This window comes from Azospirillum sp. RU38E (assembly GCF_900188385.1).
Lineage (GTDB): Bacteria > Pseudomonadota > Alphaproteobacteria > Azospirillales > Azospirillaceae > Niveispirillum.
Genome location: NZ_FZOI01000016.1, coordinates 57,672 through 115,342, shown reverse-complemented (window position 1 = coordinate 115,342; position 57,671 = coordinate 57,672). Strand labels below are relative to the sequence as shown.

Genomic DNA, 57,671 nt, shown 5'->3' with positions numbered 1-57,671 from the left:
AGCTGCCGATAGCCAACCTGCGACGATTCGCGACGGTTGTATAACAGCTCGCTATAGATTTCGGCTTCGCCCAGGATGTCCGTCTGATAGGAGCCCTGACCAAAGGCGGTGTAGGTCTTGGCCGGGGAGATCAGCGAGCGCTGCAATGTCCGCGGGTCGAAGGTATCGCGCACATTCAGATTGTTCGCGCCGCCGCCGACACCTTCAAAACCAACCAGACCGGTGCCGATGGCCGAGTTGGGGCGCCAACGGTTAAAGCTGCTGCCCACCGAACCCGGTGCGCCAACGCCTGCCTGCGTGTTGGTACCAATGGTATTGATCGTCACACCGTTGGAGCCGGTGCCGGTGATCGGGTAGCATTTCGGCTTGCCCGTCATCGGATCGATATAATCGGTCGTCTTTCCGGTGGTCGGATCAAAGCGATAATCCAGATTGCAGCGGGTCCAATCGCGATCAGCCAATGTCAGGTCACGACGCTCATAATATTCCAATGAGCCGGCCACTTTCCAACGATCGCCACTGGTACCGCCGACAATGGACGAGCGGATTTCTTCGCCACCATCTTCCAGGGGGCGGTTGTAACGGCCTTCAACGGTCACGCCTTCGACATTTTGCAAGGTGACGACGTTGATAACGCCGGCGATCGCGTCCGAACCATAAATGGAGGAAGCGCCGTCGCGCAGCACTTCAACGCGCTCAACCATGGCGTTGGGTAGCACATTCAGGTCAGCGGACCCGATGGCACCGCGCGTGCCAGCAGGGGCCACGCGACGCCCGTTGATCATGACCAGGGTCCGTCCGGTGCCCATGCCACGCAGCGAGACGGTATTGGCGCCAGGGCCACCCTCGGTGACAAAGCCGCCATAGGCATTATTGATCTGTCCCGAGCCGTTGGTGATGCCCGCATTCTGCAGCATCTCAGCAGTGGAGGTCATCCCTGCCAGTACGCTGTCTTCACGGCTGATCACCTGGATGGGCGACGGTGAATTGAAGGTGTCGCGGCGGATGCGCGATCCAACAACCACGATTTCCGATACTTGGTCGGCGCTTGCATTCTGAGCGAAGGCAGGCGCTTCGATCATCCCCACGCTTCCCAGAGCCACGCCAAGCAGTAGTGCGCCACGCAGTGAGTGGCTACGATTGCCTATCTTTTTCATTGTCCGTCTTTCTTTTCTTTTCGTAACGGGCCCCGCAAGAGGCCCAAAATTACCATGCCTTGGAATTCAGCCATCTCATTTGCAGTGACGCAACCATATCGTCACAAAAGCGGAAAACTCGTAACGCGCTGTTGCCAATGAAACACAGTAGGAGAAAACCATGAAATATAAGAATATCGTTGGTTTTAATTTTGTATGTTAATTTCATTCATCGCAGCAGTTGTATTATTTTCTCAAAAAACTCAACTCAAAAAGAACTGCATCTATTTTTTCCGCCTGTAGAGGTTTTTTATATGATTACATAAAATAAAAACGCCTTTTCAGATAGACTTTAAAATTTATAAAAGCAGTTTCATTTGTTTCTGCATGAGCAACTGTGCACGAATAAAAAGGCGGCTTGGCAATTCAATTTGCCAAGCCGCCATCACCATAGACCGAACTTCCCCGTTGAGGATAATCACCGGGCGCGCATTGCAGCGCGAAGCAATCAGCCTTCAGCCTGACGCTTCATCCAGCCTTCCATCCACTTGATATCGTAATCACCATTGATGAAATCCTGCTCGGCGATGATACGCTGATGCAGGGGGATGGAGGTATCCACCCCGGTGATGACGAATTCTTCCAAGGCGCGGCGCAGCCGCATCAGGCATTCGTTACGCGTGTTGCCGTGCACGATCAGCTTGGCGATCATGCTGTCATAATAAGGCGGTACGCGATAGCCGTCATACAGCGCGCTGTCCACGCGCACGCCCAGGCCACCCGGCGCATGGTACTGGGTGATCTGGCCGGGCGATGGCATGAAGGTGACAGGGTTTTCCGCATTGATGCGGCATTCGATCGAATGGCCGTGGAAACGGATATCCTGCTGCGTATAGCCCAGCGGTGCCCCGGTGGCGACGCGGATCTGCTCCCGCACCAGATCGACACCGGTGATCATTTCCGTGATCGTGTGTTCGATCTGCAGGCGGGTGTTCATTTCAATGAAATAGAACTGCCCGTTCTCGTACAGGAACTCCATGGTGCCGACGCCGCGATAGCCCAGCAGCTTGGCAGTGCGGGCGGCCAGCGAGCCCACCTTTTCCCGCTCCTCGGCATTCAGGGCCGGCGACGGCGCCTCTTCCACCACCTTCTGATGCCGGCGCTGGATGGAGCAGTCACGCTCCCCGAAGTGCACCACATTGCCGTGGTGATCGCCCAGCAGCTGCACCTCAATATGGCGGGGGTTGGCGAGGTACTTTTCCAGGTAAACCTCGTCATTGCCGAAGGCGGCACGCGCCTCACCCCGGGCCAGCTGATAGGCTTCCTTCAGCTCGTCCCGGCTGAAAGCCACCTTCATGCCCTTGCCGCCACCACCGGCGGCGGCCTTGATCAGCACCGGATAGCCGATCTGGTCGGCCACGCTGGCCGCCGTCTCAAAACTGTCCACCGGACCGTCAGAGCCGGGCACGCAGGGCAGGCCCAGCGAGATCACGGTCTTCTTGGCCGTGACCTTGTCACCCATGATGCGGATATGGTCCGGTGTCGGCCCGATCCAGGCGAAGCCATGCTCGATCACCATATCGGCGAACTGGGCATTTTCCGCCATGAAGCCGATGCCGGGATGGATGGCATCGGCCCCGGTGATAGCGGCGGCCGACAGGATCGCCGGGATGTTCAGATAGCTTTCCTTGGCGGATGGCGGACCGATACAAACGCTTTCATCCGCCAGACGCACATGCATGGCATCGGCATCGGCGGTGGAATGCACCGCCACCGTCTTGATCCCCATCTCGCGGCAGGCGCGGTGGATACGCAAAGCGATCTCGCCGCGATTGGCGATCAGCACCTTGTCGAACAGCCCTTGCTGGGTATTCGCGCTCATCGTGCGATCACTCAATGATCAGCAGCGGCTGGCCGAATTCGACCGGCTGCGCGTCGGAGACCAGGATCTCGGTCACGGTGCCGCCCTTGGCGGCCTTGATCGGGTTCATCACCTTCATGGCCTCGATGATCAGCACGGTCTGGCCGGCCTTCACCACATCGCCCACCTTTACGAACGGCGTGCCGCCGGGTTCAGAGGCGGCATAGGCGGTGCCGACCATCGGCGATTTCAGGGCGTTCGGGTTCTGGGCAGGGGCCACGGCGGGGGCAGAGGCCGGTGCGGCGGCGGTGGCCGGTGCGGCGGCCAGCGGGGCGGCCGGCATGGCGTAAGCGGCCGGGTAGGCCGCAGCAGGGGCCGTGCGGCTGAGCCGGATGCGGCGTTCGCCTTCCGAATATTCCATTTCCGTCAGGCCCGACTCCTCCAGGAGTTTGGCCATGGTCCGCACGAACTCGGCATCCAGATCGAAGCTCGACATGGTGTTCTCAACCTTATCCAATGGCTTGCCTCAGGCGCCCGGCCGGTTCGCGGCATCAATCAGCCGGCAGGCGGCCTGAAGTGCCAGAACATAACCGTGCGAGCCGAGGCCGCATATGACCCCGCGCGCGACCATCGACACATAGGAATGGTGTCTGAACGGCTCGCGGCGGAAGATGTTACTCAGATGAACCTCGATGACCGGCAGGTCAACCGCCGACAGCGCATCCATGATGGCCACCGACGTGTGGGTATAGGCGCCAGCATTCAGCACAATGGCATCATGTTCGCCCCTTGCCTCCTGGATCCAGGTCACCAGCTCTCCCTCATGGTTGGACTGGCGGAAATCCATGTCCACACCTAAGCGGGCTGCCTCTGTCTGGCACAGGGTTTCGACATCGTCCAGCGTTTCCGCGCCATAGATCTGGGGCTCGCGGGTGCCGAGCATGTTAAGGTTCGGCCCGTTCAGGACAAGAATCGAAGGTTGGATCGCCAAAGTTCAGTCGCCCGCTATTGTCACCACAAGGAAGCGGGGCGGTTATATCACGGCCATGGATTGGGGCAATGGCCGCGATAAAACACCCGGTTTCCTGGTTTACCTATAGGTCAGCCCGCCTTGTCGGCCTTCTTGGCCGCACGGGCGGCCGCGAAATAGCTGGTGAATTGTTCGGTCTCAATGGCGCCAGGCACCAGCGTGTCGCCGATGACGAAACCGGGGGTGCCGCGAATACCCAGTTCGCGGGCCAGCGCGATATTGGCGTCGATTTCCGCCTGGATGGCGGCGTCGCCCATATCGGCTTCCAACTTCTTGATATCCAAGCCAACATCGCGGGCCGTGGCACGGATGACATCACTGTCCAGCCGGCCTTCATGCTTCATCAAGGCCGTATGGAACGCCTCATACTTGCCCTGGCGGTTGGCGGCCAGAGCAGCCTTGGCCGCCTCTATGGAAGAGGGGGCGAGGATGGGGAATTCCTTATAGACGACACGGACCTTGCCATCCTTCTTCACCGCTTCCACCCGTTCCGGATGGGTGCGCTTGCAATAGCCGCAATTGTAATCGAAAAACTCCACCAGGGTGACATCACCCTTGGGGTTGCCGCCGACCGGCCCCTTATTCTCCAGGGCGGCACGATTCGCCGTCAGTGCGGTCTTCTGCGCCTGCTCTGACTGGGCCTGTTCCTTGGCCTCCAGCGCGTGCATGGCCTCCACCAGCACTTCCGGATTGGCGATCAGATAATCGCGCACGATCTGTTCCACCGCCTGCCGATCCAGCGGCTTGTCGGCAGCCATGCCGGGCGCCACGCCGCCCAGTGTCAGCAGGGTCACCAGGGGCAGGGCGCAGCCGGCACGCTTCAAGGGGCGGAGACGGCGAAGGGAGAATGGCGTCATTATCGTGGGTCCGTTTCGATTCTGGTCGGTTAAGGCATGTGAGGTGCCCGCTCCAGCGCTGCAACAGCAATACATCTTTTTGCGGTTGTTTTATGGTGCTTGCGTAACATGTCGGCCTATGCGGGAATAGGTTGGATCATCCGTTCCCGACGGATATAACTTTGGGACAGGTTTCGGGACGGGCGAACTTTAACAAGCGCTCTCCCTCTGGGGGGATTTGGGACGGATATGGGCATGAATGACGACGCCTTCCTGTTTCGGGAAGAAACGCCGGACAATTCCGTCGTGCCAGCGCCCTTGCCCCCTTGGCTGATCCTGATCGTCGATGACGATCCTGAGGTTCACGCCATGACCCGGCTGGTCATGAAGAAATTCAGCTATCGCGGCCGGCCGGCGCAGTTTCTCTCCGCCTATTCCGCCGAAGAGGCGTTGCGGGTGTTGAGCAACGATCCCGGCATCGCCGTCATCCTGCTGGATGTGGTGATGGAAACCGATGATGCCGGCTTGCGTCTGGTGCCGCGTATCCGCAAGGATTTGGGCAATGATCTGGTCCGCATCATCCTGCGCACTGGCCAGCCGGGACAGGCGCCGGAGGATGATGTCATCCACGGCTATGATATCAATGATTACAAGGCCAAGACGGAGCTGACGGCGCAGAAGCTGGGCACGGCCACGGTCGCGGCCCTGCGCTCTTACGAGCATATTCTGGAACTGACCCGTTCCCGCAAGGGAATGGAGCGGATCATTGAGGCTTCGGGCAACCTGTTCGCCCTGCGCGCCATCGATAGTTTCGCTGAGGCGGTGCTGCGGGAATTGGCGCGGGTGCTGGACCTGCCCTGTGATGGGCTGGTTTGCGTTGTGCGCGGCAGCACGGCGGCCGATGCGCAGATCCTGGCTGCGGCCGGGCGTCACCATGGTCTGGTCGGTCTGCCCATGGGGCGCAGCGTTGACCCATTGCTGTCGGCGCGAATCGCTGAGGTTCTGCGCACCCGGACCCATCATTACGATGATGGCGATGTCATTATCTGGCTGCGCACGGCGGATGGGCGCGATGCGGCAGCCTGTGTTCATGCCGGTCGCCCGCTGGATGGGCTGGAGCGCAAGCTGGCGGAAGTGCTGGGCTCCAAGATCACCATCGGTTTTGACAATCTCCACCTCTATGAACAGGTGAAGCGGGCCCATAAGGCCGCCGTCATCGCCCTGGCCGGGCTCGCGGAGTATAAGGATCCAGAGGGCGGCGGCGACCATGTGCTGCGCCTGTCGCGGCTAGTGACGGAGATTGCCTTCATTCTGCGCGCCGACCCCGCCTATGCCGGGGTGATCGATGATGATTTTCTGGACCAGATCGCCATGGGCGCCATGCTGTATGATATCGGCATGGTGGGCGTGCCCGACCGGGTGATTACCAAGCGGGAGCCCCTGGATGCGGACGAACGCCAGTTGATGGAACAGCATTGCGAGCGCGGGGCCGCAATCCTGGAGAAGGCCTCCCGCATGGTGGAGGGGAGCAGCTATTTCTCCTTCGGGGCGACGATTGCCCGCTGCCACCAGGAACGCTGGGATGGCAGCGGCTATCCCGCTGGCCTGCGGGGGGAGGCCATTCCCCTGGCCGCCCGGATCGTCGCGGTGGCTGATGTCTATGATGCGCTGACGCATAAGCGCAGCTGGCGGGACGCGATGCCGCTGGCAGAGACGCTGCGCATGATCGAACAGGGATCGGGCAGCCTGTTCGATCCAGCCGTGGTGACGGCCTTCTTCCAGGCCATGAAGTCACGCGGACGCCGGCGCTAACCAGTTCCTGTCCGTCAGCGGTCCAGCGGGCCGGGGATGCCGTTATAACGATCCTGTTCCAGGCGATAGGGATCGTAGGCGCCATCGTAACGGTCGCGATGGCGGCGTTTCAGCTCCATATCCGACTGGGAGACGGCGACGGACATGCTGAAATTCGTATCCGGGCAGGGGTTGGGCATATAGCCGCCCGCCATGGCACGATCGTCCTTGCCATAGGCCAGTTCGGCGCCGACATATTTGCCGCTGACCCCGCCCATGGCCACCCCGGCTTCCACCGTTTTGCGGACTCGGCATTTGGCCTTCTGATCCGCCGCCGCTTCGCCAGCCAGCGGCACCATGGGCAATTGCTGGGCGGCTGTGGGCGCCGCCGCTACCGTGCTGCCATTCTCCCCCGGACGATCCAGCCTGACCCAGCCATTGACGGGCTTGACGGCGGTGTTCTGTCCCCCGACCACGGCATCACCATCCGCCGCCAAGGTCGGCAGTGCCGATGCCAGGGTCAGGAAGCAGCAGAATATCAGGGGCAGGGGGCGCATGGCGGTTCCTAGGCGGAAGGGGTCAGTCCAGGTTACACGGACGCATCGCCCCTGTCCCGTCGGTCTTCCGGGGTAGGCGGCGATGCGGGGATGATCCCCGCATCGCCGTAAAGGGTCAGAACGGTTCGCTTACCTTGGTCGCCTTGGCGGCCGTCTTGCGCGGGGCTGCGGGCTTTTTGGGCGCTGCCGCCGCATCGCCTTTCGCCGCGCTGGCCCGCTTGGGGGCCGCTGCCTTTGCCGTCGCGGTTTTGGCGGTCGCGGCCTTGGTGGTGGTTGCCTTCTTGGCCGGGGCCTTTTTCGGCTTCTCCTCCGTGGTGGAATCCGCGTCCGCCGGGGCGGCGCCCTTCTTGGCACTGTCCTTCGCAGCCTTGGCAGCCAGCAGTTCCACGGCCTGTTCCAGCGTCAGTTCGTCCGACGACATGGCCTTGGGAATGCTGGCGAACAGCTTGTTATGCTTCACATAGGGGCCGAAGCGACCGGACCCGATGCTGATCGGCTTGCCATCCTTGGGATGGTTGCCCAGTTCCCGTCCGGCCACCGCCTTCTTGGCCAGATTGTCACCCAGCAATATGACGGCCCGGTTCAGCCCGATGGTCAGCACATCATCATCCGGCGGCACATTCTTATAAGCGTCGCCATGTTTCAGATAGGGGCCGTAACGCCCGATGCCGGCCTGGATTTCGATCCCGGTGGAAGGGTGCATCCCCACACTGCGCGGCAGCGACAGCAGGGCCAGCGCTTTGTTCAGGTCAACATCCTGCGGCTCCATGCCGCGCGGCAGCGATACGCGCTTGGGCTTCACCTCCTTGGAGGATTCCGTACCCAACTGCACATAGACGCCATAGGGGCCGCGCTTCATCACCACCGTCAGCCCGGTTTCGGGGTCGGGGCCCAATTCGCGGTCGGCATCGGCCTCGCCCTCTTCCCCAGCCACCGCCAGGGGGCGGGTATAGCGGCATTCCGGGTAGTTGGAACAACCGATGAAGGCGCCGGTCTTGCCCAGCTTCAGCGACAGCCGGCCGCTGCCGCAGGTGGGGCAGGCGCGCACATCGATCGGCTGACCGTCAGCCCCGACGCGGGTGGGGAAGAAATGCGGGCCCAAGGCCTCATCCAGCGCATCCAGCACCTGGGTGATGGTCAGATCCTTGGTGCCGTCGATGGCACCCCGGAAATGCTGCCAGAAATCGCGCAGCACATCTTTCCAGTAGATGCGGCCGCCGGAAATATCATCCAGCTTCTCTTCCAGCGCCGCCGTGAAGTCATACTGCACATAGCGGTTGAAGAAGCTTTCCAGGAAGGTGGTGACCAGCCGGCCCCGGTCCTCCGGCTCAAAGCGCCGCTTCTCCAGCCGCACATAATTGCGTTCCTGCAGCACCTGCAGGATCGACGCATAGGTAGAGGGCCGGCCGATCCCCAGCTCTTCCATCTTTTTCACCAGGCTCGCCTCCGTATAGCGGGGCGGGGGCTGGGTGAAATGCTGGTCAGATTTCAGATTGCCGCGCGTCAGGTCGTCGCCATCCTTCATCGGCGGCAGGCGGCGGTTCTCCTCTTCCTCCCCATCATCATCCTTATCTTCCTGATAGACCTTCAGGAAGCCGTCGAAACGGATGATGGAACCGGTGGCGCGGAACACGGCTTCCGCGCCCTTGCTCATGATGTCGACCGTCACCTGATCCAGGATGGCGCTTGCCATCTGGCTGGCCATGGTGCGCTTCCAGATCAGCTCATAGAGCCGCAACTCATCCTTGTCGAGATAGCGGCTCATCTGGTCCGGGCGGCGGAACAGGTCGGTGGGGCGGATCGCCTCGTGCGCCTCCTGGGCGTTCTTGGCGGCGGTCTTGTAGATGCGCGGCTTTTCCGGGACGTAAGCCTCACCCCAGGTCTGGTCGATCAGGCGGCGGGAACCGTCAATGGCTTCCTGGCTCAGCGACACGCCGTCGGTTCGCATATAGGTGATCAGGCCGACCGTCTCACCGCCAATATCCACGCCTTCATACAGCTTCTGGGCCGTGCGCATCGTCTTCACGGCGCCGAAGCCCAGCTTGCGGCTGGCTTCCTGCTGCAAGGTGGAGGTGGTGAAGGGCGCATAGGGATTGCGCTTCACTTCCCGCCGTTCCACCCGGCCCACCTTGAACAGCATCGGGCGGATGCGGGCCAGGGCGGCCTCGGCCTGTTCCTTGTTGGTCAGGCTGAATTTTTCCAGCCGCTTGCCATCCAGCTGGGTCAGGCGGGCGGTGAAGGTGGCGCCATCGTGGGTTTTGAATTCCGCCTCAATGGTCCAATATTCCTGCGGGCGGAAGGCCTCGATCTCCGCTTCCCGCTCACAGATCAGCCGCAGGGCCACCGACTGCACGCGGCCCGCCGAGCGGCTGCCCGGCAGCTTGCGCCACAGCACCGGCGACAGGGTGAAGCCCACCAGATAATCCAGCGCGCGGCGGGCCAGATAGGCCTGAACCAGTTCCTGATCGACGTCGCGCGGCTTGGAGATGGCCTCCAGCACCGCGCTCTTGGTGATCTCATTGAAGGTGATGCGGCGGATTTCCCGACCGGCCAGCCGCTTTTCCTTCAGTAGTTCCTGGACGTGCCAGGCAATCGCCTCCCCCTCTCTGTCAGGGTCGGTGGCGAGGAAGACGCGGGTAGCGCCCTTCACGGCACGGGCGATTTCATCCACATGGCGTTTGGACCGGTCGCCCAACTCCCAATCCATCTCGAAATCCTCGTCAGGACGGACGGATCCATCCTTGGGCGGCAGATCGCGGACATGGCCAAAGCTGGCCAGAACCGTGTAATCCTGCCCGAGATATTTGTTGATGGTCTTGGCCTTGGCCGGGGACTCGACGATGACGACACTGCCAGCCACTGAACGACCCGCCTTTCGAGGGATACAGTAACGATACGGATAACGGGGGTCAGATCAGGCTGACACGCCCGCCAGGATGACGCTGCAACCGCCCCGCCAGTTCCAACTCCAGCAGGATTGTCAGTACCACCCCGGCAGACAATTGGCAGCCGCGAACCAGTTCGTCAATCAGAACCGGGGTGGGGGACAGGCTCTCAACCACGATGGCACGCGCTTTATCCACCATTTTTTCATCCGGTGCGGCGCTGGGGCCACCCCGGAAGAGGCCGCCGGGCGGTTCCGACAGGGGGGAAAGGCTGGCATTGCGCAGGGCCAGAATCACATCTTCCGCCGTCTCCACCAGCCCTGCACCTTCCTTGATCAAACGGTTGCAGCCCTGGGCGCGCGGGTCCAGCGGTGAGCCCGGCACGGCGAAAACGTCGCGCCCCTGTTCGGCGGCAAAGCGGGCGGTGATCAGGGAGCCTGACTTCAAGGCCGCCTCCACCACCACCACGCCCAGCGACAGGCCGGAAATCAGCCGATTGCGGCGGGGGAAATGGCGGGCCTGCGGTTCGGTGCCGAGCGGTGATTCGGCAATGATGGCGCCGCGCTGCGCCAATTCCCGATAAAGCGCTTCATTTTCCGGGGGATAGATGATGTCGATCCCGCCGGCCACCACGGCGGCGGTGCCTTTGGCCAGGGAACCTTCATGCGCCGCCGTATCAATGCCGCGTGCCAGACCGGACACGACGGTGAACCCGGCATCGGCCAGATCATGGGCCAGTTTTTCGGCCATCTTGCGCCCGACGATACTGGCGTTGCGCGCCCCGACAATGCCCACACAGGGCCGCGCCAGCAGGCCAGGGAAGCCCAGTACGGTCAGCACGGGCGGGGCATCATCCACATTGGCCAGGGGGCGGGGATATTCCGCCTCCCCCTTGCAGATCAGCCGGGCACCGCGTTTTTCCAGCGCTGCCAGTTCCCGTTCCATCTCTGCCTTGGGGGGAATGCGCAACGGTTGTTGCCGCCCACCCTTGCGGGCCAGATCGGGCAGGGCGGCCAAGGCGGCGGCGGCGGTGCCAAACCGTTCAAGCAGCCGGGCAAAGGTGATGGGGCCGACATTTTCTGTGCGAATCAGGCGCAGCCAGTCCATACGATCCTGGCGGGTGAACTGGCTTTGCGGTGCGTGCATCGGGGCGGGACCACATGAAATTCAAGAAGATCATCTTGTAATCTATTCTCGCATTTCGATGCGATCAAAACAAGAACAAATCCGCCAGAAAAAAGGCCGCCACCTGTCTCCCCCGGAAGGGGGGGCAGGGGCGGCCTTCATTGGGGCCGTGAAGCCCGATCTTACTTGCCCTTTGCCGGGGCGATGTTCGGCAGGTCTTCGGACAGGATGGACATGTTGAAGGCGTAGGAGACGTCGCCATCTTCCTCGTCCCGGTACAGCGTGCCAATGAACTCGCCATCCAGCGTCACTTCGACGGGCTGGCCCTTCTTGGCCGGCGGGTTCACGGTGATCTTTTCGTTGCCGAAATTACGGCGGAGATAGGCCTGCAGGCGGGCGATCTCGTTGGGGGTCATGTCTAGTCTCGTTGGTTGCTTGAAACGTCAAGGGCGCCGTCCGCGACACGGACGGCGCCCAACCGTTACGGCAGCGCAACGAAATCGTTCCGCTGCCGAAATCAGTGGGTCAATCAGCCAGCCTTGGCCATGGCGATGACAGTATCGCCCATGCGGTTGGAGAAACCCCATTCATTGTCGTACCAGGACAGGATGCGCACGAAATTGCCTTCCATCACCTTGGTCTCGCTCAGCGCGAAGATCGAGCTGTGGGCATCATGGTTGAAGTCGCTGGACACCAGCGGCTCCGCATAGGCGCCCAGGATGCCCTTCAGCGGGCCGTTGGCGGCCTCGGTGATCAGCTGGTTGATTTCTTCCACGCTGGTGTTGCGCTTGGCGACGAACTTGAAATCCACCACGGAGACGTTCGGGGTCGGAACGCGCAGCGAGGTGCCGTCCAGCTTGCCCTTCAGTTCCGGCAGCACCTTGCCCACGGCCTTGGCGGCCCCGGTGGAGGTGGGGATGATGTTCAGCGCGGCGGCGCGGGCGCGGTGCAGATCCTTGTGGAACGTGTCCACGGTGTTCTGGTCGCCGGTATAGCTGTGGATGGTGGTCATGAAGCCATGGGCGATGCCGATGCCGTTATTCAGCACATAGGCGACCGGGGCCAGGCAGTTGGTGGTGCACGACGCGTTGGAGACGATCTTGTGTTCGGCCGTCAGCTTGTCATGGTTCACACCATAAACGACGGTCAGATCCTCATCCGTGGCCGGGGCGGAGATCAGCACCTTCTTGGCGCCGGCGGTCAGGTGCTTGGAAGCGGCTTCGCGGCTGGTGAAGATGCCGGAGCATTCCAGGGCGATATCAACGCCCAGCTCACCCCAGGGCAACTGGGCCGGGTCGCGCTGCTGCACGGAACGGATGGTGTGGCCATTGACCACCAGATTGCCGTCCACGACCTCCACCGTGCCGGGGAAACGGCCATGCACGCTGTCATATTTCAGCAGATGGGCATTGGACTTGGCGTCGGCCAGATCGTTGATAGCGACGACCTCGATATCGGTCCGACCGCTTTCAAAGAGCGCGCGCAGCACCAGACGGCCAATACGCCCGAACCCGTTGATCGCAACTTTAACAGCCATGCTTTCCTCCGATTGAACGACGCCCCGGCCCAGCGGCCGGCCCATCGATGGCCTACAGCGTCCCACGCCTTTGGTAAACCCGGATTAGCCCGCCTTGTGCCCCGGGACAAGGCGCTTCCGCCTGAATCCGCCATGCATCATGCGCACGGCATTTCGGCTTGGGGGGCACGGTGGACAGCTCTGGCCGGCTGGTCCATAGTAGCTGCATAGATGGCGATATCGACTTTATGACCGAACACGGAATGGTTGCGTTACTCACGCCCTTGAGTGTTCCGTTTGCATTCGGCGTCCCTTGACCGTCGTTCGCGCATTGTTCGTCGGCCACATTGACTACTGAGCCCTTGGCGACGTTGTCTCTCTTCAAGGGCGCCACTTCCTTTCCAGCGGCCAGCTTCGGGAGCACCAAGTTACGGTAAGGGAATTCAAGGGGTGAGCCATGCGAAGGTTCTTTCGACCGACCACAAGGGCGGAGCCACCCGCTTTGAAGATGCCGCAATCCGCAACGATATGCGGCTCATGGCTACACGGATACCAAATCCTGCGCCGTTTCTGACCGATTGACGGCAACGCATTATAACCGGGCCAACCCCGTTCGCATAGATTTTTAATTGCTTATATGTCAACATATTAACTCTTTGATTGAATTTTTCTTGTTTCCCATTATAAATCGTCACTAAACTCGGAAATGCTGAGATATCTATTGATGTGGGGAAAGCATGAGTGACAGTTTCATTGGCGAGACGCGCTACATCGCCGGCACGGTCATCCCTGAGGGCTGGTTGAAATGTGACGGCGCCATATTGCCCGTCAAAAAATATGAAGCGCTGTTTATGGTCATTGGCTGGAAATATGGCGGCACCCCCGGCAGTGGCGAGAACACCACCTTCGCCCTGCCCAACCTGATGCAAACCCCTGAAGCCCGCAGCGGCATGACCCCGATCATCGCCTACAGGGGAATGTTCCCGCAGCAGCGGTAACCTTCACCGGATCGGCACAGTGGTCCGCTTGGCCACCGTGCGCAGGGTGAAGCTGGAGCGCACGCGCGCCACCCCCGGCAGGCGGGTCAACGTCTGGGTATGCAGCCGTTCATAATCGCTGCCATCAGCCACCATGACGCGCAGCATGTAATCACTGTCGCCGGCCATCAGATAGCATTCCATCACCTCCGGACTTTCCATCACCTTGGCTTCAAACGCCCGCAGATCCTGATCCTGCTGCCGGTCCAGGGTGATCTGCACAAAGACCGATGTCCCGCGCCCCAGCGCCGCCGGGCTAACCAGCCCGACATAGCCTTCGATCACCCCATCATCTTCCAGCCGTTTCAGCCGCCGGTGACAGGCTGACGGCGACAGGCCGACCTTGTCCGCGAGGTCGGCCACACTGATCCGGCCATCAGCCTGAACATGGGTGAGAATCTTGACATCAATGGCATCCAGATCAGCTGGCCGCATATTCCACCGCGAATGAATGATTTCATGCACGAAACGTCGAAATGAGGCCATGACGCAAGCCCTCTTTGCAAGGACATTCACCGGCCTTCAGGCGTATCGTTTCTGCACATCCGAACAGGGAGAACAAACATGCTCATCGGTGTGCCGAAAGAGATCAAAAATCACGAATATCGCGTCGGCCTGATCCCCGGTAACGTGCGCCAGCTGGTGGTGCATGGCCATCAGGTGATCGTGCAGAAAGATGCCGGTACGGCCATTGGGCTGACCGACGATCTGTATATCGCCGCCGGTGCGACCATCATCGATACGGCCGAGGAAATCTTCGCCCGCGCCGACATGATTGTGAAGGTGAAGGAGCCGCAGCCCGGCGAGTGCAAGATGCTGCGCCCCGGCCAGGTGCTGTTCACCTATCTGCATCTGGCCCCCGATCCGGAGCAGGCCAAGCTGTTGCAGGAATCGGGCGCCATCTGCATCGCCTATGAAACCGTGACCGACCGCAATGGCGGCCTGCCCCTGCTGGCGCCGATGTCGGAAGTGGCCGGGCGCATGTCCATCCAGGCCGGCGCCCATTGCCTGGAAAAATCCTATGGCGGCATCGGCATCCTGCTGGGCGGCGTGCCGGGCACGCCGCCGGCCAAGGTGGCCATCATCGGCGGTGGCGTGGTGGGCACCAATGCCGCCCGCATGGCCATGGGCCTGGAAGCCCATGTCACCGTGCTGGACAAGTCGCTGGACCGGCTGCGCCAGTTGGATCAGCAGTTCGGCCGCCGCCTGAACACCGTTTATGCCAATGTCGACACCATCGAACAGGCCGTGCTGGAAGCTGATCTGGTGATCGGTGCCGTGCTGGTGCCGGGTGCGGAGGCCCCCAAGGTGGTCAGCCGCGAACTGGTAAGCCGCATGAAGAAGGGTGCCGTGCTGGTGGACGTCGCCATCGACCAGGGCGGTTGCTTTGAAACCAGCCACGCCACCACCCATGCCGACCCCACCTATGTGGTGGATGGGGTGATCCATTATTGCGTGGCCAACATGCCGGGTGCCGTTGCCCGTACCTCCACCTTCGCGCTGAACAATGCCACCGCCCCCTTCGTGCTGGCGCTGGCCGACAAGGGCTGGGTGCAGGCGCTGAAGGATGACGTGCATCTGCGCAACGGCCTGAACGTGGCCAAGGGTGAATTGACCCACCCCGCTATTGCCCATCTGGGCAAGGTGGTCAGCCCGGAATCCCTGCTGGGCTGATCGGGCGAAGGGGCCGGCGGCAATCGCCGGCCCCCCATGCCTTCAAAGCGGGCGGGACCGGGGCATCACACCCCCGAGTCCCGCCTTTTTTCATTCTGCCGCCGGTTTCACCACCGGGCGCGGGCGGCCCTCCTTATCGATGGCGACATAGGTGAACACGCCTTCCGTCACCTTATAGGCCGTACCGTCGATCTTGCGCACCCACACATCAATGCGCACGCGGATGGAGGTGCGGCCCACCCGCTCCACCTCCGTATAGCAATTCACCTCGTCGCCCACGCTGACCGGGCGGTGGAACTTCATCGCCTCCACGCCGACCGTGGCCACGGGCCCGCGCGCCAGACGATATGCGGGTGCCGCACCGGCCAAGTCCATCTGCGACATCACCCAGCCGCCGAAAACATCGCCATTGCCGTTCAAATCCTTCGGCATGGCAAAGGTGCGCGAGGCGGGGGCGTCGCGGTCGAAATCGGGAACTCGCTCAGACATCTCTGCCCTCCCAGGGCAAGCTACAAAATATGGTGGCATATATCGTTCGGAGATACTGCATCTCCTTGAACCTTGGCGTTCCCCCTCCCTATAATGGGGCATGAGCGACCTTTTTCAGAATACCGCCGTCAAGCAGGACAGCTATTCCGCCCAGGACATCGAAGTTCTGGAGGGGCTGGAACCCGTGCGCCGCCGTCCCGGCATGTATATTGGCGGCACCGATGAACGCGCCCTGCACCATCTGGTGGCGGAGGTGCTGGACAACGCCATGGACGAGGCGGTGGCGGGACACGCCAACCGCATCGAACTGGACCTTGCCGCCGATGGCACGGTGACGGTGCGCGACAATGGGCGCGGCATCCCCACCGATGAACATCCCAAATATCCTGGCAAGTCTGCGCTGGAGGTGATTTTCACCACCCTGCATTCCGGCGGCAAATTCTCTGGCAAGGTCTATGCCACCTCTGGCGGTCTGCATGGCGTCGGCTCCGCCGTGGTGAATGCCCTGTCCGATCGGCTGCATGTGGAGGTGGCGCGCGACCGTCAGCTTTGGGTGCAGAACTTCTCCCGCGGGGTACCGCTGGGGCCGCTGACCAGCGGCGGGGCGGTGCAGAATCGGCGCGGCACCACGGTCAGCTTCCACCCGGATGCGGAGATTTTCGGCGCCGATGCGCAGTTCAAGCCGGAACGGCTTTACCGGCTCTGCCGCTCCAAGGCGTATCTTTACCGTGGCGTGGAAATCCGCTGGAGCTGTGATGCCAGCCTGTTGCCGCCGGGCAGTGAGGTGCCGGCGGCAGAGGTGCTGCATTTCCCCAACGGCCTGCTGGATTATCTGACCGGCAGCCTGAAAAGCCGCGCCACCGTTACGCCCAACCCGTTCGCCGGGCAGGCGGATTTCCCCGGCGATGCCGGACGGGTGGAATGGGCGGTGGCCTGGCCGGAAGATGATGAAGGTTTCAGCCACACCTATTGCAACACCATCCCCACGCCGCTGGGCGGCACGCATGAACAGGGCCTGCGCGGGGCGCTGACCCGCGCCATCAAGGGCTATGGCGACCTGCTGGGCAATAAGCGCGCCGCCACCATCACCGCTGATGATGTGATGGAAGGGGCGATGGTGCTGCTTTCCGTCTTCATCCGCGATCCGCATTTCCAGGGTCAGACCAAGGAACGGCTGGTCAGTGCCGAAGCGCAGAAGCTGACCGACGCCGCCATCAAGGATCATTTCGACCATTGGCTTTCCGGCTCCCCCGATGCCGCCAAGGCCTTGATTGAACGACTGATCGAAAAGGCGGATGAGCGGGCGCGCAAGAAGGCACAGAAGGAGATGGCGCGCAAGACGCCCACCCGCCGCCTGCGCCTGCCCGGCAAGCTGGCCGATTGTTCGCGCCAGAGTGCGGAAGATACCGAGATTTTCATCGTTGAGGGCGATTCGGCCGGCGGTTCGGCCAAACAGGCCCGCTCGCGCGAAACCCAGGCCATCCTACCCCTGCGCGGCAAGATCCTGAACGTGGCCTCGGCCAGCGTGGACAAGCTGCGCGGCAACCAGGAACTGGCCGATCTGGCCCAGGCGCTGGGCTGTGGCACCGGCAAGGATTTCAGCGTCGACAAGCTTCGGTATGAACGCGTCATCATCATGACCGACGCTGATGTGGACGGGGCGCACATCGCGTCGCTGCTGATGACCTTCTTCTATCGGGAAATGCCGGCCCTGATCCAGCAAGGGCATCTTTATCTGGCCCTGCCCCCGCTCTATCGCATCGCCGGCGGTGGCAAGGTGCAGTATGCGCGTGACGACGCGCATAAGGACGAGTTGATGCGCAGCACCTTCAAGAATGTGAAGGGCAAGATCGAGATCAGCCGCTTCAAGGGCTTGGGAGAAATGCCCCCGGCCCAGTTGAAGGAAACCACCATGGACCCGAAAAAGCGCATGTTGCTGCGCGTGGTGGTGCCCGACCTGCGCGACCCGGACCAGAAGGATGATGTGGAATCCACCAAGTCCCTGGTGGAAAGCTTGATGGGCCGCAAGCCGGAACTGCGCTTTAAATTCATCACCGAGAACGCGAAATTCGCGCAGGATTTGGATGTGTGATTGAACCGGTCCGGGATTGTAGGCGGCTCCAACGCCTGAGAGGATGGGGCTATCACGAACAAGACAACGAAAAAATTTTCAGCTGATACCAATCTTCCTTGATCGTGACCGATCCAGGGAGATTTTGCGTTCCCTCATGCGCCGGGCGCTGCCATCCGGCAGCTTGGCTTGCACCGCATGTGCGGCGGGCCGGCAGTCGCCGGCCTCCAATCCGCCAAGGGTCAAGCCCTCGGCGGGTTGGTATCAGTTCCGCGTGGAAATCAACAGCTGTTCGGTGGAAACATCCATCACCTTCAAGAACTCTTCGTCGCGCTGTTTTTCCAATTGGCAATCTGTTGGCCAAAGCGAAAGTGATTCTGGTCGTCCAGGCGCTGATAGGCCACTGAATCCATTGACATACGGACTATATGTATGCCAAGTCCGCCGACTTCGCGTTCGTTAATATCAGCGTCGATATCAACAAGGGGGCGTTGCAAGGGGTCGAACGCGGGCCCGTCATCGATTATTTCCGCTTGCAGCATGATATCGCTCAAGCGGATGGCAATTTTAATGCTGTGGCCGTTCTGATTTTCCAGGCCATGCTGGATGATATTGCTCAGCAACTCGTCAAAGCAGAGATTGAACTGGAAAAGGGGCTGGGCGGGAATGTTATTTTGCGTGCAGAATTCTTCAAACGCCGTAGCAAGCCGGCGGATTTCAACCAAATCGCTGTTCAGGACGAGATCAAGGCTGGCAATCTCTTTGATGTCAGGTTGCCCCCGCGTGTTTCCCCCTGTTGTGTCGGGATTGGTGATCAAGACATAGGAACCGACACAGTGTCGGCGCAGGATTGTTGACAGATCGGCGGCACGCGCTTCCAGCGCCACATCGTTGAACCGCTCCATATATTGACGCAGCAACCGTTCGCCACCGCCCGTCAGCAGACCAATAGCCAGAATGTCGGTATCGGCACAGTCCTCGGTATGGAGCTTGCCGGCCCGCCATTCGACCTTGCGTGTCGCGGGCCCGGCACCCCAGCTCAACAGCAGCAGACGATCATTATCGGTGGCGATATCTGCCAGCGCCTGTTCCGCGCTGGCCCCTTGGGACAGCCGTGCGGCAACCAGATTGCCAATGGCACCAGCGCGCAGGATGCGGTCAATTGGGTCGGCCAGTTGAACATTTCCCAACAGAATATATCCGGTTTCTCCCTGCGGGATCAGCCGCAATATGTGCCCCACATCGCTGCCGATATGCCTGCCGACGACTTGCCGACCCATCAATGTGCCGTCGATATCGGGCTGCGTTGCCTCCGTCAGGGTTTCGACCAAGTCGTTGACGGTCCTGAACTGTTCATTTTCAACGCTGAGCCGTGCGGTGCGGTCGCGGCGCGCCCTCAGTACACTGTGCATGGTGCGCAGCGCCTCGTCCAGATCCTCCACTTCCTGAATGCCGCTGATCGCTGGCACGCCTTCCAGTCTGCCTTGCGACAGCAAGCCCATGCGCTGTTCCAGAAGGCGCAGCCGGCGGCTGATAGGGCCGGCAACGGCCAGCATGGCACACAGGCCAGCGACAAACCCAACCGCCAGTAGCCCCAGGGCGATCCAGCGTATGTGCCTTATCTCCGCCGCCGCCCGTGCCGTCGATATTTCCAGCGACAGCATGCCACCCGTTTCCAGGCGGATAGAAACCTGTACCGGCTGATCACCATCCAGTGTTTCCGGCAAAGTCACCACCGGGGCGGCGGCGGTGATCGACGTTGGAACGGCCTGGAACCTGCCTATGGCAAGCTGTTCCAGACCTGTGGCATCGGTCATGCGCAATGCCGTGATCTGATTGGAATCCATGACCCTGGAAAGCGCCGATGGTGCGGGTGGGTTCCCTTTTCCGATCATCCGGGTGAGGGTGACTGCCACGCTTGCCGCCTGCTGCTCCAGCCCCCACAGGGTCTGTTTATAATGCCCCAGCAGAAGCAGGCCACCGCCCAGCCCGGAGAGCAGCAGCAACAGCGGCACGAACAGCCAAGCAATCCGGGTGCGTAATGATAAGCTCATGGCCATGGGCTCACCATATCCCCGGCGCATTCATGGAACGCCACCAGCAAGCCCGGACATTCATTAACGATGGTAAAAAAATGTCCCCGGTTGATGGTAAGGCCGGCGGCACCTTGGGTCAGGTCGGCCACCAGCGGCCCAGGTAGCGGCTGTTCAAACAGCAATGCGCCAGCCCCGATAATGGGGGGCAGGGGCCTTCCCACAAGGGTGACGGCCCCCTGGCGGATAATCAGCAGGTGGCGCAGTGGCTGGTCCGGGCCGGCGATGATTTGCCCTGGCTGCCAGCGGATTTCACGCGATACCCTGGCGATGACGCTCAGTTCCTCCCGACGTAACCTGTCGAAAGGCGGGGTCATGTGCAACTTGAACAGCCGTTCCACGTCGCTCATCCCGCATCCCCCTGGTATGGAGCGAAGGTCATCCGGCGTCCATCGCCCGTCACGGTCAACAGCTGTTCGCGATGCAATGGCACGATACAGGTACCGGGGGGCAGAACCGTGCCATCCGCCAGCGTCAGCCCGATCCGGCTATGCACGGTTACGCCATGCCCCTGCACGCGGAAAAGACACAGCAGATCATGGCCCAGCAAGGGTAACAGCCTGGCTTCCGCCTGCTGTAGGGAACGCGCGTCGCTGGCCAGATGCTGAACCTGAAGATGGCGAATGCGCGCCCGCAGCGGCTCCTGACCCGCCAGTGTCAGCCAGGCGATGGCACCATCCTGAAAGCTGATGGCACCGTCCAGCAGTGTATCACCCGGCACGACCTGACGGGTGGTTGCCGGGGCGCGTTCATTCAGCAGACGCAGCAGGGCGTTGGCGCGCCGTCCCCATTCCGTGCGCCGTTCGGCGGCATCCACCAGCGCCATTTCCTGCTGCACCTCCCCTCGCATTTTGTTAAAGGCCCGTGCCAGATCCTGCAATTCTGTGGCACCGTGGGGTGTAACGCTGACAGCCATTTCACCAGCGGCGAGGCGGAAGCCGGCCAGCTTCATGGCGGCAATCGGGTCGGCAATCCGGCGGGCGGCGGGTAAGGCGACAGCAAGGCTGGTCAGCAGAACGCCGGCACCGATCAGCCCCGCGCTGACCAACGCAACCCTTAACTGACCATTGATGGTAGAGATATCAACATCCGCCCCGACCATCCCCTGGTAATGGCCGTCGGTGGCGGGCAGGGGCACGAAAGCGGTCTTGATCAAACCCCATTGTTGCCATTGCTGAATATCCGTTATGTGGGGCTGGCCCGAATCCAGTACGGACAGGATGTTGCCGGCATCTGCTGCCGGCAAACTGTCGATTGTGCCCGGGGGTGAGTGGTTTTCGTCTGTATTGGCATCCAGAACATAGATGATATCCAGCCCCCCCTTTGGGGCCTGGGTATAAAGATATGTCAGACCCAATTCCTTTCTAATCTGTCGCAGGGGGGCGACGGCTTTCTGGAAAAGGTCGCTGTTTTCAATCTCTTCCCCCTGTTGGCCCGCGCGCACGGCGGCCAGCAGGGTGGCGTGTTCCGCTGGATCGATCAGGGATGAAACAGTGGTACCCACGGCAGTCAGTTTCGCATCAAACCCGGCAATGATGCTGTTGCGCATCTCCTGATAGGCGATGATCGCGACGATCAACGTTGTTGCCACCAGGGCGGGGATCAGCGCTGCCAGCAACAGCCCCTGCAGGCTGTATCTTATTCCCCGGATCATGCCGCCACCCGCTGCTGGAACAGGCGGGTTGCCAGCCTTGGATAGGCTTGCGCTGCCGCCAGGATGACCTGGGCCGGGATTACCAGAACCTCGCCATCCGCCATGAATGCTTCACTTTCATAGCGGGGGCGATGCAGTGCCTCCATGCCGATCAGGCTTGGGCTTAGATGTTCCGTCTTGCTACCGTCCGGGTGGGTCAGTATGGCAGCGCCACGCAGGATCAGGAACAGGTTGTCGGCGCGTTCACCGGGCTCGAACAGGGAGGTTTCGTCAATCTCGCACTGTTCGCTGGCGGCCACGATGGTGAGCAGATCGCGCAAGGGGGAGGATTGAAATAGGTCGCAATTGGAAAGGGCAGCCAGTTTCGCCACGGGGGTCAGGCGCAGGCTGCTGCTTTCAAGATGCAGCAGGTCCAGTACCGTCTGTTGTGTCAAATCCGAACGGCCTTGGCGCATGCGGCCCCGCAGGGCAGGCAGTGCCCGCTCCCCCTCAAGATCGCGCAGTGCCTGCGCAGCGGCGGCGGCCTCCAGCGGCATTTCGCTTTCAAGCGCGCGGCGGAAAAAGTCTCCAGGGGCGGTTGCGGGGGCGCTGCTGGCGTGGCGTTGCCGCCGCTCCTGGCTGGCACTGACATTCACCAGCCCCCGGATCAAACTGAAAACCGTGTGATCGGCGGCCTGTTCCAGCGCCTCCAGTGCGTTTGCCCTGACCTTCGGATTATCAGACCCCAGGGAAGCCACCAGGAGTTCAAAATTCGGCAACCCGCCGCCCAAGGAGACCAGCAGCAGGGTCAGTTCCAGGCAATCCTGCTGCTGGTCATGATAGACCCGGCGCAACATCATGCAACCGGTCGACCCGTCCAATGTCGGGACAAGCTGTTGGTTCTGTTCGGCCGTATAGGCATGGCGCAGTTCCGCCGCAGCCAGCCCGCGCGTTGCTGCGGCGAATTGGGTGGCGGAAAGGCGGGCCAGCGTTCGGGCGGCCACCGCCCGGCTGCCAAAGCCGTACTGCCGGTCGCGCAAGACCCGCACCAGCGTGGGAATAGCCGCTTTTCCAAGCCCGGCGGCCGCCTTTTCCAATGCGCGGCGTTCGAACGGGGTCAGCAGATCGGCCAGTTCCAGCAGGGGAAGCAGCACGGTTGGATCATTGGCGGAGGTCAGCACCGCAATCCCGACGGCGCGTGTTTCGGGCGAGGCCCGGCGGATCGCCGACAGAATATGCTCCGTCAAATGTAAGGTCTTCAGCGGCCCCATTTCGTGCAGGGCGACCAGCGCGCCGTGCCGCACCTCGGGCGCGGCGTCGGTAAGAAAATCTATGATCAGGTGCGCGAAACGCTCCTCACCCAGCCGGCCCAGGGCTTGCACCGCGGCCAGCCGTTCCTGTTCATCACCCTTGCGCAGTTCGCTGAGGCGGGTAAGTGCTGTTCGGCAATGGTCTGGGTCGCTGCTATTCCAAAGGGCGATGACGGCGGCGGCGGCCATGTCGGGTTCCGCCAGCCGCTGGTGCAGCCCCTCAATGCGGCCCCGGTCCAGCAGATAATGTGCCCCAAATTCCGCCACCATCGCAGGGCGCGACCACAGGGCTGCGCGGGACGGGTCATCAGCCAGATGCAACAACTGCCGGCCCGCCCCATCCGCCAGCACCCGGCGAAGCAGGCGCTGTGCCTCCACCTGCCCGCGGGGACTGGCACCATCAATGAATTGCAGCAGCAGCTTCAGATCGGTGGTAAGCCATTGGCCGGGCTGGATCAGCATATCCAGCGCGCTGATCTGCACGTCTTCCGGTACCACGGGATCGGCAGCCAGCCGGCGCAGTGACTGCAATTCCTGTTCATCGCGTGCTGGCGAATGCTCGCGTCCGAAATCCAGCCACCCGTGACGCAGGTTGGCGACCATGGATTGCCGGTAACTGCCACGCAGCGCGAGGACCAGCAGAATCAATGCCAGGGCCAGCAGCATGGCGACGGCGGATAATTGTTCCGGGCTCAGGTCATTGCGCAGAAGCAACAGGGCGACACCGGCAAAGGCGGTGACAAAGGGCTCGCACAGCCCTTCCACCACGGTGCGCACCTGCTTGCGGTATTTTTCATCAATCGCGTTGAACAGGAAATTGAAGTTATTGAAGTCAATGGCCGGCACGACGCCCTGCAGCAGCATGAAACCCAACAGCGCGGGCCCCAGGCCGAAATCTGCGAAATAGAAGCTGAACACAAGCATATAGGCGCTGGGAACGATCAAGGCCACCGAACGGACGCCAAGCCGCAGCACCAGACGGTTGAAGACAAACAGATTGATGACCAGTGTCAACGCACTGGCCGTTCCGTAAAGCTCCCCAAAAAGCCGGGCCAGATCTGTTTCATCCCGTCCTTGGGCAAAGACGGATAGATATTGGAATTCGTTTATGTTCCCCATCAACAAGGACAACAGGAAAACCCCGACTACCATCGGGATATAGCGCGAACTGCGCAGACCCTCACCGATGGCGGCCAAGGTTTTGTGCCCCGTCTCGCCTGCATCCAGGTCTGCGTGTTCGCTTAATTGCGGCCAGCGACGTTTGATTGTCAGCAGCAAAGGCAGCGTTGCAAGGGCCAGCGCTGCCCATAGCAGGTAAAGCGTGGCAACCGGCAGATGTTCGGCAATGGTATTGACAATGGTGCCCCCGGTGATGCCGCCCAGGGCCGTACCGGCGCTCAACAGCGCGAACAGCCGCTTTCCGTCCTGAATGTCGAAGTAATCATCAACAAAGTTCCAGTACAGGGTATAAAGGCCGATAAACCAGATGGCGGAATATAGCCGAACCAGATAAGGCAACCCCTGCGCGACCAAGGGCGGCAGGATATCGGTATTGGACAACCCCGTCCATACAAGGACGCCACTGGCCGTCAGCACCAGCAGGGCCAGCGTCAACGCACCATCCGCACCAAACCGACCGGAAACATAGGCCATGGTGGGTGTGTAGATCAGCATGGCCCCCGCCGTGGCCATGTAGATATAGGGCAGGTTGGCGGCCCCCGCCCCGGAAACGAACAGCGCGTCCCCCGCGCTCATGCCGATGCTGAGGCCGGTTTGCAGAAGAAAGGCAAGGGATGCAAAGGGTAGCAGCTTTCCAAGGTCGTCGCGGTCAAGCCCGAATGCGCGCAGGATCGCGTTGATCATAGGCCCTAACCGGATTACCGCAGAGCGTGCGGACGTTGAAGAATTGTACAATCACGTATGACCGTGATAACGCATTTTTGCAAGGTCATGTGAGCCCTGTTGTCTGGGCCTTTGGCATGGGGGAAACAGGGATGACAGCAAACGTCGTCAATTCCGGTCCAGTGCCCGGACAGGCAGGATGATCATGAGATATCGGCTGGATATCAGGGCCAAGCTGCTGCTGCTGCTGTTTGTTTTCAGCTTGGCCAGTGCCGTCGCCTACACATGGTTCTCATACCACCGTGAACGGGCGGCAACGTTGGCCGGGATTGATGCACGCCTGTTGGCAGCCGCCCGCGCGGTGGAGCTTTATACCGGCCAGGAGTATCATGATAGGATCGTCGGGCCTGATTCCGTATCCGAGGCTGATTACGAACGGATCATGCGGCGGCTCAACGCGTACGCCCGCGAAACAGGCTTTGCCTATGTCTATACCTATATGCAGTTCGGCGACAGCATCCATACAACGGCGACCAATGCCACGGATGAGGAGTTTGCCGATGGCACCTACGACCGTTTCTTTCATCTTTACGACACAGCGTCGCCCGTCCTCTTTCAGGCATTCAGGACAAAGCAGATCCAGTTCGATGATAATTTGACCGACAGTTACGGCACCTTCCGATCTGTCTTCGTGCCCGTCACCACCCCATCGGGCAAAGTGTTTGTTGCCGGTGCCGATCTCAGCGTCGATTTTGTGCGTCAGCAGACCAATGCCGCCCTGCGGGGTGCCCTGCTGATCGGTGGTGTCGGGTTCCTGTTGATGTTCGTTGGTGGCCAACTGGTCATTTCACGGATCATCAAGCCCCTGACCGTGCTGACGGAACGCACCCGCACCCTGGTTGGCGAGAGCATTGACAAGGACGGGGCGAACAAGATCGCGGAGATTGCGGGCCAGCGCCGGGATGAGGTTGGTTCCCTTGCCCAGGCTTTGACGGAGATGATCCGGCGGCTGGGTGTTTATGTGGAGGCATTGAAGGAAACAACCGCCGCCAAGGAACGTGTGGAAGGTGAGTTGTCGGCTGCCCGTGAGATACAGCTGGGCCTGCTGCCCCGGCGCGATCCGCCATTTCCGCAACACCCACAGTTCGACCTGCATGGCTTGATGGAGCCTGCCAAGGCTGTTGGTGGCGACCTTTACGATTACTTCATGATCGGGGAGGACCATCTGGTCTTTATCGTGGGGGATGTCTCCGGCAAGGGGGTCCCCGCGGCGCTATTCATGGCGGTCGCCAAGACCCTTTTCAAAGGAAACTCCATAGCAGCCCCGACACAGCCGCCGCTGGATATTGCCAAGGTGGTGGAACTGCTGAACCGTCAGCTCTGTGATGAAAATCCGCAGGAACTTTTCATCACCGTATGTGCCGGCATCCTGAATATCCGTACCGGGCAGGTTGATTTCTGTGACGGGGGTCATGACGCGCCGCTGATCTTGGCCGCCGACGGAACCATCCGTAAGGTGAAAAAGGTCCAGGGGTTGGCGCTTGGGGTGATGGATGATTATCCTTACGAGGCTGGCCAGTTCCGGCTCAATCCCGGCGACACGCTGCTGCTTTACACCGACGGGATCACAGAGGCGATGGACCCTGAAGGTCGCCTTTATGGTATTGAACGGCTATGCGGACGGCTGGCTCAAATGTCCCTTGGCACGGCACCACGCGGCCTGAATAACTGGGTTCGTGACAGTGTTGCCGTGTTTGCGGACGGGGCCGAACAATCTGACGACCTGACCCTGCTGGCCATTCGGTTTCTGGGGGAGGGGGCTCGTGTCTGATCCGATCGGGACCGCCGCAGTGGTCGCCGAATTTATGCACCTTTATCCGGGGGCCTGGGCGCAGGAGGGCATTCCAGACACGGAGATTGATGCGCTGATCGCGGCCAGCAGGGGCGATCTGGCACGTTTCCGGCGCTATCTTAAACGTCGCCTGCATGGTGATCCGCTGGCTTACATTCTGGGCCAGATCAGCTTTGCCGGACGTCAGTTTGCCATTGACCGCCGTGCCTATGTCACCGACCCGGAGACGGTGCATCTGGTGAAGACGGTCGGTGATTGGGCGCGATTGCAGCCTGCCCCACTTCGCGCAGCAGAGATTGGGGTGGGGGCAGGGGTGCTGGCCATCACCCTGCTGCTGGAGGTGCCGGGACTGTCGATTACCGGGCTGGAACTGGATGCGGCGGTCATTGATCTCTGCCGGGAGAATGCCGCGCGGCACGGTGTGGGGCTGGAGGTGCTTGAAAGCGACATGTTCGCAGCCTGGGGGGATCGTCCCCCGCCCGATATCGCCTATGCGGACCTGCCCTGGGGCGACGATACGACCCTGTATGGCGATGATCGTGACGCCGGCCATTATCACAATATGCCGCCGACATCGGCGTTTCCGCTGTCGGGGCGTACCGGCACGCATCAGGAACTGGTGCGGGCCGTGCAGCAATTGGGTTGGCCCACCCAGCTTTGGCTGAATTGCGGTACGCTGCCTGATAGTGACATCGCCGATATCATTGGTGCTGCCGGGAAGATGCGCGTCAATGTTCTGACCGCTGCCCCCAATGTTCGCCTGCTGCATCTGGCTCCTTCAGAAGGCTGATTGCGGCGTTCATGTACACTGCATTTGGTTGCTTGCGTAATTCGGGCGATGGCGTAAGCCTTGATATGGACTGATGGGCGGATCGCCCCCCGCGAAGTTGCATTGTCATTGAACTCGTAAAAGGCACCTTATGCAGACGGATGATCAATCGGCCCCGCCGGTCCCCGAAACTGCACGCCCCCTATATCCAAATGCCTTTGCATTGGGTGAGGGCTATCCTACAGAAGCTGACTGCACCATCCTCCGGCAGGAAGCGGGCAAAGGGCAGGGTGTCTATGCCGTGCGCGCCTTCAAGGCCGGGCAACGTATTGCCAGGGTCAGCGGATCGATCAGTCATGCGGTGATGCAGCATACGCTGCAGATCAGTTCCGGCGTTCATCTGTATGATCCCTATTTCAGCGGCTATCTGCTGCATTCCTGCGATCCGAACTGCCGCCTCGACATGCAGCGTTTTGAACTGCTGGCGCTGCGGGACATCGCGCCGGGTGAACCGATGGTGATTGATTACGCCTACACTGAGGATGTGCTGTTCAAGCAATTTCCCTGCCTGTGCGGGGCACCCAACTGCCGGGGGTGGATCATCGGTCGGCGTGAAACGCCCAGGAAATAGGTAGGCGGTATCATGGTTGATTTCTGGTGGGCGCGCCCGGACCTACGCTATGTCAGCAACCGGCTGCTGCTGGGCGGCCACGATTTGGCCGCCGCCGCTGCTGCTGCGGGTGGTCCCGCCTTTTTCTATTCCGGTGAACGGGTGCTGGACAATCTGCGCCGGTTGAAGCGGGCGTTGGATGCCACGGGCATGGATAGTTCCATCCGATATGCCATGAAGGCCAACCGTTTCGCTCCGCTGCTGACCTGGATGAAGATGTCGGGCCTGTGCGGTATCGACGCCTGTTCCCCGGCAGAGGTGCGTCACGCGGTGCAGTGCGGTTTTGACACCGCAGAGATTTCATATACGGCGACATCCGTTTCTGACGCCGACCTAGCGGTTCTGGCGCGGCAGCCGGGCATCTGGATCAATGCGGACAGCCTGTCGATGATCCGTCGATTAGGCAGGCTGATGCCCGGCCGGTCCATCGGTATCCGGGTCAACCCCGCGATGGGGGTGGGCTATGGTGACAATGATTTGCTGTGCTACAGCGGCGACCGCACGTCCAAATTCGGCATCTATCGGGAGCAGTTCACCGAAGCGCTGGAACTGGCACGGCAGGCGGGGTTGACCGTCGACGGCATCCATTTTCATGTCGGCTGCGGTTATCTGAACGCCCAGTTGGATGCCTGGGGGTCCGTGCTGCGGGAATGCCGCTGGTTCCTGGATCAACTGGACCGGCCACGGCTGGTCAACTTGGGTGGCGGGCTGGGCGTTCCGCATGTTGCCACTGATCGTCCGCTGGATTTGGACGCCTGGTCGGCACTGATCCGGCAGAACTTCAGCGGTTATGGCGTATCGGTCTGGGTTGAACCGGGTGACTATATTGTCAAGGATGCCGGCGTGCTGATGCTGCAGGTGACACTGGCTGAGGAAAAGCGGAACACGCTGTTCTACGGTGTTGATGGCGGCTTCAATCTGGCGATTGAGCCCGCTTTTTACAACCTACCCTGTGAACCGGTGCCTGCGGTGTTGAATACGGATGTGGCCGAAGCCTGGGCTCCATCAGCGCTTAAACAAGCCACCATTGCCGGCAATATCAACGAAGCGTTGGACCTGTTTGCCCAGAACAGGCCGTTACCGGTCATGCGGGAGGGAGATTATCTGGCACTTTTGAACGCTGGCGGCTATGCAGCGGCCATGGCATCCAATCATTGTATGCGAAGCCCCGCAACAGAACACCTGCTGTTGCAGGGCGTTGTTGCTTAAGCAATTCGCAGCGAAAGCATAGCCATAACCGCCCGTGGGCCATCCATGCGCGAAGATACCTTAGTAATACCATCGGTCAAAATTCTTGACCGATGGTAATGCTGCGACTGCCGGCTCAGCACCTCGTGGCGCGTAAGCCAAGGGCGCGGATGCGCCCGCCCGGCGCATGAGGGAGCGCAAAACCTCCCTGGATCGGTCACGATCAAGGGAGATGGGTATGAGATGCCTCTTCCGGCGGGCATCGTTCGGGATCTGTGTCTGATGCCCCCGTCAAGCCAGTCGCAGCGTTTCTTCAGGGGGGCAGCTCTCATAACGATATCTTGATCCCGCAGCACTTGTCATTCACCCTTGTCAGTTGTGGTCAAATGCCGTTGTGTCCGCTTGGCGGGTGGGCGGTGCTGAAGCAGGGGAATGTCAGGGTGGGAGATAGCGATGCGATCGGCCGGCCGCTGCTTGGGCGTGTGCTGGTCATCTTCAATGCCAGGCTGGCACCACGGCGCCGCGACCGCATGGTGCTGGTCCTGGACAGGTTGCGCCGCGCCGGGCTGGAGGTGCTTTTGCAGGAGGCACCCGGACGCGATGCGGTGGAGCAGCTGGCGGCTAAGATCGGTCAATATGGGGCGCTGGACGCTGTTATCGTGGCCGGAGGCGACGGCACCCTGAATGCCGTGTTCAACGGCCTGCCCGCGGGGATAGACTTGCCCATCGGGCTGATCCCACTCGGTACCGCCAATGTTTTCGCCACAGAAATCGGGCTTGGCAGTGGCATCGACGCTATTGCCGATACGCTGCTGGGTGGCCTGGAACGCAACATCCATCTGGGCACCGGCGGGGGACGGGTTTTCCTGCTGATGGCGGGTGCCGGCTATGATGCGCGCGTGGTGGCGGGTGCCAACCTGCGGCTGAAACGCTTCATCGGTAAAGGTGCCTATGTGCTGGCCGGTCTGGTGGGCCTGCTGCGCTTCCGTCGCCAGCGTTACCGCGTCTTGCTGGATGACGGGGAATATGAGGCGGCATCGGTAGTGGTGTGCAAGGGGCGGCATTATGGTGGCCGCTTCATCCTTGCACGCGACGCCGATTTGACATCGGGCATCCTGCAGGTGGTGCTGTTCCCGCAGGCCAGCCGCCGCGCCCTGCTGCGCGATGTGCTGGCCGTGCTGTGCGGGCGGGTACATTTGCTGCCGGATGTGCGCATCATCCCTTCGCGCCGGGTGGTGCTGGAGGCGCGGGATGCGGACGATACTGACGCCCCGGTTCAGCTGGACGGCGATCTGGGGGCCCAGCTGCCCATTACCCTGACGCTGCATCCGCAGCGCCGCCGGATCATCGTGCCGGCCAGTTCGCCGCTTCCAGCCGGCTCAACACCTGCCGCAGGTCCAGCTGTGCCGCCATGAATTCCTGCCGGTTATTATACTCGGTGAAGGGGCGTTTGGGATCGGGTTCGACATCGCTGTTCAGCACGGGATCGAAGCGGATGAACCGATCCTCCAGCAGACGGCTGCACTGGTAATTGATGGCCTGCATGTTGCTCTCCATCACCACCTTGATGATGGCGATCGGATTATCCTTATCCAGCAGCCACTTGCCATAGCCGACATCGCCGCGTGTGAGCGGCATGTAGGTACTGGTGATGCCTTGGCCAAGCGACAGAACCTCGACCTGCGGCAGGCTCGTATCCTCGAAATCCAGGGCCGTCACCACCGCGCACAGGGCGGGATTGTTGGCGAACAGCCCCCCATCGATATGGCCCTGATAGACAGGATGCACCATGGGAATGGAACTGGACCGCATACAGATGTCCAGCACCCGGTCATCATCATCCAGCAGTTCGGGCAGCAGGTTGTGATAGATGCGCACCGACCATTGCCGTCTTTCGCGCAAGGATGCTTCATTATCCAGACAGAAGCTGGGAATCAGCAGCTTGCGCGGCAGGTCGGAAAGTCGCCTGTCGCCCAGCATTTCCTCCAGATTACGATAGATTGAGGCATGTGTCATGAAGGCGCTGAGCCCGGCCAGTGCCATCCAGGAACGGGAATTCTTTTGTTTGGACTGGGCAAAGGGTCGCCAGCGCCGCCAGAACTCGATGGCGTTCTTCACGCCTTCGCGTGGGGTGGCGGCGGCGGCGATGAGGGCTGCGGAGATGCTGCCCGCCGACGTGCCGGCAAAGATGTCGATACTGTCCAGCAGGCCCGGCCGCTCATTCTCCAGCCGCAGCAGGATGCTGTTCATCAGCAGGCCGCGCGGCCCGCCATCAAGCGCCAGGATACGGATGGTCGACATGACGCCTCGGTGGTTCTCGGGTTGCTTCAGCTGGCATGGGATCTCAGCCCGGAGAGGATGTCCGTCACATGTTCCAGGACTGCTGCCTGGGCGGAGCGGATGAAGAAATGGTCGCCTTCAAACAGGCGCGTGGTCAAGCCCTGGGGTGCCTGTGTCTGCCATGCCTCCAACTCGTCGGGTCGCGCCATCGGGTCGCGCGTGCCGCCCAGCGCTGTGACCGGGCAGGGGGCGGGGGTGTCATCGTCGTGTCGGTAGGTCTCGTTAACCGCGAAATCAGCGCGCAGCATGGGCAGCAGGAGTTCCATCAGCTCCGCATGGTCGAACACGGCGGCAGGTGTGCCGTTCATGCGCCGCAGACGAGCCAGGAACTGGTCCTGCGGCAGAGCGTGCGCCTGTTCGAAGGGGTCGGGCAGGTGGGGCGCGCGCCGGCCGGCCACAATCAGATGGTCGGGCGGCCGGTGCCCGCGGGCGGCCAGGCGGCGCGCTGTCAAAAAGGCCAGCAGTGCTCCCATCGAATGCCCCAGGAAACAGACCGGCCCCGAAAGGGCGGGCGCCAAGGCCTCGGTGATCGCCTCTACCATTGGTGTAGCACGGGCGTAGGGTTCTTCTCCGATTCGTGTTTCCCGTCCCGGATATTGCACCGCCACTACGTCCACCCATGCCGGTAAGCCCCCTGGCCAGGACCGGGCCATGGAGGCGGTGCCACCGGCATGGGGAAACGCCACCAGCGTCACGCAGGGTTGCGCAGACCGGTGCCAGGGCACGATCCACGGTGTCTGCTTGCCGGACAGGGCGTTCTTTGGCAATGTTGGGTCGCTTGCAATATTAGAATAAGTCATTTCAGACCATGCCCAGCCAAAATGAATATAGCTTGCGAGTAGACAGGAAAGCCCGCCCGGTTCGTGCTGGTGTGCAGCGCATATATAATTCATTTGCCCTCCGCACCGCTAATGGATTAAGACAAATTAACCAACGTATGCGATACCGGTTTCTCCGGGGTGCCTTTCCCAAAGATCATAAGCGGCGTGTTTGGCGTCGCCGAAATGGATAGAGATGCCACGTATCATCCTTATGTCTGGCAAGGGCGGTGTGGGCAAGACCACGGTGTCGGCAGCGACCGGGTTGGCCTGCGCGCAAAAAGGCCATCGCACGATCGTTGTCTCCTTCGATCTCGCGCATAGCTTGTTCGATTGTTTCGACCTGCCCCGCGGGCTGTTCGACCATAATGGCGGCGAACCAGTCCGCGCGGCGGAAAACCTGGACGTCCAGGAAATCGACGTGCAGATGGAGATTGAGAAGCACTGGGGTGACATCTACCGCTATCTCGCCATGCTGATGACCTCGTCCGGCCTGACCGACGTGATCGCGGAGGAAGTGGCGGTCATTCCAGGGATGGAAGATGTTATAGCCCTGATGTACGTCAATAAATATATGTCGGAAGGAAAATACGACGTAATCGTGCTGGATTGCCCGCCGACCAGCGAAAGTCTGCGTTTCGTATCCATGACCTCTACCATCGAATGGTATGTGCGCAAGCGCTTCAATGTGGACCGCAACATCGTGCGGTTCGCCGGCCCCATCGCCAAGCGCTTCACAGACTACAAGTTGCCTGACGAGAAATATTTCACCGCCATGATGCAGCTGTTCGAGCGCATCACCGGTGTTGACAAGATGCTGGTCGACCCTGAGACCACAAGCGTTCGCCTCGTCACCCAGGCGGAAAAGATGGTGATCCGCGAAACGCAGCGCGCTTTCATGTATTTCAACATGTACGGCGTCGCGGTTGACCGCATCGTCATAAACCGTCTGTTGCCCGATACGCCCGACGGCTATTATTCGCGCTGGGTGAAGGCGCAGACTGTCTATGCTCAAGAGGTACGGGAGTATTTCGATCCGGTGCCGACCGTGTCGCTGCCTCTGTTCGACGATGAAGTGATCGGTGTGCGCAATTTGCAACGCGTGGCCGACGCCCTGTTCAGCGGTGGCGACCCGGCCCAGTTCTACCACAAGGGTGCCCCCTATACCTTCACCAAGGAAGGTGAGGGGTATCTGCTGACCATCAACCTGCCTTTCGTTGACAAGAGCGACCTGGATATCAGCCGCCATCAGGAGGATCTGACCATCCGCATCGGCACCTTCAAACGGCATGTGCCGCTGCCGCGCTCCGTCCTGTCAAAGGATGTGCAGAGCGCAAAGATGGTCGATGGCGTTCTTCAGATCAGATTTTAGCATTTTTTCTCGTTGGGGGCGTATACTCTCAACATTCCACCAGCAGGAGGGGCGTGCCATGAAGGATTTCGAGGAAGAGGCCGGTGGTCTGCGGAAATTGCTGGGCAATTTGGTCAGCGGCTTGAACGGTGCTCTGATGCTCGACGATGAATCCCGGTCGATCCTGGAGATTCAATATCTGAAGGCCCAATCGGAAATCCTGGCTGGCTATCAGCAGGTGATCGATCGCCGTCTGAAGCTGCTGGAGGGCGGTCGCCGCCCGCGCAAGGTTACGGTCGAGTAAGGCGCATTATGTCCCCGCTCAGGGACATGCGCCGGATGCTCATGCCGCTGATATGAAGGGGCAATCGCCTCTACGCATGTTGGGTGGGTCATCGGCGGTGCGCTGATGGCAGCACTCCCCTTTTCACATTGTTCCTCTGTGTACTCACGTCACTTTGAGGGAGGCCATGCATGAGACGGCTATTGTCGATGGATGGCGGGGGTGTGCTGTCCCTGGCCACACTGACCATGCTGCAACGCATCGAGGAGAAGTTTCCGGGGTTCCTGGCGCGTGCCGATGCATTTGCCGGAACATCGGCAGGCGGCATGAACGCATTGCTGATGGCGGCGCATGAGAACCCCGCCGACGGGCTGGACGATGCGTTCCAACTGTGGGACGGAACCGCCCCCATCTATGAGAGCAGCCTGTGGCGTGATCTGGGGGCGCTGGCTGGCAAGGTGGCCATCTATGACAATGCCAACCTGCAGGCTTATCTGCGGTCCCGCCTGGGGAACCGGCGCCTGAAGGAGCTTTACTACCGTGTGGTTGCGGTCACTGTGAAACTGGATGAACAATTGCCGGGTGGTCATCGGGGCTGGGCACCCAAGGTGTTCGACAGCCAAGGTGGAGACCCCGAGGATGCGGATGAGCTTGCCGTCGATGTCGGCGTGCGCACCGGTGCCTTTCCCATTACCTTTCCCATCTTCCAGGGCTACGTCGATGGCGGCGTCGTGGCCAACAATCCCGCTCTCTGTATGTTGCTGCACGAGGTTAAGCGATTGCGGATGGCGGCCAGCGCGGTATTGCCGGAAACAAGGCTGCTGTCGGTGGGCACCGGTGCGGGGGTGGCGGCCATTGAAGGGTACAACCTCGACTGGGGCTATGGTGAATGGCTGTTCATGCCTGGCAACCCCGGCTTGTTCACCGATATGGTTGTCTCGGCACCCATGGAACTGGTCACGGAGCAATGCGCCCTGCTGCTGGGGGGGAACGCGTTTTTCCGCCTGAACCCATGGCCGGAAAACGTGGTGACGCCGTCGAAAAGCCGGGGGGGCAGCCCCGACAGCCCCGTCGACAAGCTGCGTAAGAAGGCACTGCTGCTGGGCAGGACAGCCGATCTTGACCCGACCTTCCGCTGGATCGAGGCATCCGGCTGGATGGATGATGATGGGGAAGAGGCAGAACCAACAGCCGGCGCGCAGTCCACGCGCCGCAGTGCCCGTAGTCCTCGCGCATCCGGCGCGACCAAGGGGACGTGACCTTGGGGGCGGAAGCCGACATGTTGGAACGCCGCATCGCGGCGGTGGTTGCGCGCCATGCCGGCATTGATCCTGACCAGATCGACCATGGGCGCAGCTTCCACGATCTGGGTGTCGACAGTGCCAACGCCCTGGCCATCGTGGCTGAGATGGCCAGGGTGCTGGACCGCGTCTTGCCGCCCACCTTGCTTTGGGAATGCCCGACCATTGCTGCCCTGACGCAAAGGCTTCATGCCGACGGTCAGGTGCCGCTGCCCGGTCGTGGTTCGCAGGTTAAACTGTCGCGCGCCGTGCCTGTGGCCATCATCGGCATGGCCTGTCGGTTTCCGGGTGCCCCCGACCTGGCGGCTTTCAAGCGGTTGCTGGAAGATGGTGTGGACACGGTTGGCCCGGTGCCTGCTGACCGTTGGGATGGCGATGCCCTGTTCGATCCCGACCGTACCGCACCGGGCCGGATGAACAGCCGCCACGGCGGCTTCCTGCCGGACATTGCCGGTTTCGATGCGGATTATTTTGGCATCGCCCCCGTGGAAGCGGTGCAGATGGACCCGCAGCAGCGTCTGGCCCTGGAACTGTCCGTGGAAGCGTGCGAGGCGGCGGGTCTGGCCCTGGAGGGCCTGCGTGGCAGCCGGTCGGGTGTGTTCATCGGTGCCATGTGGGGTGACTATGCCCGCATCGCCACCCCGGGTCTGGAGGATTTCCGCCAACACAGCGCCACGGGCCAGGACCATGGCGTACTGGCGGGGCGCATCTCCTATATGTTGGGGCTGGAGGGTCCGTCGCTGGCCGTCAACACGGCCTGTTCGTCGGCCCTGACGGCACTGCATCTGGCCTGCGCCAGCCTGGCGACGGGGGAATGTGATCTGGCGCTGGCCGGCGGCATCAATCTGATCTGCGGGCCGGAAAGCACGCTGGCCATGTCGAAGTTCGGCGGCTTGTCAACCGACGGCCGCTGCAAGCCCTTCGCTGAAGGGGCGGACGGCTATGTCCGGGGTGAGGGCGGCGGTATCGTGGCGCTGAAGCGCTTGGACGACGCCTTGGCCGATGGCGACCGGGTGTTGGCGGTGGTGCGCGGCAGTGCCGTTAACAGCGATGGTGCCAGCAACGGCCTGACAGCCCCCAATCCCGCCGCCCAACGCGCCGTGCTGGCCGATGCCTGCCGCCGCGCCGGGATTGATCCATCCGACATCGACTATGTGGAAACGCACGGCACGGGCACGGCGCTGGGCGATCCGATCGAGGCTGGTGCCCTGGGCGCGGTGCTGGGTGCTGGACGTCCCGTTGACCGGCCGTTGCTGATCGGGTCGGTGAAATCCAATCTGGGGCATTTGGAGGCGGCAGCCGGCATCGCTGGGCTGATCAAGACCGCGCTCGCCCTGCAGGATGGCCGTATACCCGCCACCCTGCATGCCGACCGGCCCAGTTCCACCATTCCCTTTGCCGATCTGGGTCTGCGATTGGTCAACCGACCTTGCCCCTGGCCGGAAGGGCGCGGCACCCGCCGTGCAGGGGTCAGCGCCTTCGGCTTTGGCGGGTCGAATGCGCATGTGGTGCTGGAAGCTGCGCCCGCTGCCGATCCTGTGCAATTGCCCCTGCATGCTGGCGGGGCGGCTGGCGGTCGCATGGCCTTCGTTTTCACGGGCAGCGGCGGGGTCTGGCCCGGCATGGGGCGCGACCTGCTGGCGGCTGAACCGGCTTTCCGCCGGGCGGTAGAGGAATGCGACGCGGCCATGGCACCGCTGCTGGGCTGGTCGGTGCTGCGCGCCCTGTCGGCACCGGAGGGGGAGGTATCGCCGGAACCTGCCATCGCCCAGCCAATGCAATTCGCCTTGCAGGTCGGGCTCTGGCGGTTGTTTGTGCAGTGGGGCCTGACGCCTGATATCGTTCTGGGCCACAGCACGGGGGAGATGGCGGCAGCCGTCGCTGCCGGCTGGCTGGATCTGACGCAGGGCTGCCGGTTGGTCTGTCACCGCGCCGCCGCCGAACAGCGCCTGTCGGGCAAGGGTGGCATGGTGCAGGTGGCCCTGTCCGCTGATGCCGCCGCCGACTGGATCGCGGCCCATGGGCTGGACCTGGATATTGCCACCCTGAACGGCCCGGCCCTGACCGTACTGGCGGGTACATCGGCTGCCATCGCGGCGGCGGAGGCGGCGGCCTTGGCCGACGGGGTGCGTGCCACCCGTATCGCAGTGCCCGTCCCCCATCACAGCCGCCTGCTGGACCCTGTGCTGGACGGGTTTACAGCCGGACTGGGTGAACTGCGCCTGCACAGGCCCGATCATGAGTTTTGTTCCACCATTCGCGCGGGGGCGGTGCCTGACGCTGCCTATTGGCGGATGGCCCTGCGCCAGCCAGTGCGTTTCGCCGACACGATCCGCGCGCTGGCCGCTGACGGCGTGTCGATCTTCGTGGAGGTCGGACCGCAGCCGCTTTTGCGCCGGGCCATCGCGCAATCGGCGGGAAATGCCGCAATCGTGTTGGGAACCCTGGCACGGGGCCATGGCGGCCCGACCGCCCTGGCTGCCACACTGCGCCATCTTGCCGAGCATGGTCGCCTGGCAACGCTTACCGCACGTCCAACGCTGGTACCGGTTTCCGCCCACAGTTCGGAAGCCCTGCGCACCCGTGTCGCCCAACTGGCGGATTTCCAGGGGAACGTCGCCGATCTGGCTTGGAGCCATGCCCTGCGCGGCAGTCACCGGGCGGTGCGCGCCGCCCTGGTCGCCAGCGATGCCGCTGGTCTGCGCGCGGCCGCCACCGCCTGGCTGGAAGCCGGGCAGGCGGTGGCGGCAGGGCGCCGGCGGCTTGTGCTGGCCTATCCCGGTCAGGGGGGGCAATGGCCCGGCATGGGGCGTGGCCTGATGGACCTGCCTTCCTTCCGTGCCGCCTTCATGGAATGCGCGGCAGCGGTGGCGTGCCAGGACGGCCCCGATCTGCTGAACCTGATGCTGGTCCCGGCGGACGATGCGCGTCATGACGATGTGGCGTCGATACAGCCATTTCTGTTCGCCATCCAGGTGGCGCTGACGGCGCAACTGGCAGCATGGGGCATCCGGCCCGACGTGGTCATCGGCCATTCCATGGGGGAGGTGGCGGCGGCCCACGTCGCTGGCATCCTGTCCCTGGACGATGCCGCTCGCATCATTTGCATCCGCAGCCGCCTGCTGGCCCAGGGCCGGGCCGGCGGGGCCATGGCCCTGATCGGGTTGGGCGGACGGGAGACGGAGGCCGCACTGGCCCGCCTGGGCCGTCGGGGTTTGCCGCCGGTCGACGGGCTTTGCGTTGCGGCATGGAACGGGCCAGCGGATACGGTGGTGGCCGGCCCGGTCACAGCCGTGGCTGCCCTGGTCGCCATGCTGGAGGAGGAGGGGGCGTTTGCGCGCATGGTGCGCGTTGATGTGGCCTCCCACACCGCTCAGGTCGATCCGCTGCTGGAACCGCTGACGGCGGCCCTGGACGGCCTGTCGCCGGGCAAGGGGACAGTGCCGCTTTTGTCGACTGTCACCGGGACGATCCTGGACGGTTGCACCATGGATGCGGCCTATTGGGTGTCCAACCTGCGCCGTCCGGTGCGGTTCCAGGAGGGGGTTGCCGCACTTGCCGGCGCGGATACCGTCTTCCTGGAGGTGACGCCGCATCCCGTGCTGGCGCCCGCCGTGGAACGGGGCCTGGTGGGCACTGGTGCCCTGGTGGCCGCCACCCTGCGGCGTGATGTACCGGAAAAACCGGCCTTGTTCACGGCGCTGGGCCGGCTGTACGCGGCGGGTCTGTCACCGGACTGGCAGGCACTGCATCCCGATGGCGGTCGTTTCCTGCCGCCCGCCCCCTATCCCTGGCAGCGCAGCCGTTTCTGGCCCGATCTGCCCGCCAACCGCCCTGCCGTACCAAGCATCCCCTTGGGTCTCTATGGCCTGGACTGGCAGCCTGTTGACAGTCCCCCGCCGGCTGGTGTCGATGACTGGCTGCTGGTCGGCGACGGCGACGGGCTGGCGACGGCGCTGGCCGGGCATATCTTCGCAGCCGGCGGCAGTGCGCGGCTGGTGACGGCGCAGACCGCATACGACTGGCCCGGCCAGCATGTCATTGATCTGCGTGCCCTGTCCCTGTCTGCCGGCGATCCCGACGGCGTGGCGGCGGGGCTGGCGGCGGCGGCCTCCCTGGCGACCCGGCTGGCCACGATGCCCGGCAGCCGCCTGTCCATCATCACGGCCGGTGCCCGGCCCCTGACCGGCCAGCAGCGGCTGGCCCCCCTGCAGGCCCCGTTCTGGGGGTTGGGCGGGGCTATCGCGGCCGAATATCCGGGCCTGTGGCATTGCATGGTCGACCTGGACCCCGACCTGCCGGCATCGGCTCAGGCGGCGGACCTGCTGCGCGCCCTGCATACCGGTGGTGCGGAGACGCGGCTGGCGCTGCGGGCCGGCCGGACCCTGGCCGCCCGGCTGGCCCCGCGACCGTTGCTGGCACCGGTGGCGGTGCCGGCCCTGGCGGCGGACGGTCGCTATCTGGTGACAGGTGGGTTGGGCGGGCTGGGTCTGGCGCTGGCGCACTGGCTGGCCGACCGGGGGGCACGGCACATTGATCTGGTGGGGCGCACAGGCCTGCCAGCGCAGGGGCCCGTGGCCGACGCTGTGCGGGCGCTGCGCGACCGCGGCGTTACTGTCAATGTCGATGCACTGGATGTGGGGGACCGTGCGGCCCTGACGGCCTGGATTATGGCATCGGCCGATACCCGTCCGCGTCTGCGTGGCGTTGTGCATGCCGCAGGTATCATGCGGCAACTGCCTGTCGATGCGCTGGACGAGGCGGGGGTGGCGGCTTTGTTGCAGGCCAAGCTGCAGGGCGGCTGGTGGCTGGACCGGTTGACACGGGGGCTGGGCCTGGATTTCTTTGTTCTTTTCTCCTCCTTCTCCACCCTGATCGACAGCCCGCAACTGGGTGCATACGCGGCGGCCAATGCGGCGCTGGACGGGATCGCGGCGCAGCGACGGCGGACGGGGGAGAAAGTGACCCTGGTCAATTGGGGCTTCTGGGAAGAAGCCGGTATGGCAGCGCGTGCCGGCTGGGCCCCGGCCGGGGTGCGGTCCATCGCCATCCAAGAGGGGCTGTCCTGCCTGGAACGGCTGCTTGCCATGCCAGACGGGGATCTGGCCGCCGATCCCGTGCTGGGTGTGATGGCGGTGGACTGGCAGCGCTGGGCGGCAGCCTATCCGGCTGCCGCCGCCGCACCGCTGCTGTCACGGTTATTGCCGCCCAAATCTCCGGTGTCTGTGTCACCGTCACCGGTGACGGCGCCCGCGTTCGACCGGATGGCCGCTGACTGGCGCCAGCGGTTGGAGGCGCTGGTGCGGGCCAGCACGGCCGCCGTGGCCGGCTTGCCGGCGGCCGGCCTGGATATGGCCCGGCCCTTCCGGGCGCTGGGTATCGACAGCCTGATGCTGATGGCGCTGCGCCAACGGCTGGAAAGTGCGTTGGGCATGACCATCCGCCCGGTTGACCTGTTCAACCATCCTGGCCCTGCCTCCCTGTCAGCCTATCTGGCCGAACAGATCGCGCCACAGCCGGCGGTGGATGCCGGGGAGGATGAGGATCTGATGGCACTGCTGGAGCGCGAGCTGGACGCCGTCCCGGCGGCGCGGAGGGCGTGAGCTTGGGCGGACCAGCCGATCAGGAAGCGCTGATGCGCCGGGCGCTGGCGGAAATCCGCCAGTTGCGGGCCCGCGTGGCGGAGTTGGAGGCCGGGCGCGACCACGCCGTTGCCATCATCGGTATCGGTTGCCGATATCCAGGTGGCGGCGACACGCCGGAGAATTTCTGGCACGTCACGCGCAACGGACAGGACGCCATCGGCCCCTATCCGCCGTCCCGGCTGCAATCTTTCACCAGCACGCCCGCCCCCGTGCCGGATGCCGCCCTGTTGGGCGGGTTCTTGGCCGATATTGACGGGTTCGATGCCGGGTTCTTCGGTCTGTCCCCGCGGGAGGTGCGGTCGATGGACCCGCGCCAGCGCCTGCTGCTGGAGGTCTGTCACGAGGCGCTGGCCGACGCGCTGATCCCCGCATCCAGGCTGGCTGGCAGCGCCACGGGCCTGTATCTGGGGCTCTATAATGACGATTTCGCCCAGCTGCATCTGCGGCTGGACCGGCCGGACGGGCTGGATGCCTATCTGGGGACGGGCCTTTCGCATTCCATCGCGGCAGCGCGGCTCTCCTACCTGCTGGACCTGCGCGGCCCGGCCCTGGCGCTGGATGCCGCTTGCGCATCGTCCTTGGCGGCGGTGCATCTGGCCTGCGCCAGCCTGCGGACCGGGGAAAGCGATTTGGCGCTGGCAGGCGGGGTCAACCTGATCCTGGCGCCGCTGTTCGGGATGATCACCGATGCCATGGGCATGATGGCACCTGATGGCCGCTGCAAGCCGTTCGATGCAAGGGCCGACGGGTTCGTGCGCTCGGAAGGCTGCGGTGTGGTTGTGTTGAAGCGGCTGGCCGATGCGCAGGCCGATGGCGACCCGATCCGGGCCGTCATCCACGGCAGCGCCATGAACCAGGATGGTGCCACCAATGGCATCACCGCGCCCAGCGGCAAGGCCCAGCAGGCGGTAATCCGCGCTGCCCTGGCCGATGCTACGGTGGCCGCCACCGATGTCGGCTATGTTGAATGCCATGGCACGGGCACGCCGCTGGGCGATCCGGTGGAGGTGGATGCCCTGGCGCAGGTCTATGGCGGCGGGCGGGCCGCTGCCTGCGCGCTGGGTTCGGTGAAGGGCAATATCGGCCATGCGGAGGCTGCCGCCGGCATTGCCGGGCTGATCCGCGCGGTGCTGGCCGTGGAAAAGCGGGAAATCCCCGCCATGGCGCATTTCAGCCGGCTGAACCCGCATATCGAACTGGGTACCGGCCTGACCGTGCCGATCGCCCCCGCCGCCTGGGCCGGCGGGGCACGCCATGCCGCCGTCAGTGCCTTCGGTTGGTCAGGCACCAATGTGCATGTCGTGCTGGGGCCGGCACCGGCGGGTGACGTTGTGGCCCCTGTGGACCGGCTGGGTGCAGCCGGCCATCTGCTGCCCCTGTCAGCCGCCAGCGCCGAGGGGTTGGCGGATCTGGTGGGTCAGGTGGCAGGCTGGCTGCGGCCCGATACAGACCTGGCTGCCCTGTGCCGTGCCGCTTGGCACGGGCGCGACCATTATCGCCACCGTCTGGTGCTGCGCGCCAGCACAGTGGATGAACTGGCCACAAAGCTGGCGGCCCGGCCGGCAGGAACCCAGACGGGGCCTGCCCGCACTGTGTTGATCTTCCCCGGCCAGGGCGGGCAATGGCCAGGCATGGGCCGGTCGCTCTATGTCAATGATCCGCTGTTCCGCGATGCGTTCCAGGCCATCAGTAAGGCTGCCGAACCCTTTACGGAACGGCCGCTGGTGGATGAACTGCTGTCCGCCGACCGGTTTGACCGCATCGATGTCATCCAGCCGCTGATCTTCGCCGTGCAGGTGGCGCTGGCCGGCTGGCTGCGGGCGCATGGGGTGCGCATCGACGCCGTGGCGGGCCACAGCATGGGGGAGGTGGCGGCGGCCTGTGTGGCCGGCATCCTGTCGCCCACCGATGCCGCCCGCATCATCGCGCGGCGCAGCCGGTTGCTGCGATCCATCGCCGGTCAGGGGGCCATGCTGCTGGCCGAACTGGATGCGGCAGAGGGGGGGGCTTTGCTAGTCCCTTGGCGCGACCGTCTGTCCGTGGCTGCCATCAACGGCCCGCGTACCCTGGTCTTCTCCGGCGATCCGGATGCGGTGGATGCCCTGCGGCAGACGCTGGAGCTGCGGGGCACCTTCTGCCGCCCGGTGAAGGTGGATGTGGCCAGCCATAGCCCGCAGGTCGATCCGCTGCTGCCCGATCTGGCGCGTGAACTGGCCGGCATCGTCCCGCGTGCGGCCGGGGATGTTACGTTCTATTCCACGGTTACGGGCGGTCCCCTGCCGGGGACGGCGCTGGATGCGGCCTATTGGGGCCGCAACCTGCGCCTGCCCGTGCGCTTTGCCGATATTGTGCAGCGCTTGCGCGCGGATGGCTTCGGCACCTTTGTGGAGGTCAATGCCCATCCTGTGCTGGCACCGTCTCTGCGCGACTGCCTGGATGGTGCGGGCCATGTGGTGGAAACGCTGCGCCGGGAGGAGGGGGAGGCCGCTGCCCTGCTGGACGCGCTGGGTGCCATCCATGCCGGCGGCGGTGTGGTGGACGCAGCCGCACTTTATGCCCGGCGTCCGGCTTTGCGCTTCCCCACCATCGGTTGGGCCCGTACTGACCATGTTCGCCCCGTCCTGCCCGTGGCCGGCATGGTGGCGGATATGGCGGAGGCAGAATTCCACGCCATTGATTGGCAACCGCTGCCCGACGGGCCGCTGGCCGCGATGGGCCGCTGGCTGCTGATTGATGGCGGCCCGGCGGCTGACGATGGCCTAGGCGCGGCGCTGGCCAATGCCTTGTCTGCGGCTGGGCCTGCGCCGATGGTGATGGGGGTGTCCGCCCCGGAAAAGATCGGGGATGCGGTAACGGCGGACGATCTGGCGGGTTGCGTCGGCATCGTCTGGTTGGCTGGTCGCGCGCCCTTGGACAGGGGTGACGGCGATCCCGTGGCAGCGCAGGAATGGCAGGCCGTTGCCGTCCTGCGGCTGGTACGTCACCTTGCCATGCTGTGTCCCGATGGGGATCTGCCGCCGCTCTGGCTGGTAACGCGCGGGGCGGAGGCGGTGGAGACGGGAACCCTGCCGCTGCCATCCGGCCCTGCGGTCGGCCAGGGGGCGATGCGTGGCTTCCTGCGCGTGGCGGCGACGGAGCAGGCGGGCGTGCCCCTGCGTCTGGTTGATCTGCCGGCCCAGCCGGGGGTGGCCGAGGCCGATTGGCTGGCCCGGCACCTGCTGGCCGGCGGGGATGAGGATCAGGTGGCGCTGCGCGGTGGGCGGCGTCTGGCGGCCCGGCTGGTCCGGTGCGATGCGCTTGTTCCGCACGGGGTGCCGCGACTGGACCCGCAGGGGGCCTATCTGGTCACGGGCGGGCTGGGCGGGATCGGCCTGCGATTGGCCGAACAACTCGCCGCCTGGGGGGCGCGGCATCTGGTGTTGCTGGGCCGGCGGGTGCCGGGGCCGGCGGCGGAGGCCGTGCTGGCCCGGCTGGCCGCTGCCGGTATAGCGGTGCGGACCTTCGCTGTGGATGTGGGCGATGCGGATGCACTGGGCCGGGTGCTGGACGATGTGCGCCAATCGGTCCCGCTGCGCGGCATCTTCCATGCCGCCGCCACGCTGGATGATGCCGTCATCGACAATCTGACGCCGGAACGGATGGCGACGGTGCTGGGGGCGAAGCTGGCCGGGGCCTGGAACCTGCACCGCCTGACCCTGGCCGACGATCTGGGCCTGTTCGTGCTGTTCTCCTCTGCCGCCGGCTGGCTGGGCACGGCCGGCCAGGCCAATTATGCCGCCGCCAATACCGCCGTCGATGCCCTGGCCTGGCTGCGGCTGGCTGCAGGGCTGCCGGCCCATGCCGTGGCCTGGGGGCCATGGACGGATGTGGGGCTGGCGGCGGTCGATGCGCGGCGGGGCGAAAGGCTGGGTGCGCGCGGACTGGCCGGCCTGTCGCCCGATGCCAGTCTGGCAGCGCTGGCCCGGTTGATCGCCGGGCCGGGCGGGGTGTGGGCGGTGATGCGCCTGGACCGTGATGCCTGGGCCGACCATTATCCGGGCTCGGCTGCGCGGCCCTTCCTGGCCGGTGCCGGGGTGCCGTCGCAGGCCGTGTCGGATTTCGCAAAGGCTTTTGCCGATGCCACCGCTGGCCGGCAATTGGCCCTGCTGTCGGCGGAGGTCGCTTCCGTGCTGCGCACCGATCCGGCCAAGGTGCCGCCCGATGAACCGTTGCGCAGCCTGGGGCTGGACAGTTTGATGGCTTTGGAACTGCGCAACCGGCTGGAACGGCTGACGGGGTTGCGTCTGCCCGCCACCCTGGCCTGGACCTGCCCGACCCCGGCCCTGATGGCATTGCATCTGGCGGAAAGGCTGCGGCCAGCCGGCACACCTGCGCCGGTTGCCATGCCCGTCCCGGTTGCCCGGCTGGATGCCGATATCGACGCGCTGTCGGATGAGGAAGCCTTGGCGCTGTTGACCCAGGGGGGGGCGGCATGACCGACCTTCCCGCCATGATCACCGCCGAAAAGCGTGCCCTGCAGGCGCGGCGGGTACGCCAAGACCCCCAGGTCCAAGCCCTGCTGATGGGCGAGCCGCTGGCCATTATCGGCATGGGCTGCCGCTTTCCCGGCGGGGTGGATGGGGCAGAAGCGTTCTGGCGTTTGCTGCTGGACAAGGTTGATGCCATCGGCCCCGCCCCGGCCAACCGCTGGTTCGCGGAAGGGGAGCGACCGTTGGGCGGTTATGTCGGGGGGCTGGACGGGCTGGATATCGGCTATTTCGGCCTGTCGGCGCATGAGGCAGCCTGGATCGACCCGCAGCAGCGCTTGTTGCTGGAAGGGACGATGGCGGCGCTGGACGATGCCGGCCTGACGCGCGCCGCCCTGGCTGGCAGCCGTACCGGCGTGTTCGTGGGCGCCTGCATCAGTGACTATGTCCGCCGGTCGCTGGCCCCGGGGCGGGTGCCCGATCCCTATGCCGTGTCGGGCATCGCCGATGCCATTCTGGCCAATCGCCTCTCCTACCTGCTGGACCTGAACGGTCCCAGTCTGGCCGTGGACACCGCCTGTTCGTCGGCACTGACCGCCTTCCACATGGCCTGTCAGAGCCTGCGCACGGGCGAGAGCGACATGGCCATTGTCGGCGGGGTCAATGCCATCCTGTCGCCGGAGATCGGCCTGTCCCTGGGGCTGGCCGGCATGCTGGCGCCTGATGGCCGCTGCAAGAGCTTCGATGCCGCCGCCGATGGCTTCACCCGCGGGGAGGGGGCGGGTGTCGTGGTGGTGCGGCGGTTGGCTGATGCCATGGCGGCCGGTGATCGCATCCATGCGGTTCTGCGCGGCAGTGCCATCAACCAGGATGGCCGCAGCAACGGCCTGACGGCCCCCAACCCGCTGGCCCAGGAACGGGTGATCCGCGCGGCGCTGGACAATGCCGGCATCGCCCCCCACGCCGTGGATTTCGTGGAAACGCACGGAACCGGCACCACCCTGGGCGACCCGATTGAGGTGCAGGCCCTGTCCGCCGTGTACAACGTCCCGGAGCGGGCCAGACCGCTGCGCATCGGGGCGGTAAAGGCCAATATCGGTCATTTGGAGGGGGCGGCCGGCATGGCCGGGCTGATCAAGGCCGTGCTGTGCCTGAAGCACGGGACGATCCCGGCCCAAGTGCATTTCACCCGGCCCAACCCCAATTTCGGCCCCGGCTTTGACCTGCATGTGCCGGTATCGGTGGAACCCTGGCCGGCCCATGCCGACGGATCGCGCCGCTTCGCCGGCGTCAGCGCCTTCGGCTTCGGCGGCACCAATGTGCATCTGGTGCTGGAGGAAACGCCGCCGGCGCTGGCCCGGTCGGTGTCGGCCCCCGTTGCCGGTGCTGCACTGCTGATTGTGACGGCTGCCGACCCGGTGGCCCTGTCCGCCCGGGCGCTTCAGGCGGCGGACATGCTGGCGGCGGGGACGGATCTGGCGGGATTGCAGGCCACCCTGGCGCGCCGGTCCAGCCTCCTGGCGCACCGGCTGGCGGTGACGGGTGATGGTGCAGACGAACTGGTTGAGCGGTTGCGCGCGGCGGCGGGCGGGGCCGCCGGTCCCGACATCGCCGCCGGTACGGCCATGCAGGATGCAGCTGGCCCGGTTTTCGTCTTTACCGGTCAGGGTGGGCAATGGGCGGGAATGGGCCGGGGGCTGCTGGGGCTGCCTGCCTTCCGTGCGGGCTTGGAACCCTGCGATCTGGCCCTGCGCCGGGCTGAGGGCTGGTCGCTGATCGAGGCGTTGGAAGCGGGGCGCGACCTGACACCGACGGAGTTGGCACAGCCGGTACTGGTCGCGGTGCAGGTGGCGCTGGCCCGGCTGCTGGCCAGCCTGGGGCTGAAGCCAGCCGCCGTCATCGGCCATAGCGTAGGGGAGATTGCGGCCGCCATCGTCGCCGGTGCCCTGAGCGTGGAGCAGGGGATCACCATCGCTGCGGCGCGCGGTCGGCTGATGGCCGGGCTGGCGGGCCAGGGCTGCATGGCGGCGGTCGATCTGGCACCCGATGCCGTGGCACCGGCCCTGGCGGGGCTGGATGTCGATATCGCCGCCGTCAACGGGCCGGCATCCTTGGTGCTGTCGGGCACGCCGGCGGGGTTGGAAGCGGCAATCACCCGTCTGAACGTGCCGTCGCGGTCACTGCCGGGTGCTTATGCCTTCCATGGGCGGCAGGTGGCGGGGGCGGCTGACGCGCTGGCATCATCCTTGGCTGGGTTGGTGCCGGCGGCACCCGCATTGCCAATGATCTCCACCGTCACCGGTGGGCCGGCCCCGCGCCTGGATGGTGCCTATTGGGGCCGCAATGCGCGTGAACCCGTGGCTTTCGCCCCCGCGATAGCGCACCTGCTGACAGCCGGCCATCGCCGCTTCGTTGAGGTCGGGCCGCATCCGGCATTGCTGTCGAATATCGCCAAATTGTGGGCGGTACAGGGCGGGGAGGTGACGGACCTGACCCTGGTGCCAACCCTGCGCCGCACCACCGACGACCGGCTGAGCTTGCTGCGCAGCGTTGGCAACCTGTTCGTGCGCGGCTTCGCGCCGGATTGGGATGCGCTGGGTATTTCGGCTGGGCGGGTGACGCCGCTGCCGCCTTACCCCTGGCAGCGCCGTGTCTGCTGGCTGCCGGAACCGGTGCTGGCCCCTGCGCCGGTGACGGCGGAACCGGGGGAAGCGGCGCTGTATGAAGTGGAATTCACCGATGCGCCGGCGGCTGTGGCTGCGGTGCCCGGCGCATGGGCGGTGCTGGGGTCGGGCCCGCTGCATGATGCCTTGGCTTCCCGCCTGGGCACGGGCGGCGACAGGCCATTGCTGGTGTTGCAGGGGGCAGGCGATGATGCCATCGCGGCGGTTGATGCCTGCGATCACTGCCTACGGGTCGTGCGGGCGGCCGATGGCCCCTTCTGGCTGGTCACCGGCGATCCGCGGGTCGATCCTGTGGCCGGCGCGCTGTGGGCGCTGGTTGAAGGCATCGGCTGGGAACTGCCGGGTCGCATCGCCGGGGTGATCGGGGCTGGCGAGGACGTCGCCCTGGACCGGATCATGGATGAATTGGGGCGGGCTGGCACCCGCATCGTGCTGGAGGCGGACCGCCGGCTGGCCCCGGTGCTGCGCCAGCAGGAAGCGGTGTCGGCGATGCCCGCCATCGATCCGGATGCGTCATATCTGGTGACGGGCGGGTTGGGCGGGATTGGGCTGGCCTGTGCCGGCTGGCTGGCCGATTCGGGTGCCCGCCATCTGGTGCTGGTGGGCCGCCGGGCACCGTCGGCGGACGCGTTGGGCGTGCTGGACAGCCTGCGGCAACGGGGCGTGGCGGTCGATGTCGCGGCCGTCGATATGGGGAATGGGACCGATGTTGCCCGGCTGCTGAACGGTTTTGGTAATGAATGGCCGGCCTTGCGCGGTGTGGTGCACGCGGCGGGCGTGCTGCGCGACAGCCTGCTGCGCGGTCAGGACCGGGAGGCCCTGTCCGACATCTTCGCGGCCAAGGCCGCCGGTGCGGAACTGCTTGACCGGCTGACGGAAGGGCACAGGCTGGATTTCCTGTTATTCATGTCATCAATGGCCGGGCTGTTCGGGGCGCTGGGCCAGGCGGGCTATGGTGCCGCCAACGGCTTCCTGGACACGCTGGCCCGGCGTCGGCGGGCCCGGGGGCAGGTGGCGGCCAGCATCGCCTGGGGCCCCTGGCAGCAGGTGGGCATGGCCGCAAACCTGGGTGCCGATGCGGCAGCCGGCCGGCGGGCGAAGGGCATCGGGGCGCTGTCGAACGCCCAGGCGCTGTCCATGCTGGGGCCGGTGCTGGCGGGGGCCACGGCACCGGTGACGGCCGCACTGCGCCTGGACTGGCCGTCCTTCCTGGCGGCACTGCCGGCGGGGGCGGGACCGCTGGCCGCGTCGACGCAGGCGACGCCCAAGGTCCCGCCTGTGCCCGATGCAGCCGTGCCCGATACATTGGCCGCCCTGTCGGCCCTGCCGCCGCTGGCAAGGCGTGGACGGCTGCGGCGGCTGGTGGGTGAAGCATTGGCGGCGGTGATGGGCGGCGGGGAGCCTGACCCCAATCGCGGCTTCTTCGACCAGGGGATGGACAGCCTGATGGCCATGGCGCTGCTGGCCCGGCTGAAACAGGCGCTGGGTGGCATCGTGGGGCCGACTGCGGTGTTTGAACATGCCACCGTCACGGCGCTGGCCGACCATCTTCTGTCGCGGATACCGGGCACAGTCCCACCCGCCACACCTGCGGTCGCACCCGCACCGCCGTCTGAAACCTTGTCCGACCTGCTGGCAGCACTGGATGCCGCAGCGGGCCCGCAAACCGTAGAAAGGGGAAGGGGCTGATGGCGACTTATTATGTCGGTCTGGCCGCATCGTTCCACGATCCCGCCATGGCCATCGTCGCCCCGGACGGGGAGATTCTGTTCGCGGAGGCGCAGGAACGCTATCTCCAGGACAAGCGCGCCTTCAATGCCGTGCCCGACCATATCCTGCGGGCACCCAAGCTGATCCGCCACTATTGCGGCAAGGATGCCGATGTGGTGGTGGCCGTCAGTTGGAGCAAGAAGGTCTTGAAATCGCTGTGGACCTCGTCGCTGGTGGATGTGCCGGGCATCGGCGGGCTGCTGCGGCCGGTGAATGATTTCTTCATGGCGCGCAGCGACCATCTGGTATGGCCCTGGCCGCGCTTCGACCATCTGCGCCAGGGTATGTTGAGCACGTTGAGCCTGGCCGGCCATAATCTGGGGGCGCTGCGTGACCAGGGGTTCCAGGTGGCGGGCATCCGCCGCTACGACCATCACCTGACCCATGCCGCCACCGCCTGCTATACCAGCCCGTTTGAGGAGGCGGCCTGCGCCGTCATCGACGGGTACGGGGAATGGAGTTCCACCAATTTCTACAGCTGGCGCGACGGGGCCTTCAAATCCCTGGCGGCCAAGCCCAAGGCCCTGGCCCAGAATTCCGGCAGCCTGGGCATGTTCTATTCCAAGGTCTGCGCGCTGTGCGGCTTCGACACGGTGCAGGGGGAGGAATGGAAGGTCATGGGGCTGGCGCCCTATGGCCGCCTGGATGCGGAATTTTATGAATTGCTGCGCCCGCTGGTGCAGGCCGACGGTCTGGCCCTGCATAACCCGCAGGGCCGCGATACGGGTCGGCGGCTGAAAGAGGTACAGGCCCTGATGGCGGCGGCCAAGGCCGACCCCGATCCATCCGTCTATCAGCGCCGCCGCGCCGATCTGGGCCGCACGGGGCAGGAGATCTTTGCTGAGGTGGCGGGTGAGCTGCTGGCCGCCCTCTATGCCGTCCATCCCAGCGATAACCTGGCCTTCGGCGGCGGCTGCGCGCTGAATTCATCCTATTCCGGGCGCATCCTGTCCAGCACACCCTTCAAGGCCCTGCATGTGCCCATGGCACCGGGCGATGATGGCAATGCGCTGGGGGCGGCGCTGCTGGCCTGGGCGGAGGATCATCCGGGCCGGGCGCGCGCCGGCGCGGGCCGCACCTTGTCGCCCTATCTGGGCAGCGCGGCGGCGCCATCGGCGCTGGAACGCATGGTGCGGTTTGGCGGCTTTACCAGCCTGCAGCATCTGCCGGACGGACAGGTTGTGACCAAGGCGTCGCAATTGCTGGCCGACGGGCGCATCATCGGCTGGTTCCAGGATCGGGCGGAGTTCGGCCCCCGCGCCCTGGGCAACCGTTCCATCCTGGCCGACCCGCGCAACCCCGGCATGAAGGACCGCATCAACGACCGGGTGAAATTCCGTGAGGAATTCCGCCCCTTCGCCCCCTCTGTCCTGCATGAGCATGGGCCCGATTGGTTCGAGGATTACCAGTCCAGCCCTTATATGGAGCGCACGCTGGTCTTCCGGCCGGAGGTGCGGGAACGGGTGCCCGCCGTGGTGCATGAGGATTTCACCGGTCGTCTGCAATCGGTGACGGAAGAGATCAACCCCCGCTACCACGCGCTGATCAGTGCCTTTCACGAACTGACGGGTGTGCCGATGTTGCTGAACACCAGCTTCAATGTCATGGGCAAGCCCATCGTGCATTCGGTGGAGGATGCCATCGCCGTCTTCGCCACCAGCGGCCTGGATGCCCTGGTGATCAACGATTACCTCATCGAGAAGCAGGGGGCCGGAGCATGAGCGAGCTTGGGATCGGCGGCGGCACGGAACGCAACGTGGCCGCCTTTTACGACAATGCCAACGGCTTCCTGACGGAGAAGAGCGGCTTCTTCAACCAGGGCTATTGGAAGGATGATCCGCAAAGCCAGGACGAGGCCTGCCGTGCCCTGGTGCGGCTGGTGGGACAGGCGGCGGGCCTGGGCAAGGGTGACAAGGTGCTGGATGCCGGCTGCGGCCATGGCGACCAGATCCTGCACTGGGTTCAGGATTTCGACGCCGCCCATGTCACCGGCATCACCCTGTCGCTGGCCCAGATCCAGGGGGCGCATAACCTGCTGCAAAAGGCGGAGATCGCCGACCGCGTCACCCTGCACCGCATGTCCGCTACCGATCTGGACCTGCCCGACAGCAGCTTCGACAAGGTGGTGGCGGTGGAGAGCGGGCATCATTTCGATACGCGGGCCGATTTCTTCGCCGAGGCCTATCGCGTGCTGAAGCCGGGCGGGCGTTTCGCCGCCTGCGATATCCTCCCCATGCCGCGCGCCCTAGCGGGCAAGTTTGGCTGGGTGGTGGACGCCATGCGCCGCTTCCCCAACAAGGCGATGATGCCGGCTGCCAATGTCGTGGACCGGTCGGTCTATCGCGACCAGCTGGTGGCGGCGGGCTTCACCAATGTCCAGGTGGTTTCCATCCGCGAGCATGTTTATGCCCCCATGGCCCGCCACCTGCGCAAGCGGCTGGACGCCAAGGAGATCAGCCCCTGGACGCCGCTGGCCCAGGTCTCGCCCTCCATGCTGTTCAGCCGCGACCGGCTGCACTATGTGTTGGCGCTGACCCAGATGCTGGGTGCCATCGGCAGCGATCTCACCTGGCCCGGTACCGAACGCGCCTGTGAACATGGGCCGCTGGATTACATTCTGGCGGTGGCGGAGGTTCCGGGGACGTGACGGCCGATAACACCCATCGCGCACTGCTGGCCCGTGCCGCAGCGGAGATCAAGGCGCTGCAGGCGCGGTTGGACGCGGCCGCCGATGCCACCCCCATCGCCGTGATCGGCGTCGGCTGCCGCTTTCCCGGCGGGGCTGACGGGGCGGATGCCTATTGGCGCCTGCTGGCGGCCGGCGGCGACGGTATCAGGCCGGTGCCGGACGGGCGCTGGGACATGGACCGGCTCTATGATCCGGAACCGGGCCGCCCCGGCCGGCTCTACACGCGGGCCGGTGGGTTCCTGGATGATGTCGACCGGTTCGATGCCGGCCTGTTCGACATTCCCGATGCTGAAGCCGACAGTATGGACCCGCAGCAGCGGCTGGTGCTGGAAACCGGCTGGGCGGCTCTGGAACATGCCGGCATCGCACCCGCCACCCTGCGCGGCAGCCGCACCGGCGTGTTTGTGGGCATCGGGCTGGATGATTATGCCCGGCTGATGCAGGCCGAGGGCGTGGGGACAGACCGGATCGATCCTTATCGCGGTACCGGCACCGGCTTCTGCTTTGCGGCGGGGCGGCTCTCCTATGTGCTGGGGTTGCAGGGGCCGAGCCTGTCGCTGGATACGGCCTGTTCATCATCCCTGGTGGCGGCCCATCTGGCCTGTCAAAGCCTGCGGGCTGGGGAATGCGACATGGCGCTGGCCGGCGGGGTCAACCTGATCCTGTCACCCGACCTGACAATATATCTCTGTGGCCTGCGGGCGCTGGCACCCGATGGCCGTTCCAAGACCTTCGATGCGTCCGCCGACGGTTATGGGCGGGGGGAAGGGGCGGGCTTCGTGGTGCTGAAACGCCTGGACGATGCGCTGGCGGCGGGTGACCGCGTGCTGGCCGTGATCCGGGGTTCCGCCGTCAATCATGACGGGGCCAGCAGCGGCCTGACCGTGCCCAATGGCGAGGCGCAGCAGACGGTGATCCGCGCCGCCCTGGCCCAGGCGCGGGTGCAACCCTCATCCGTCACCTATGTGGAGACGCATGGCACCGGCACCTCGCTGGGCGATCCGATCGAGGTGGCGGCCTTGGGCGCTGTCTATGGTCCGGGGCGCGTGCGGCCATTGCATCTGGGGGCCGTGAAGGCCCATATCGGGCATCTGGAACCGGCGGCGGGTATCGCCGGGCTGATCAAGCTGGCCTTGTCCCTGCACCACGCCACCCTGCCGCCGCAGCGGCCGGTGGAAAGGCTGAACCCCGCCATTGACCTGGATGCCATCCAGGCCCGGCTGGCCACGACGGCCCAGCCCTGGACGGGGGAGCGTCTGGGTGCCATCAGCGCCTTCGGCCTGTCGGGCACCAATGCGCATATGGTGCTGGCGGGGGTGGAGACGGTGACGGCACCGGCCAGCCGCGCCCGGCCCCTGCATGTCCTGGCGCTGGCCGCCGGCACCCCGGCGGCACTGGCCGCTGATGCGCATTCAATTGTCACCAGTCTGGCCAGCGCTTCCGACGCCGAGGTCGCGGACCGGACCGCCGCTGTTTCCCGCACCCGCAATGGTTTGCGCTATCGCCGGGTGCTGGTGGGGACGGCCGCTGAAATCGCGTCGGCCGCCCTGTCGTCGCCCCCTCCGGCCCGTGTTGGTGCCGCCCCACAGGTGGCCTTCCTGTTCAGCGGCCAGGGTGCCCAATATGCCGGCATGGGGCGTGGGCTTTATGAGACGGAGCCTTTATTCCGCACCGCTCTGGACCAATGTGCTGCCCTGTGCGCCGACCTGGGCGTGCCGCTGCTGGACATTCTGTATCCCGCCGACCCGGCAGACCGGCGCATCGACCATACCGGCTTCACCCAGCCGGCCTTGTTCAGCCTGTCGGTGGCGCTGCTGGCCCTGTGGCGCAGCTGGGGTGTCAGCCCCGCCGCCGTGATGGGCCATAGCGTGGGTGAATTCGCCGCCGCCTATGCCGCTGGTGTGCTGGGGCTGGAAGACGCGTTGGCGCTGGTGGTGGAGCGCGGGCGGCTGATGGGGGCGCTGCCGACGGGCGGGGCCATGGCGGCGGTGGCCGCCAGCATCGACCGGGTGGGGCCCCTGGTGGCAGCCGATCCGGCCCGCCTAGCCATCGCCGGCCTGAACGCGCCCGACGAGCTGGTGATCTCTGGCATCGCCGAAGCCGTGCAACGGGCTGGCGCGGTGTTACGGGGCGAGGGGGTGCGGGTGCGCGACCTGACGGTCAGCCACGCCTTCCATTCCCCGCTGATGGACCCGGTGGTGGATGCGTTTGCGGCCTGTGCTGCCGGCTGCGACATGGCCGATCCGGCCATCGCCCTGGTTTCCAACGTTACGGGCGGCTTCGCCGATGCCGGTCTGCTGCGCGATCCGGCCTATTGGGGCCGGCATTTGCGGCAACCGGTGCGGTTCGCCGATGGCATGGCGGCGCTGATCGCGGCTGGCTGCACGCATTTCGTGGAAATCGGGCCGGGGGCGGCCCTGCTGGGCCTGGGCCGGCGTATGGCGGGTGATGCAAACCCCGACCTGCGCTGGCTGCCGTCGCTGCGGGCAGGGCAGCAAGATGGGCGCGTGGTTCTGGGCAGCCTGGGCACATTGTACGAAGAGGGGGCCGCCATCGACTGGGCCGCGGTACATCGCGGTTTCGCTGACCCATCGGCACGTGCCCCCACCTATCCGTTCCAGCGCAAACGCCACTGGTTCCGACCAAGCCGCGTACGAACCGACATTCAGGCGACGGGCGGGGCTGCCCTGGTGGGTACCCGCCACCGTTCCCCCGCCCGTACCGTGGAATATCAGTCGCGTTTCGACCTGGGCACGCAACCCATCCTGGGCGACCATGTGGTCTATGGCCGTGCCGTGGTTTCCGGCCCAACGCTGGTATCGCTGATGATGGAGGCGGCGCGCGACCTGCTGGATGGGCAGCCGGCTGAAGCCAGCGCCATCGCCTTCCTGGAACCCGTCATTCTGACCGACGCGATCAGCCGCACCGTCAGCCTGACCCTGGTCCCGGATGGTCCCGGTCGCTGGCGGGCGGAACTGCAAAGCCTGATCGATGGGGCGGATGAAAATGCCTGGACCCTGCATGCCACGGCAATCATCGCCCAGGCCAACGCCCCTGCGGATGCGGCACCGTCGCTGGAGCTGGTGCGCGCCCGCTGCCCCGATCTGGTGACGGGCCGGGCGCTCTATAATGATGTGCAAACCCGCGTCGGCTTCACCTTCGGTCGCTCCTATCTCTGGGTCGATACAATCTGGCGGCGCGAGGGGGAGGCCATTGGCCGCATGCGCGCCCCGGAACCGTCCGACCGGCGCGACGGCAGTTTCACCTTCCATCCCGGCCTGCATGACAGTTGCTATCAGGTGTTTGGTGCCGCATCGCAGTCGGTGATGGGCACCGACCTGTCGGTGGCCGTGATCCCCGTGGGCGTGGATCTTTTCCGCTTCTTCGGGGATGCAAGTGGCGATCTGGTCTGTCATGCCGTGCTCTGGCCGGGGGAGGCTGGGCGCGACGACATGTTCGCGGGCGATTTCACCCTGTATGACGCCGCCACGGGCCGGGTGGTGGCGGAAGCACGCGGCCTGCGCCTGCGCCGCGCGCGGCGTGATGTGATGATGCGTGCCCTGTCGGCGGGCGATGCCGGACCGCTCTACCGCCTGGACTGGAAAAAGCTGGCCCCGCCCGTGGCCGCCAAGGCCGGGCGCTGGCTGCTGGTCGGTGATGATGCAGCCCCGCTGGCCGAGGCGCTGCGGGCCGGCGGGGCGGCCAGCGTGCAGATCGTCGGGCTGGACGGGTTGGCCGGTTCCTTGGCGGCGGAGGCCGACGGGGTGGTCTTCCTGCCATCGGAGAATGCCGACGCGCGGACCGTCATTGAGCCGGCGTTGAAGATTGTACAGGCAGTGACGGGGGCACCCGGCACGCCGCGCCTGTGGCTGATCACCCGTGCAGGCGATGTAACCCATGCCACTCTCTGGGGCCTGGGTGCGGTGGCAGCCTTGGAACAGCCCGGCCGCTGGGGTGGGCTGGTCGATCTGTCTGCACCCGGCCCGGTCGACTGGCGGGCCGTGGCGGCGCATCTGCTGGCCGGTGGAGCGGAGGACCGGGTACGGATCAGCCAGGGTGCTGTGGAGGCGGCCCGGCTGGTGCCGGCAAGCCCCGCCGGTATGCCGCCGGCCATCCGCGCCGATGCTGGCTATCTGGTCACCGGCGGGCTGGGTGAACTGGGGCTGGCCACGGCCGAATGGCTGTTGGGCCAGGGGGCACGCCATATCACCCTGACCGGACGGCGGGGCGGGGTGGTGCCGGCATCCCTGGCGGCACAGGGTGCGGATATCCGGGTTGTCGCCGTGGATGTCACCGACCGGGCAGCCATGGCCAACCTGATCGGGGAAATGGATGGCGTGCAGCGGCCGGTACTGGCGGGGCTGTTCCATGCCGCCGGCACCTTGGCCGACCGCACCCTGACGGGGCTGGACTGGGCGACAACGGAACCGGTGCTGTCGCCCAAACTGACCGGGGCCTTGCTCCTGGATGAATTGACGCGTGATCGCGGCCTGGACCTGTTCGTCTGCTATTCCTCCGGGGCCTCCGTGATCGGTTCACCTGGGCAAGGCAATTACGCCGCCGCCAATGCCGCGCTGGACGCGCTGTGCCGGCGGCGGGCGGCGCTGGGCCATGCCGCCCTTTCCATCAATTGGGGGCCGTGGGCCGGCGGTGGCATGGCCGCCGTGCGCGACGCGGACGCCTGGACGTCACGCGGCGTGCGGCCCTTCACCCGTGCGGAGGGGATGGCGCTGATCGGCAGTGCCTTATCGTCGGGGCTGGCCCAGGTGGCCGTGCTGCCCATTGATTGGGGGCGCTATCTGTCCGGCGTCGGGGCTTCCCGCGCTGGCCTGTTCGACAGCGTTCGCCCGCGCGCCAAGGTCGATGCCGGGGCGGAACAGAATGTCTTTGCCGACTGGCAGGTCCGGCTTGAGGGGGCCGCACCGGAGCGGCGGCGGGAGGTGCTGGAGGATCTGCTGC

The 57,671-nt window shown here is 64.4% G+C and carries 36 protein-coding genes (2 of these 36 cut by a window edge); 18 read left to right on the top strand and 18 right to left on the bottom strand.

Translation table 11 applies throughout. From position 1 onward, the window contains the following. The 5 genes from CHB97_RS20665 to CHB97_RS20645 form a co-directional block, all read right to left on the bottom strand. Positions 1-1,082, bottom strand: the beginning of a protein-coding gene (locus tag CHB97_RS20665; protein WP_200820047.1) for a TonB-dependent siderophore receptor. The gene continues 1,861 nt to the left of window position 1, outside the view; 1,082 of the gene's 2,943 nt are visible here — the first part of the coding sequence; it begins with the start codon at positions 1,080-1,082; the stop codon falls past the left edge of the window. Positions 1,083-1,644: 562 nt separating this feature from the next. Further along, entirely contained in the window at positions 1,645-2,994 is a 1,350-nt protein-coding gene (gene accC, locus CHB97_RS20660; protein WP_089289934.1) for an acetyl-CoA carboxylase biotin carboxylase subunit, read from the bottom strand. A 31-nt stretch (positions 2,995-3,025) separates the two neighbouring features. Beyond that, on the bottom strand, positions 3,026-3,493 hold the full coding sequence (accB, locus tag CHB97_RS20655; protein ID WP_089289933.1) for an acetyl-CoA carboxylase biotin carboxyl carrier protein: 468 nt from the start codon (positions 3,491-3,493) through the stop codon (positions 3,026-3,028). 30 nt (positions 3,494-3,523) lie between these two features. Then, positions 3,524-3,988 carry a type II 3-dehydroquinate dehydratase gene (gene aroQ / locus CHB97_RS20650; protein ID WP_089289905.1) on the bottom strand — a complete coding sequence of 155 codons (465 nt, stop codon included), beginning with the start codon at positions 3,986-3,988 and terminating at the stop codon, positions 3,524-3,526. Positions 3,989-4,098: 110 nt separating this feature from the next. Continuing rightward, complete coding sequence (locus CHB97_RS20645) at positions 4,099-4,884, bottom strand: DsbA family protein (RefSeq protein ID WP_089289904.1); 786 nt, start codon at positions 4,882-4,884, stop codon at positions 4,099-4,101. Positions 4,885-5,118: 234 nt separating this feature from the next. Between CHB97_RS20645 and CHB97_RS20640 the strand changes: the two genes are divergently transcribed. Continuing rightward, a complete protein-coding gene (locus tag CHB97_RS20640; protein WP_160106095.1) occupies positions 5,119-6,675 on the top strand; it encodes a DUF3369 domain-containing protein in 1,557 nt (518 codons plus the stop codon). Between the two features lie 14 nt (positions 6,676-6,689). On the opposite strand, the gene CHB97_RS20635 is transcribed toward CHB97_RS20640, so the two are convergent. From CHB97_RS20635 to gap, 5 genes are all read right to left on the bottom strand, one after another. After that, positions 6,690-7,211 carry a hypothetical protein gene (locus CHB97_RS20635; RefSeq protein WP_089289902.1) on the bottom strand — a complete coding sequence of 174 codons (522 nt, stop codon included), beginning with the start codon at positions 7,209-7,211 and terminating at the stop codon, positions 6,690-6,692. Between the two features lie 115 nt (positions 7,212-7,326). Then, positions 7,327-10,071 (bottom strand): type I DNA topoisomerase, encoded by a 2,745-nt coding sequence (gene topA / locus CHB97_RS20630; protein ID WP_089289901.1) that lies wholly within the window; start codon positions 10,069-10,071, stop codon positions 7,327-7,329. Positions 10,072-10,120: 49 nt separating this feature from the next. Further along, the gene (dprA, locus tag CHB97_RS20625) at positions 10,121-11,242 is read right to left on the bottom strand and encodes a DNA-processing protein DprA (RefSeq protein ID WP_089289900.1); all 1,122 of its coding nucleotides are present in this window, start codon (positions 11,240-11,242) and stop codon (positions 10,121-10,123) included. A 161-nt stretch (positions 11,243-11,403) separates the two neighbouring features. Next, on the bottom strand, positions 11,404-11,637 hold the full coding sequence (locus CHB97_RS20620) for a DUF3126 family protein (protein ID WP_089289899.1): 234 nt from the start codon (positions 11,635-11,637) through the stop codon (positions 11,404-11,406). 113 nt (positions 11,638-11,750) lie between these two features. Next, a complete protein-coding gene (gap, locus tag CHB97_RS20615; protein WP_089289932.1) occupies positions 11,751-12,758 on the bottom strand; it encodes a type I glyceraldehyde-3-phosphate dehydrogenase in 1,008 nt (335 codons plus the stop codon). Positions 12,759-13,474: 716 nt separating this feature from the next. On the opposite strand from gap, the gene CHB97_RS20610 reads away from it, so the two are divergent. Next, positions 13,475-13,735 carry a phage tail protein gene (locus CHB97_RS20610; RefSeq protein ID WP_089289898.1) on the top strand — a complete coding sequence of 87 codons (261 nt, stop codon included), beginning with the start codon at positions 13,475-13,477 and terminating at the stop codon, positions 13,733-13,735. A 3-nt stretch (positions 13,736-13,738) separates the two neighbouring features. Here CHB97_RS20610 and CHB97_RS20605 read toward each other — a convergent pair whose 3' ends face one another. Then, positions 13,739-14,209 (bottom strand): Lrp/AsnC family transcriptional regulator, encoded by a 471-nt coding sequence (locus tag CHB97_RS20605; RefSeq protein WP_089289897.1) that lies wholly within the window; start codon positions 14,207-14,209, stop codon positions 13,739-13,741. 129 nt (positions 14,210-14,338) lie between these two features. Here CHB97_RS20605 and ald point away from each other — a divergent pair, with 129 nt between their 5' ends. Continuing rightward, a complete protein-coding gene (ald, locus tag CHB97_RS20600) occupies positions 14,339-15,448 on the top strand; it encodes an alanine dehydrogenase (protein ID WP_089289896.1) in 1,110 nt (369 codons plus the stop codon). A gap of 90 nt (positions 15,449-15,538) precedes the next feature. Here the strand turns inward: ald and CHB97_RS20595 are convergent, their stop codons facing one another. Continuing rightward, on the bottom strand, positions 15,539-15,937 hold the full coding sequence (locus tag CHB97_RS20595) for an acyl-CoA thioesterase (RefSeq protein ID WP_089289895.1): 399 nt from the start codon (positions 15,935-15,937) through the stop codon (positions 15,539-15,541). A 100-nt stretch (positions 15,938-16,037) separates the two neighbouring features. On the opposite strand from CHB97_RS20595, the gene parE reads away from it, so the two are divergent. Beyond that, complete coding sequence (parE, locus tag CHB97_RS20590; RefSeq protein ID WP_089289894.1) at positions 16,038-18,029, top strand: DNA topoisomerase IV subunit B; 1,992 nt, start codon at positions 16,038-16,040, stop codon at positions 18,027-18,029. Positions 18,030-18,322: 293 nt separating this feature from the next. On the opposite strand, the gene CHB97_RS20585 is transcribed toward parE, so the two are convergent. The 4 genes from CHB97_RS20585 to CHB97_RS20575 are packed head-to-tail and all read right to left on the bottom strand — an operon-like array spanning position 18,323 to position 24,907. Beyond that, complete coding sequence (locus CHB97_RS20585) at positions 18,323-20,068, bottom strand: ATP-binding protein (RefSeq protein ID WP_160106093.1); 1,746 nt, start codon at positions 20,066-20,068, stop codon at positions 18,323-18,325. Next, on the bottom strand, positions 20,059-20,451 hold the full coding sequence (locus CHB97_RS26155) for a cyclic nucleotide-binding domain-containing protein (protein WP_143271079.1): 393 nt from the start codon (positions 20,449-20,451) through the stop codon (positions 20,059-20,061). Before CHB97_RS26155 ends, CHB97_RS20585 begins: the two co-directional genes overlap by 10 nt. Beyond that, positions 20,448-21,755 carry a HAMP domain-containing protein gene (locus CHB97_RS20580; RefSeq protein ID WP_089289892.1) on the bottom strand — a complete coding sequence of 436 codons (1,308 nt, stop codon included), beginning with the start codon at positions 21,753-21,755 and terminating at the stop codon, positions 20,448-20,450. Before CHB97_RS20580 ends, CHB97_RS26155 begins: the two co-directional genes overlap by 4 nt. Then, positions 21,752-24,907 (bottom strand): HEAT repeat domain-containing protein, encoded by a 3,156-nt coding sequence (locus CHB97_RS20575; RefSeq protein ID WP_089289891.1) that lies wholly within the window; start codon positions 24,905-24,907, stop codon positions 21,752-21,754. Before CHB97_RS20575 ends, CHB97_RS20580 begins: the two co-directional genes overlap by 4 nt. A gap of 178 nt (positions 24,908-25,085) precedes the next feature. Between CHB97_RS20575 and CHB97_RS20570 the strand changes: the two genes are divergently transcribed. From CHB97_RS20570 to CHB97_RS20550, 5 genes are all read left to right on the top strand, one after another. Beyond that, complete coding sequence (locus CHB97_RS20570) at positions 25,086-26,717, top strand: PP2C family protein-serine/threonine phosphatase (RefSeq protein WP_089289890.1); 1,632 nt, start codon at positions 25,086-25,088, stop codon at positions 26,715-26,717. Beyond that, positions 26,710-27,528, top strand: a complete 819-nt coding sequence (locus CHB97_RS20565; protein ID WP_089289889.1) for a methyltransferase — start codon at positions 26,710-26,712, stop codon at positions 27,526-27,528. Before CHB97_RS20570 ends, CHB97_RS20565 begins: the two co-directional genes overlap by 8 nt. 130 nt (positions 27,529-27,658) lie before the next feature. Next, positions 27,659-28,138 (top strand): SET domain-containing protein, encoded by a 480-nt coding sequence (locus tag CHB97_RS20560; RefSeq protein WP_089289888.1) that lies wholly within the window; start codon positions 27,659-27,661, stop codon positions 28,136-28,138. A gap of 12 nt (positions 28,139-28,150) precedes the next feature. Then, the gene (locus tag CHB97_RS20555) at positions 28,151-29,386 is read left to right on the top strand and encodes a diaminopimelate decarboxylase (RefSeq protein WP_089289887.1); all 1,236 of its coding nucleotides are present in this window, start codon (positions 28,151-28,153) and stop codon (positions 29,384-29,386) included. A 419-nt stretch (positions 29,387-29,805) separates the two neighbouring features. Next, positions 29,806-30,780 (top strand): diacylglycerol kinase family protein, encoded by a 975-nt coding sequence (locus tag CHB97_RS20550; RefSeq protein WP_160106091.1) that lies wholly within the window; start codon positions 29,806-29,808, stop codon positions 30,778-30,780. Here the strand turns inward: CHB97_RS20550 and CHB97_RS20545 are convergent. Further along, on the bottom strand, positions 30,710-31,666 hold the full coding sequence (locus CHB97_RS20545) for a patatin-like phospholipase family protein (RefSeq protein ID WP_089289885.1): 957 nt from the start codon (positions 31,664-31,666) through the stop codon (positions 30,710-30,712). The two genes, CHB97_RS20550 and CHB97_RS20545, sit on opposite strands and share 71 nt — an antisense overlap. Positions 31,667-31,692: 26 nt before the next feature. Further along, positions 31,693-32,505 carry a thioesterase II family protein gene (locus CHB97_RS20540; RefSeq protein WP_160106089.1) on the bottom strand — a complete coding sequence of 271 codons (813 nt, stop codon included), beginning with the start codon at positions 32,503-32,505 and terminating at the stop codon, positions 31,693-31,695. Between the two features lie 214 nt (positions 32,506-32,719). On the opposite strand from CHB97_RS20540, the gene CHB97_RS20535 reads away from it, so the two are divergent. From CHB97_RS20535 to CHB97_RS20495, 9 genes are all read left to right on the top strand, one after another. Further along, entirely contained in the window at positions 32,720-33,895 is a 1,176-nt protein-coding gene (locus tag CHB97_RS20535) for an ArsA family ATPase (protein WP_089289883.1), read from the top strand. 58 nt (positions 33,896-33,953) lie between these two features. Continuing rightward, positions 33,954-34,178, top strand: coding sequence for a hypothetical protein (locus CHB97_RS20530; RefSeq protein WP_089289882.1), 225 nt, complete (start codon positions 33,954-33,956; stop codon positions 34,176-34,178). Between the two features lie 170 nt (positions 34,179-34,348). Then, positions 34,349-35,416 (top strand): patatin-like phospholipase family protein, encoded by a 1,068-nt coding sequence (locus CHB97_RS20525; RefSeq protein ID WP_089289881.1) that lies wholly within the window; start codon positions 34,349-34,351, stop codon positions 35,414-35,416. A gap of 20 nt (positions 35,417-35,436) precedes the next feature. Further along, on the top strand, positions 35,437-41,061 hold the full coding sequence (locus CHB97_RS20520; RefSeq protein ID WP_143271076.1) for a type I polyketide synthase: 5,625 nt from the start codon (positions 35,437-35,439) through the stop codon (positions 41,059-41,061). Further along, positions 41,058-45,578, top strand: a complete 4,521-nt coding sequence (locus CHB97_RS20515) for a type I polyketide synthase (RefSeq protein WP_143271322.1) — start codon at positions 41,058-41,060, stop codon at positions 45,576-45,578. Before CHB97_RS20520 ends, CHB97_RS20515 begins: the two co-directional genes overlap by 4 nt. After that, positions 45,575-49,942: a type I polyketide synthase gene (locus CHB97_RS20510; RefSeq protein WP_089289878.1), complete on the top strand. Its 4,368-nt coding sequence runs from the start codon at positions 45,575-45,577 to the stop codon at positions 49,940-49,942. The genes CHB97_RS20515 and CHB97_RS20510 overlap by 4 nt, the downstream gene beginning before the upstream one ends. Then, on the top strand, positions 49,942-51,744 hold the full coding sequence (locus tag CHB97_RS20505; RefSeq protein ID WP_089289877.1) for a carbamoyltransferase C-terminal domain-containing protein: 1,803 nt from the start codon (positions 49,942-49,944) through the stop codon (positions 51,742-51,744). The genes CHB97_RS20510 and CHB97_RS20505 overlap by 1 nt, the downstream gene beginning before the upstream one ends. Continuing rightward, the gene (locus CHB97_RS20500; RefSeq protein WP_089289876.1) at positions 51,741-52,670 is read left to right on the top strand and encodes a cyclopropane-fatty-acyl-phospholipid synthase family protein; all 930 of its coding nucleotides are present in this window, start codon (positions 51,741-51,743) and stop codon (positions 52,668-52,670) included. Before CHB97_RS20505 ends, CHB97_RS20500 begins: the two co-directional genes overlap by 4 nt. Further along, positions 52,667-57,671, top strand: the 5' portion of a protein-coding gene (locus CHB97_RS20495) for a type I polyketide synthase (protein ID WP_089289875.1). 335 nt of this gene lie beyond the right edge of the window; only the first 5,005 of its 5,340 coding nucleotides appear in the window; it begins with the start codon at positions 52,667-52,669; the stop codon falls past the right edge of the window. Before CHB97_RS20500 ends, CHB97_RS20495 begins: the two co-directional genes overlap by 4 nt.

What these genes read in the sequence shown, in the direction of transcription:
- accB (WP_089289933.1), bottom strand. Translation starts at nt 3,493, where the DNA reads ATGTCGAGCTTCGATCTGGATGCCGAGTTCGTGCGGACCATGGCCAAA.
- CHB97_RS20645 (WP_089289904.1), bottom strand. Translation starts at nt 4,884, where the DNA reads ATGACGCCATTCTCCCTTCGCCGTCTCCGCCCCTTGAAGCGTGCCGGC.
- CHB97_RS20640 (WP_160106095.1), top strand. Translation starts at nt 5,119, where the DNA reads ATGAATGACGACGCCTTCCTGTTTCGGGAAGAAACGCCGGACAATTCC.
- CHB97_RS20635 (WP_089289902.1), bottom strand. Translation starts at nt 7,211, where the DNA reads ATGCGCCCCCTGCCCCTGATATTCTGCTGCTTCCTGACCCTGGCATCG.
- dprA (WP_089289900.1), bottom strand. Translation starts at nt 11,242, where the DNA reads ATGCACGCACCGCAAAGCCAGTTCACCCGCCAGGATCGTATGGACTGG.
- CHB97_RS20620 (WP_089289899.1), bottom strand. Translation starts at nt 11,637, where the DNA reads ATGACCCCCAACGAGATCGCCCGCCTGCAGGCCTATCTCCGCCGTAAT.
- gap (WP_089289932.1), bottom strand. Translation starts at nt 12,758, where the DNA reads ATGGCTGTTAAAGTTGCGATCAACGGGTTCGGGCGTATTGGCCGTCTG.
- CHB97_RS20610 (WP_089289898.1), top strand. Translation starts at nt 13,475, where the DNA reads ATGAGTGACAGTTTCATTGGCGAGACGCGCTACATCGCCGGCACGGTC.
- CHB97_RS20605 (WP_089289897.1), bottom strand. Translation starts at nt 14,209, where the DNA reads ATGCGGCCAGCTGATCTGGATGCCATTGATGTCAAGATTCTCACCCAT.
- ald (WP_089289896.1), top strand. Translation starts at nt 14,339, where the DNA reads ATGCTCATCGGTGTGCCGAAAGAGATCAAAAATCACGAATATCGCGTC.
- CHB97_RS20595 (WP_089289895.1), bottom strand. Translation starts at nt 15,937, where the DNA reads ATGTCTGAGCGAGTTCCCGATTTCGACCGCGACGCCCCCGCCTCGCGC.
- parE (WP_089289894.1), top strand. Translation starts at nt 16,038, where the DNA reads ATGAGCGACCTTTTTCAGAATACCGCCGTCAAGCAGGACAGCTATTCC.
- CHB97_RS20585 (WP_160106093.1), bottom strand. Translation starts at nt 20,068, where the DNA reads ATGGCCATGAGCTTATCATTACGCACCCGGATTGCTTGGCTGTTCGTG.
- CHB97_RS26155 (WP_143271079.1), bottom strand. Translation starts at nt 20,451, where the DNA reads ATGAGCGACGTGGAACGGCTGTTCAAGTTGCACATGACCCCGCCTTTC.
- CHB97_RS20580 (WP_089289892.1), bottom strand. Translation starts at nt 21,755, where the DNA reads ATGATCCGGGGAATAAGATACAGCCTGCAGGGGCTGTTGCTGGCAGCG.
- CHB97_RS20575 (WP_089289891.1), bottom strand. Translation starts at nt 24,907, where the DNA reads ATGATCAACGCGATCCTGCGCGCATTCGGGCTTGACCGCGACGACCTT.
- CHB97_RS20570 (WP_089289890.1), top strand. Translation starts at nt 25,086, where the DNA reads ATGATCATGAGATATCGGCTGGATATCAGGGCCAAGCTGCTGCTGCTG.
- CHB97_RS20560 (WP_089289888.1), top strand. Translation starts at nt 27,659, where the DNA reads ATGCAGACGGATGATCAATCGGCCCCGCCGGTCCCCGAAACTGCACGC.
- CHB97_RS20555 (WP_089289887.1), top strand. Translation starts at nt 28,151, where the DNA reads ATGGTTGATTTCTGGTGGGCGCGCCCGGACCTACGCTATGTCAGCAAC.
- CHB97_RS20545 (WP_089289885.1), bottom strand. Translation starts at nt 31,666, where the DNA reads ATGTCGACCATCCGTATCCTGGCGCTTGATGGCGGGCCGCGCGGCCTG.
- CHB97_RS20540 (WP_160106089.1), bottom strand. Translation starts at nt 32,505, where the DNA reads ATGACTTATTCTAATATTGCAAGCGACCCAACATTGCCAAAGAACGCC.
- CHB97_RS20535 (WP_089289883.1), top strand. Translation starts at nt 32,720, where the DNA reads ATGCCACGTATCATCCTTATGTCTGGCAAGGGCGGTGTGGGCAAGACC.
- CHB97_RS20530 (WP_089289882.1), top strand. Translation starts at nt 33,954, where the DNA reads ATGAAGGATTTCGAGGAAGAGGCCGGTGGTCTGCGGAAATTGCTGGGC.
- CHB97_RS20525 (WP_089289881.1), top strand. Translation starts at nt 34,349, where the DNA reads ATGAGACGGCTATTGTCGATGGATGGCGGGGGTGTGCTGTCCCTGGCC.
- CHB97_RS20520 (WP_143271076.1), top strand. Translation starts at nt 35,437, where the DNA reads ATGTTGGAACGCCGCATCGCGGCGGTGGTTGCGCGCCATGCCGGCATT.
- CHB97_RS20510 (WP_089289878.1), top strand. Translation starts at nt 45,575, where the DNA reads ATGACCGACCTTCCCGCCATGATCACCGCCGAAAAGCGTGCCCTGCAG.
- CHB97_RS20505 (WP_089289877.1), top strand. Translation starts at nt 49,942, where the DNA reads ATGGCGACTTATTATGTCGGTCTGGCCGCATCGTTCCACGATCCCGCC.
- CHB97_RS20500 (WP_089289876.1), top strand. Translation starts at nt 51,741, where the DNA reads ATGAGCGAGCTTGGGATCGGCGGCGGCACGGAACGCAACGTGGCCGCC.